Annotated in this window: 51 protein-coding genes and 1 pseudogene (2 of these 52 running past the window's edge); 27 read left to right on the forward strand and 25 right to left on the reverse strand. The window is 70.0% G+C overall.

Annotation, left to right across the window (positions count from 1 at the left end; translation table 11 throughout):
* The 6 genes in view from hypA to hypE are tightly spaced (at most 49 nt apart) and all read left to right on the forward strand, a layout consistent with a single transcriptional unit that may run on beyond the window.
* Window positions 1–11: the end of a hydrogenase maturation nickel metallochaperone HypA gene (hypA, locus tag ACIA8E_RS12105; protein ID WP_399297074.1), read on the forward strand. Its footprint begins 382 nt before the window's first position; only the last 11 of its 393 coding nucleotides appear in the window; its start codon lies off the left edge, out of view; the stop codon is at window positions 9–11.
* Between the two features lie 3 nt (window positions 12–14).
* Window positions 15–947: a hydrogenase nickel incorporation protein HypB gene (gene hypB, locus ACIA8E_RS12110; protein ID WP_399297076.1), complete on the forward strand. Its 933-nt coding sequence runs from the start codon at window positions 15–17 to the stop codon at window positions 945–947.
* Window positions 944–3355, forward strand: a complete 2412-nt coding sequence (hypF, locus tag ACIA8E_RS12115) for a carbamoyltransferase HypF (RefSeq protein WP_399297078.1) — start codon at window positions 944–946, stop codon at window positions 3353–3355. The genes hypB and hypF overlap by 4 nt, the downstream gene beginning before the upstream one ends.
* A 49-nt stretch (window positions 3356–3404) precedes the next feature.
* Complete coding sequence (locus tag ACIA8E_RS12120; RefSeq protein ID WP_399297080.1) at window positions 3405–3725, forward strand: HypC/HybG/HupF family hydrogenase formation chaperone; 321 nt, start codon at window positions 3405–3407, stop codon at window positions 3723–3725.
* Window positions 3722–4846 (forward strand): hydrogenase formation protein HypD, encoded by a 1125-nt coding sequence (gene hypD, locus ACIA8E_RS12125; RefSeq protein WP_399297082.1) that lies wholly within the window; start codon window positions 3722–3724, stop codon window positions 4844–4846. The genes ACIA8E_RS12120 and hypD overlap by 4 nt, the downstream gene beginning before the upstream one ends.
* 13 nt (window positions 4847–4859) lie before the next feature.
* The gene (gene hypE / locus ACIA8E_RS12130; RefSeq protein WP_399297592.1) at window positions 4860–5954 is read left to right on the forward strand and encodes a hydrogenase expression/formation protein HypE; all 1095 of its coding nucleotides are present in this window, start codon (window positions 4860–4862) and stop codon (window positions 5952–5954) included.
* A 188-nt stretch (window positions 5955–6142) separates the two neighbouring features.
* Here hypE and ACIA8E_RS12135 read toward each other — a convergent pair whose 3' ends face one another.
* The 3 genes from ACIA8E_RS12135 to ACIA8E_RS12145 form a co-directional block, all read right to left on the reverse strand.
* The gene (locus ACIA8E_RS12135; protein ID WP_399297084.1) at window positions 6143–6958 is read right to left on the reverse strand and encodes a DUF427 domain-containing protein; all 816 of its coding nucleotides are present in this window, start codon (window positions 6956–6958) and stop codon (window positions 6143–6145) included.
* 85 nt (window positions 6959–7043) lie between these two features.
* Entirely contained in the window at window positions 7044–7304 is a 261-nt protein-coding gene (locus ACIA8E_RS12140; protein ID WP_399297086.1) for a hypothetical protein, read from the reverse strand.
* Window positions 7305–7382: 78 nt separating this feature from the next.
* Window positions 7383–7586 carry an antitoxin gene (locus ACIA8E_RS12145; protein ID WP_326625507.1) on the reverse strand — a complete coding sequence of 68 codons (204 nt, stop codon included), beginning with the start codon at window positions 7584–7586 and terminating at the stop codon, window positions 7383–7385.
* Between the two features lie 157 nt (window positions 7587–7743).
* Here ACIA8E_RS12145 and ACIA8E_RS12150 point away from each other — a divergent pair, with 157 nt between their 5' ends.
* Window positions 7744–8835 (forward strand): PP2C family protein-serine/threonine phosphatase, encoded by a 1092-nt coding sequence (locus ACIA8E_RS12150; RefSeq protein ID WP_399297088.1) that lies wholly within the window; start codon window positions 7744–7746, stop codon window positions 8833–8835.
* A 168-nt stretch (window positions 8836–9003) separates the two neighbouring features.
* Here the strand turns inward: ACIA8E_RS12150 and ACIA8E_RS12155 are convergent, their stop codons facing one another.
* From ACIA8E_RS12155 to ACIA8E_RS12170, 4 genes are all read right to left on the reverse strand, one after another.
* A complete protein-coding gene (locus ACIA8E_RS12155) occupies window positions 9004–9792 on the reverse strand; it encodes a GNAT family N-acetyltransferase (protein WP_399297090.1) in 789 nt (262 codons plus the stop codon).
* Between the two features lie 262 nt (window positions 9793–10054).
* Entirely contained in the window at window positions 10055–10180 is a 126-nt protein-coding gene (locus ACIA8E_RS12160; RefSeq protein WP_399297092.1) for a hypothetical protein, read from the reverse strand.
* A 1118-nt stretch (window positions 10181–11298) separates the two neighbouring features.
* On the reverse strand, window positions 11299–11826 hold the full coding sequence (locus ACIA8E_RS12165; protein ID WP_399297094.1) for a universal stress protein: 528 nt from the start codon (window positions 11824–11826) through the stop codon (window positions 11299–11301).
* Between the two features lie 126 nt (window positions 11827–11952).
* Window positions 11953–12792 (reverse strand): slipin family protein, encoded by an 840-nt coding sequence (locus tag ACIA8E_RS12170; protein WP_399297096.1) that lies wholly within the window; start codon window positions 12790–12792, stop codon window positions 11953–11955.
* A 531-nt stretch (window positions 12793–13323) separates the two neighbouring features.
* Here ACIA8E_RS12170 and ACIA8E_RS12175 point away from each other — a divergent pair.
* Window positions 13324–14067, forward strand: coding sequence for a hypothetical protein (locus ACIA8E_RS12175; protein WP_399297098.1), 744 nt, complete (start codon window positions 13324–13326; stop codon window positions 14065–14067).
* Window positions 14068–14347: 280 nt separating this feature from the next.
* Here the strand turns inward: ACIA8E_RS12175 and ACIA8E_RS12180 are convergent, their stop codons facing one another.
* Window positions 14348–14989, reverse strand: coding sequence for an HAD family hydrolase (locus ACIA8E_RS12180; protein ID WP_399297100.1), 642 nt, complete (start codon window positions 14987–14989; stop codon window positions 14348–14350).
* Between the two features lie 741 nt (window positions 14990–15730).
* On the opposite strand from ACIA8E_RS12180, the gene ACIA8E_RS12185 reads away from it, so the two are divergent.
* The 6 genes from ACIA8E_RS12185 to ACIA8E_RS12210 all read left to right on the forward strand — a co-directional run bounded on the left by ACIA8E_RS12185 (window position 15731) and on the right by ACIA8E_RS12210 (window position 21206).
* Complete coding sequence (locus ACIA8E_RS12185) at window positions 15731–16348, forward strand: DUF6230 family protein (protein ID WP_399297102.1); 618 nt, start codon at window positions 15731–15733, stop codon at window positions 16346–16348.
* A 150-nt stretch (window positions 16349–16498) separates the two neighbouring features.
* Window positions 16499–17068, forward strand: coding sequence for a DUF6114 domain-containing protein (locus ACIA8E_RS12190; RefSeq protein ID WP_399297104.1), 570 nt, complete (start codon window positions 16499–16501; stop codon window positions 17066–17068).
* Between the two features lie 393 nt (window positions 17069–17461).
* A complete protein-coding gene (locus ACIA8E_RS12195; RefSeq protein ID WP_399297106.1) occupies window positions 17462–19465 on the forward strand; it encodes a GxGYxYP domain-containing protein in 2004 nt (667 codons plus the stop codon).
* Window positions 19466–19725: 260 nt separating this feature from the next.
* Window positions 19726–20151 carry an aspartate 1-decarboxylase gene (gene panD / locus ACIA8E_RS12200; protein ID WP_399297108.1) on the forward strand — a complete coding sequence of 142 codons (426 nt, stop codon included), beginning with the start codon at window positions 19726–19728 and terminating at the stop codon, window positions 20149–20151.
* A gap of 28 nt (window positions 20152–20179) precedes the next feature.
* Window positions 20180–20530 (forward strand): GNAT family N-acetyltransferase, encoded by a 351-nt coding sequence (locus ACIA8E_RS12205; RefSeq protein WP_399297110.1) that lies wholly within the window; start codon window positions 20180–20182, stop codon window positions 20528–20530.
* A 49-nt stretch (window positions 20531–20579) separates the two neighbouring features.
* Window positions 20580–21206 carry an aspartate/glutamate racemase family protein gene (locus ACIA8E_RS12210; protein ID WP_399297112.1) on the forward strand — a complete coding sequence of 209 codons (627 nt, stop codon included), beginning with the start codon at window positions 20580–20582 and terminating at the stop codon, window positions 21204–21206.
* A gap of 351 nt (window positions 21207–21557) precedes the next feature.
* Here ACIA8E_RS12210 and ACIA8E_RS12215 read toward each other — a convergent pair whose 3' ends face one another.
* Complete coding sequence (locus ACIA8E_RS12215; RefSeq protein ID WP_399297114.1) at window positions 21558–22940, reverse strand: diaminopimelate decarboxylase; 1383 nt, start codon at window positions 22938–22940, stop codon at window positions 21558–21560.
* 211 nt (window positions 22941–23151) lie between these two features.
* Window positions 23152–24600 carry a helix-turn-helix domain-containing protein gene (locus ACIA8E_RS12220; protein ID WP_399297594.1) on the reverse strand — a complete coding sequence of 483 codons (1449 nt, stop codon included), beginning with the start codon at window positions 24598–24600 and terminating at the stop codon, window positions 23152–23154.
* Between the two features lie 182 nt (window positions 24601–24782).
* Here ACIA8E_RS12220 and ACIA8E_RS12225 point away from each other — a divergent pair, with 182 nt between their 5' ends.
* Complete coding sequence (locus ACIA8E_RS12225; RefSeq protein ID WP_399297116.1) at window positions 24783–26159, forward strand: M64 family metallopeptidase; 1377 nt, start codon at window positions 24783–24785, stop codon at window positions 26157–26159.
* 24 nt (window positions 26160–26183) lie between these two features.
* Here the strand turns inward: ACIA8E_RS12225 and ACIA8E_RS12230 are convergent, their stop codons facing one another.
* The 4 genes from ACIA8E_RS12230 to ACIA8E_RS12245 form a co-directional block, all read right to left on the reverse strand.
* A complete protein-coding gene (locus ACIA8E_RS12230; RefSeq protein ID WP_399297118.1) occupies window positions 26184–26981 on the reverse strand; it encodes a family 1 encapsulin nanocompartment shell protein in 798 nt (265 codons plus the stop codon).
* Complete coding sequence (locus ACIA8E_RS12235) at window positions 26981–28051, reverse strand: Dyp-type peroxidase (protein ID WP_399297120.1); 1071 nt, start codon at window positions 28049–28051, stop codon at window positions 26981–26983. The genes ACIA8E_RS12230 and ACIA8E_RS12235 overlap by 1 nt, the downstream gene beginning before the upstream one ends.
* Before the next feature lie 172 nt (window positions 28052–28223).
* Window positions 28224–29666: an NADP-dependent phosphogluconate dehydrogenase gene (gene gndA, locus ACIA8E_RS12240; protein ID WP_399297122.1), complete on the reverse strand. Its 1443-nt coding sequence runs from the start codon at window positions 29664–29666 to the stop codon at window positions 28224–28226.
* 295 nt (window positions 29667–29961) lie between these two features.
* On the reverse strand, window positions 29962–31491 hold the full coding sequence (locus tag ACIA8E_RS12245) for an SDR family oxidoreductase (RefSeq protein ID WP_399297125.1): 1530 nt from the start codon (window positions 31489–31491) through the stop codon (window positions 29962–29964).
* On the opposite strand from ACIA8E_RS12245, the gene ACIA8E_RS12250 reads away from it, so the two are divergent.
* From ACIA8E_RS12250 to ACIA8E_RS12270, 5 genes and pseudogenes are all read left to right on the forward strand, one after another.
* Window positions 31483–31770 (forward strand): hypothetical protein, encoded by a 288-nt coding sequence (locus ACIA8E_RS12250; RefSeq protein ID WP_399297127.1) that lies wholly within the window; start codon window positions 31483–31485, stop codon window positions 31768–31770. The two genes, ACIA8E_RS12245 and ACIA8E_RS12250, sit on opposite strands and share 9 nt — an antisense overlap.
* A gap of 116 nt (window positions 31771–31886) precedes the next feature.
* Window positions 31887–32612, forward strand: coding sequence for a signal peptidase I (lepB, locus tag ACIA8E_RS12255; protein WP_399297129.1), 726 nt, complete (start codon window positions 31887–31889; stop codon window positions 32610–32612).
* A 94-nt stretch (window positions 32613–32706) separates the two neighbouring features.
* Window positions 32707–33324 carry a TetR/AcrR family transcriptional regulator gene (locus ACIA8E_RS12260; protein WP_399297131.1) on the forward strand — a complete coding sequence of 206 codons (618 nt, stop codon included), beginning with the start codon at window positions 32707–32709 and terminating at the stop codon, window positions 33322–33324.
* Window positions 33306–33539: pseudogene (locus ACIA8E_RS12265) on the forward strand (sugar kinase); the annotation flags it as partial. The gene ACIA8E_RS12260 and the pseudogene ACIA8E_RS12265, both read left to right, overlap by 19 nt.
* 171 nt (window positions 33540–33710) lie before the next feature.
* The gene (locus tag ACIA8E_RS12270; protein ID WP_399297133.1) at window positions 33711–34976 is read left to right on the forward strand and encodes a transglycosylase family protein; all 1266 of its coding nucleotides are present in this window, start codon (window positions 33711–33713) and stop codon (window positions 34974–34976) included.
* Here the strand turns inward: ACIA8E_RS12270 and ACIA8E_RS12275 are convergent.
* Window positions 34946–36151: a DMT family transporter gene (locus tag ACIA8E_RS12275; protein WP_399297134.1), complete on the reverse strand. Its 1206-nt coding sequence runs from the start codon at window positions 36149–36151 to the stop codon at window positions 34946–34948. The two genes, ACIA8E_RS12270 and ACIA8E_RS12275, sit on opposite strands and share 31 nt — an antisense overlap.
* Before the next feature lie 225 nt (window positions 36152–36376).
* Here ACIA8E_RS12275 and ACIA8E_RS12280 point away from each other — a divergent pair, with 225 nt between their 5' ends.
* The 3 genes from ACIA8E_RS12280 to ACIA8E_RS12290 all read left to right on the forward strand — a co-directional run bounded on the left by ACIA8E_RS12280 (window position 36377) and on the right by ACIA8E_RS12290 (window position 42559).
* Window positions 36377–37087, forward strand: a complete 711-nt coding sequence (locus ACIA8E_RS12280) for a (2Fe-2S)-binding protein (RefSeq protein ID WP_399297136.1) — start codon at window positions 36377–36379, stop codon at window positions 37085–37087.
* 386 nt (window positions 37088–37473) lie between these two features.
* Window positions 37474–40077: a PA14 domain-containing protein gene (locus ACIA8E_RS12285; RefSeq protein ID WP_399297138.1), complete on the forward strand. Its 2604-nt coding sequence runs from the start codon at window positions 37474–37476 to the stop codon at window positions 40075–40077.
* Window positions 40078–40207: 130 nt separating this feature from the next.
* Complete coding sequence (locus ACIA8E_RS12290) at window positions 40208–42559, forward strand: GH92 family glycosyl hydrolase (protein ID WP_399297140.1); 2352 nt, start codon at window positions 40208–40210, stop codon at window positions 42557–42559.
* Window positions 42560–42633: 74 nt separating this feature from the next.
* On the opposite strand, the gene ACIA8E_RS12295 is transcribed toward ACIA8E_RS12290, so the two are convergent.
* Complete coding sequence (locus ACIA8E_RS12295; RefSeq protein WP_399297142.1) at window positions 42634–42966, reverse strand: STAS domain-containing protein; 333 nt, start codon at window positions 42964–42966, stop codon at window positions 42634–42636.
* A gap of 258 nt (window positions 42967–43224) precedes the next feature.
* The gene (locus tag ACIA8E_RS12300; RefSeq protein WP_399297143.1) at window positions 43225–43737 is read right to left on the reverse strand and encodes a MarR family winged helix-turn-helix transcriptional regulator; all 513 of its coding nucleotides are present in this window, start codon (window positions 43735–43737) and stop codon (window positions 43225–43227) included.
* An 80-nt stretch (window positions 43738–43817) separates the two neighbouring features.
* Between ACIA8E_RS12300 and ACIA8E_RS12305 the strand changes: the two genes are divergently transcribed.
* Window positions 43818–44981 (forward strand): PP2C family protein-serine/threonine phosphatase, encoded by a 1164-nt coding sequence (locus ACIA8E_RS12305; RefSeq protein WP_399297145.1) that lies wholly within the window; start codon window positions 43818–43820, stop codon window positions 44979–44981.
* Between the two features lie 63 nt (window positions 44982–45044).
* Here the strand turns inward: ACIA8E_RS12305 and ACIA8E_RS12310 are convergent, their stop codons facing one another.
* The 6 genes from ACIA8E_RS12310 to ACIA8E_RS12335 all read right to left on the reverse strand — a co-directional run bounded on the left by ACIA8E_RS12310 (window position 45045) and on the right by ACIA8E_RS12335 (window position 50226).
* A complete protein-coding gene (locus ACIA8E_RS12310) occupies window positions 45045–45500 on the reverse strand; it encodes an ATP-binding protein (protein ID WP_399297147.1) in 456 nt (151 codons plus the stop codon).
* Window positions 45501–45600: 100 nt separating this feature from the next.
* Window positions 45601–46044, reverse strand: a complete 444-nt coding sequence (locus tag ACIA8E_RS12315; protein WP_399297149.1) for a response regulator — start codon at window positions 46042–46044, stop codon at window positions 45601–45603.
* A complete protein-coding gene (locus tag ACIA8E_RS12320; protein WP_399297151.1) occupies window positions 46041–47666 on the reverse strand; it encodes an ATP-binding protein in 1626 nt (541 codons plus the stop codon). The genes ACIA8E_RS12315 and ACIA8E_RS12320 overlap by 4 nt, the downstream gene beginning before the upstream one ends.
* Entirely contained in the window at window positions 47659–48885 is a 1227-nt protein-coding gene (locus ACIA8E_RS12325) for a PP2C family protein-serine/threonine phosphatase (protein WP_399297153.1), read from the reverse strand. The genes ACIA8E_RS12320 and ACIA8E_RS12325 overlap by 8 nt, the downstream gene beginning before the upstream one ends.
* 225 nt (window positions 48886–49110) lie before the next feature.
* Window positions 49111–49269, reverse strand: coding sequence for a hypothetical protein (locus tag ACIA8E_RS12330; protein ID WP_399297155.1), 159 nt, complete (start codon window positions 49267–49269; stop codon window positions 49111–49113).
* 57 nt (window positions 49270–49326) lie between these two features.
* Window positions 49327–50226 (reverse strand): RNA polymerase sigma factor SigF, encoded by a 900-nt coding sequence (locus ACIA8E_RS12335; RefSeq protein ID WP_399297156.1) that lies wholly within the window; start codon window positions 50224–50226, stop codon window positions 49327–49329.
* A 456-nt stretch (window positions 50227–50682) separates the two neighbouring features.
* Between ACIA8E_RS12335 and ACIA8E_RS12340 the strand changes: the two genes are divergently transcribed.
* The 3 genes from ACIA8E_RS12340 to ACIA8E_RS12350 all read left to right on the forward strand — a co-directional run bounded on the left by ACIA8E_RS12340 (window position 50683) and on the right by ACIA8E_RS12350 (window position 55224).
* Complete coding sequence (locus ACIA8E_RS12340; RefSeq protein WP_399297158.1) at window positions 50683–52167, forward strand: SDR family NAD(P)-dependent oxidoreductase; 1485 nt, start codon at window positions 50683–50685, stop codon at window positions 52165–52167.
* A 279-nt stretch (window positions 52168–52446) separates the two neighbouring features.
* Entirely contained in the window at window positions 52447–52620 is a 174-nt protein-coding gene (locus tag ACIA8E_RS12345) for a hypothetical protein (protein WP_399297160.1), read from the forward strand.
* Between the two features lie 243 nt (window positions 52621–52863).
* Entirely contained in the window at window positions 52864–55224 is a 2361-nt protein-coding gene (locus ACIA8E_RS12350) for an alpha-L-fucosidase (RefSeq protein ID WP_399297162.1), read from the forward strand.
* Here ACIA8E_RS12350 and ACIA8E_RS12355 read toward each other — a convergent pair.
* Window positions 55202–56638 (reverse strand): lipase maturation factor family protein, encoded by a 1437-nt coding sequence (locus ACIA8E_RS12355; protein WP_399297164.1) that lies wholly within the window; start codon window positions 56636–56638, stop codon window positions 55202–55204. The genes ACIA8E_RS12350 and ACIA8E_RS12355 overlap by 23 nt on opposite strands.
* A gap of 38 nt (window positions 56639–56676) precedes the next feature.
* A protein-coding gene (locus ACIA8E_RS12360; protein ID WP_399297166.1) for a DUF1990 family protein crosses the window boundary here: on the reverse strand, window positions 56677–56915 show its 3' end. The gene runs 271 nt beyond the window's last position; only the last 239 of its 510 coding nucleotides appear in the window; its start codon lies beyond the right edge, outside the window; it ends in the stop codon at window positions 56677–56679.

The raw sequence follows: 56915 nt of genomic DNA on the forward strand, positions 1-56915 counted from the left end.
AGGAGCACTGAACGATGTGCCGTGAAGTCGACCTGCAGCAGGCGGTACTCGCCAAGAACGACGCGACGGCGCACAGCCTGCGAGCCGGGCTCACCGCCCGCGGCACCACCGTCGTCAACCTGCTCTCCAGCCCCGGCAGTGGCAAGACCGAACTGCTGGAACGCGAACTCGGCCGGGCCCGCGAAAGAGGAGTGCCGGTCGCCGCACTCACCGCAGACCTCGCCACCGAGAACGACGCCGTACGGCTGGCCCGGTCCGGCGCCCCCGTCAAGCAGGTGCTCACCGACGGACTCTGCCACCTGGAGGCCGGCATGCTCGGCCGCCACCTCGACAACTGGCTGCCCGACGGGACCCGGATCCTCTTCGTGGAGAACGTGGGCAACCTGGTCTGCCCCGCCTCGTACGACCTGGGGGAGACGCTCAGGGTCGTCCTCGCCTCCGTGACGGAAGGCGAGGACAAACCGCTGAAGTACCCCACCGCATTCGGACTGGCCCAGCTCGTCGTGGTCACCAAGACGGACATCGCAGAGGCCGTCGACTTCGACGAGGCCGCGTTCCGGGCCCATGTCCAGCAGGTCAACCCCGGTGTGGAAGTGGTGCTCACCGCCGCCCGCCGCGGTGAGGGGGTGGGCACGCTGCTCGACCGGGCGCTGGCCGCCGGTGAAGGCGCCCCGGTCCACACACCGGTGATGGCCCGGCAGCACCCGTACCACCAGTACACGCACACCCACGGCGACGTGGGTACGCACGACGACACCCACACCCATCGTGACCACGGCGCGCACGGCGGCTCGCACACCCACGCGCACACCGGCATGCATACGCACACCCATCCGGACCTGGGTACCCACGAACACCCGCACACCGGCCCCCACGCACACGCGCACCCCGACGAGCCGCTCGTCATGACGACAGCACCCGACTCCGTGGCGCAGTACCGCTCGTGACGAGCCCACAGTCCGGCGCCGCCGCCCTCGCGGGAGCCGTGGAGCGCCGAAGGGTCGTCGTCCGCGGCGTCGTGCAGGGTGTCGGATTCCGGCCCTACCTGTACGCCCGGGCCACCGGGCTGGGCCTGGCCGGACACGTCACCAACACCAGCGAAGGCGTCGTTGCCGAGGTCGAGGGCGCCCCGGCCGCCGTGGCCCTGTTCTGCGACCGGATCGCAGCGGAGGCACCCCCGCTCGCCCGGGTGGACTCCGTCGACCACACGCAGGTCCCGGCCGCGGGCGGATCCCACTTCAGCATCGTGGACTCCCGCACCGGCGGACCGGCCCGCACACTGGTCTCCCCGGACGTGGCCACCTGCGCCGACTGTCTCACCGAACTGGCCGATCCGGCCGACCGGCGCCACCGCCACCCGTTCATCACCTGTACGCACTGCGGGCCCCGGTTCACGATCGTCACCGCGGTGCCGTACGACCGCGCGCACACGACCATGGCCCGCTTCCCGATGTGCGCCGACTGCGCCCGTGAGTACGCCGACCCCGCCGACCGGCGTTTTCACGCCCAGCCGGTCGCCTGCCCCGCCTGCGGCCCTGAGCTGCGCCTGCTCGTCGGGCGGCCGGACGGCACCACGCCCACGCAGTGCGCAGCCGGACTCGATCCCGTCGCGGAGGCGCGCCGGCTGCTGTCGGACGGTGCGGTCCTCGCGGTCAAGGGGCTCGGCGGTCACCATCTCGCCTGCGATGCCGAGAACTCCGCCGCGGTGTCCCTGCTGCGGCGTCGGAAGGCTCGAGGCGACAAGCCGTTCGCCATCATGGCGCGGGACATCGACGACATCGCGCACCTCGTGCATGTGGGCGATGAGGAGCGGGCCCTGCTCACCGGCGGTGTCCGGCCCGTCGTCCTGCTGCGGCGGCGCGCCGGTGCCCGCCCGGACCCCCGAACCCCCTGGCCGTCCGATGCCGTCGCCCCGCGCAGCCCCGACCTCGGCATCATTCTCCCGTACACCCCGCTGCACCACCTGCTGCTCGGCCTGCCCGGTGACCCGCCGGGACCGCGCCTGCTCGTCATGACCAGCGGCAACGTGGCCGGTGAACCGATCGTCACGGACGACGACGAGGCGCTCGAGCGGCTCGCCCACCTGGCCGACGCCTGGCTCACGCACGACCGTCCGATCCATGTGCCGTGCGACGACTCCGTGGTGCGCGTCTGCGACGGGGAGCGGCTGATCGTACGCCGCTCACGCGGCTACGCCCCGCTGCCGCTCGCCCTGCCCCACCCGGTGCCTGCGACTCTCGCCACCGGCGGCGACCTGAAGAACACCTTCTGCCTCGCAGAGGAGCGAAGGGCCTGGCTGTCCGCCCACGTCGGCGACATGGACGACCTGGACACGCAGCAGGCCTTCGCGCGCGCCGAACAACACATGGAGACCCTCACCGGCGTGCGGCCCGGCATCCTGGCGACCGACCGGCATCCCCGCTACCGCACCGGCCAGTGGGCGCTGCGCCGAGCCGACGGCCGACCGGTCGTGCGCGTACAGCACCACCACGCCCATATCGCCGCCGCGATGGCCGAGCACGGCCGGGACGGCAGCCGCCGAGTGATCGGCGTCGCGTTCGACGGCACCGGATACGGGGACGACGGGGCGGTGTGGGGCGGCGAGATCATGCTGGCCGACTACGACGCCTGTCTCCGCTTCGCACACCTCGCGTACGCGCCGCTGCCCGGCGGCGACGCCGCCGTACACCGGCCCTACCGGATGGCGCTGGCCCATCTGTACGCGGCAGGCATCGGCTGGACGGACGATCTGCCCTGCACGGCAGCCTGTCCGCCGGACGAACGACAGGTGCTGCTGCGCCAGTTGGAACGCAACCTCAACTGCGTCCCCACCTCCAGCATGGGCCGGCTGTTCGATGCGGTCTCCTCGCTGGCGGGCGTCTGCCACCGCGCCGGGTACGAAGCCCAGGCCGCCGTCGAACTGGAGGCCGCCGCCGTCGCCGCCGCCGCGGACCCCGGACCCGGGTACGGTTTCGCGCTGCGCCCGGCGGACCCGGTCGACGGACAGCCGTTGGTCATGGACCCCTCGCCGGTACTCGCAGCCGTCGTCGACGACGTGCGCGCCGGTGCGGCGACGGCACTGGTCGCCGCACGCTTCCACGCGGCCGTCGCGGATGTCGTGCTCCAGGTGTGCGTCGCAGCCCGCGAACAGTACAGCCTGTACGAAGTGGCCCTGACCGGCGGTGTGTTCGCCAACACCCTGCTCTCCTCCCGGTGCGCCCGGACGCTGAAGGAGAACGGTTTCACCGTCCTGCGTCACCGCGAGGTCCCCCCGAACGACGGCGGACTGGCGCTCGGCCAGCTCATGGTGGCCACCCGCAATGTGGTGGCGTGCACCGGCGCAGCCGCCGACTGACGTCCGGCCCGGCAGAGCCGGGCGACGCCCCCCACAGCAAGGAGCAGCCATGTGCCTGGCGGTACCCGGCAGAGTGATGGACATCGAGGAGCGTGACGGTACCCGGATGGCCACCGTCGACTTCGGCGGTGTGGTCAAAGAAGTGTGCCTGGAGTATCTGCCGGATCTCCAGGTCGGTGAATACGCCATCGTCCATGTGGGATTCGCGCTGCAGCGGCTGGACGAGGAGTCGGCCAGGAAGACGCTCGAACTGTTCGCCGAACTCGGCCTGCTCCAGGAGGAGTTCGGTGACCCATGGGAAAGGGCCGCGGAGGCCGGCGACACGTCCGGGTCCGGTGGTGCCGACGCACCCGAGGAGGTGCAGCAGTGAAGTACATCGAAGAGTTCCAGAACCCGGACCTGGCGCGCCGGCTGCTCGACGACATCCACTCCGTGGTGACCCGGCCCTGGGCGCTGATGGAGGTCTGCGGCGGACAGACGCACACCATCATCCGGCACGGCATCGATCAACTCCTGCCGGAACAGGTCGAACTGATCCATGGCCCGGGCTGCCCCGTCTGCGTCACGCCGCTGGAGGTCATCGACAAGGCACTGGCCATCGCCTCCCGCCCCGAGGTGATCTTCTGCTCGTTCGGGGACATGCTCCGGGTCCCCGGAACCGGCCGCGACCTGTTCCGGGTCCGAAGTGAGGGCGGCGATGTGCGGGTCGTCTACTCGCCACTCGATGCCCTGAAGATCGCCCAGCAGAACCCCGACCGCGAGGTGGTCTTCTTCGGGATCGGATTCGAGACCACCGCGCCGCCCAACGCCATGACGGTGTATCAGGCGCGCAGGCTCGGTATCGCGAACTTCAGCCTCCTGGTGTCCCATGTGCGGGTTCCCCCGGCCATCGAGGCGATCATGCAGTCGCCGAGCTGCCGGGTGCAGGGCTTCCTCGCCGCCGGCCACGTGTGCAGCGTGATGGGCACGCGGGAGTACCCGGAGCTGGCCGAACGGTTCCGGGTGCCCATTGTGGTCACCGGTTTCGAACCGCTGGACATCCTCGAAGGCGTACGGCGCACCGTCCTGCAACTGGAGCGCGGCGAGCACACCGTGGAGAACGCGTACCCGCGCGCCGTGCACCCGGACGGGAACCCGGCGGCGCTTGCCATGCTGGACGACGTCTTCGAAATCACCGACCGTGCCTGGCGCGGCATCGGCACCATCCCCGACAGTGGCTGGCGGCTCTCCACGCGCTACCGGGACTACGACGCCGAGTACCGCTTCTCCGTCACCGGCATCGACACCGAGGAACCCGCCGCGTGCCGCAGCGGTGAGGTACTGCAAGGACTGCTGAAGCCCCACGAGTGCGAGGCGTTCGGCACCACCTGCACTCCGCGCAACCCGCTCGGGGCCACCATGGTCTCCAGCGAGGGCGCCTGCGCCGCGTACTACCTCTACCGGCGACTGGACATCACCACCGCAGCCAGGGAGACGAGCCCCGTTGCCTGAGACGACCGAAGCACTGAACACCACCGCCACGGCGACGGCCGCTCCAGGCGAGCCGGCCGTACTCGACCTCACGGAATGGACCTGCCCGGCACCGCTGCGCGACCAACCACGGGTGGTGATGGGCCACGGCGGCGGCGGGGCACTCTCGGCCGAACTGGTCCAGCACGTCTTCGCGCCCGGCTACGGGGGCGACGTGCTTGCGCAACTGACCGACTCGGCCGTGGTTTCGCTGGGCGGCGCCCGGCTGGCCTTCTCCACCGACTCGTACGTCGTGCGGCCGCTGTTCTTCCCCGGCGGCTGCATCGGCGATCTCGCGGTCAACGGCACGGTCAACGACCTGGCCATGAGCGGCGCCCGAGCCGCCTACCTCTCCTGCGGTTTCATCCTGGAGGAAGGCGTGGAGGTCTCGGTCGTCGCACGTGTGGCCAACGCGCTGGGCGCGGCCGCGCGCGCGGCGGGCGTCGAGGTGGCAACCGGCGACACCAAGGTCGTGGACGCCGGTCACGGCGACGGCATCTTCATCAACACCGCCGGGATCGGCCTCGTCCCGGCCGGCGTCGATCTCCGTCCTCAGCGGGTGGTCCCCGGCGACGTCGTGATCGTCAGCGGTGCGATCGGCGCGCACGGCGTGGCGATCATGAGTGTGCGCGAGGGCCTGGAGTTCGGCGTGGAGATCGAGAGCGACTGCGCGGCCCTGGGCGGCCTGGTGGAGACCATGCTCGCGGTCACCCCCGACCTCCATGTCCTGCGTGATCCCACACGAGGGGGACTGGCCGCGGCGCTCAACGAGATCGCGACGGCCTCCGGCGCCGGTGTCGTCCTCCAGGAGCGCGACATCCCGGTCCCGCCGGCCGTGGCCAACGCCTGCGCCATCCTGGGCCTGGACCCGATGTACGTGGCCAACGAGGGAAAACTCGTCGCGTTCGTCCCCCGCGAGCACGCCGAAGCCGTTCTGGATTCGATGCGGGCGCATCCGCTGGGATCGGAGGCGGCCGTCATCGGCGAGGCCGTGGAGGCGCATCCTGGCATGGTCGTGGCCCGCACCGGGCTCGGTGGGACGCGCGTGGTCGACCTGCCGATCGGAGAGCAGCTGCCCCGGATCTGCTGAGTCGTCGCCCTCCGCCGGGCTGCGGCGTGCGGATGCGAAGCCACGATGTGTGGCGACCCTGGAGAGAGGGGGGGCGACTCGCACGGCCATACCCACGTTCCGTTGGCCATGCGTACGAGTCGTGCGCGGGCACCGGCTCAAGGGCGAGACGCCGCATCGAGTTCGTACGAGCGCGATGCGGCGCGTCGTCAGCCCGCCGGACGCCGCGTGAAGCCGGTGGCCGGGCGTTCCAGCCGCTCTCCGTCCACGATGATGTCGACGGCTTCGTTGTAGAAGGCGATGAGGTCCTTGACCGCCCCCGCGGCGGGCACGGGATCGGGGTAGCTCCACGCCACATTCGCCGGAGCGTCGCTGTCCGTACCGGCCACCGACCAGTACTCGGCCGTCCCCTTGTACGGGCATCCCGTACGCAGACCGGTCGGGGCGAACAGGTCGAGGCGGACGTCCTCGCGAGGGATGTAGTAGCGGACAGGAAGGCGTGTCTCGAAGAGCAGGACCGGGCTGCGGGTGTCCGCGACCAGCATTCCGTCGATCTCGATCTGGACATGCCGCGAGCTGCGGAGTGCGTCGACGCGAGCGTACGGGTCACGTGGGTGGACGAAGATCTCTTCCTCCTCCTCGTACCAGTGGTCGGGACCCACGCCGGCGCGCCCGAACCACTCGAAGGCGATGTGTCCGGCGAGTTCGGCGACGGGGAAGGTCCATGCGGCGTTGGGCTCCGTGACGCCGTCCACGACGAGGTCGTAGAAGAGTGTGGAGCCGGAGTGCGCTCCTGCCTCGGGGGTGGCCGCCGGACGGAGCAGACCGGTGCGGACGTCGTCCCGGGGAAAGACGTAGAGCGGCACGGCACGGCCGGGTTCCCATACGAGAACGGGCCGCCGGCTGTCGACGACGAGGGTCTCGCCCTTCTTTCCGCGTACCCGGCGCTCGCTCGGCTCCCAGGTGAGAGCGGCATCCCGTACCGGGTGACGGCGCTCGACGGCAAGGGCGGGTGGAGTGGTCACCGACGTACTCCTCGAAGAGGTCCGAGCCGCTCAGCGGCCTTGGCGGGACGGAGCCGGACAGGCAGCACCTGGTGGCCGTCGGGGATCAGCGACGCCGCGATCCGCAGGCGGTCTGCGGGTCAGCCGGGTCGGCGGTGGGGAACCGGTCGAAGGATCCCTTCAAGGCGACCGTCGCTTCGAGCCGTGCCGACGGGGCGCCCAGGCAGACGTGCACGCCGTGCCCGAAGGCCGAGGTGTTCCTCGACAGTGCGGGAGACGTCGAACGTGTCGGTGCCCGCTGCAGGACGGCCCGGCCGACGAGCTCGAGCGGGGTCTCGACCACACCGCACGGGAATCGACCGGACATCCGGCCGCCCCTGCCTGCTCACAACATGGGCAGGCGAGGCGGCAGCGGTCTATTGCCGGTGCGGTGGCCTGGTGAGGGTCAGGCCTGCGGCGGCTGCGGCGGCTGGTCCTGGCCGCGGTCCGAACCGAGCTGGCCCTTGAGCCTGTCCTGAGCGGTGTCGACCTGGCCGGTGTACTTGCCCTGAGTCCTGTCGTCGATGGTGTCACCCGCCTTGTCGATGCCCTTGCCCGCCTGGTCCTCGTGGCCCTTCAGCATGTGCTTGATCTTGTCCATCATGGACATGAGTCCTCCTCGGTGCGTTCACCCTGACCCTTCCAGCGTCGCCACTTGTGCCGCACTTCGCATCCGCATAGGACGGCGCGCACGCCACGACGGCCGCCCGTACACGGTTCGCACCGTCCCGGATGCGGCGCGAGCGCCTTCCATGGAGCGTGGGGGAGTGGCGCAGCAGAGCAGAACCCTGTGGATTCCCGTCGGTGTCATCGTGCTGGCGGTGGTGATCGACGTGGCGACACCGACCGATGTGACGTCCGCCCCGCTCCTGATGGCAGCGCCGGTCTCGGCCGCTCCCCTCATGCTGCCCGGCGGCGTGATCGCGGTGGGACTGGTGTCGATGGCGGTCCACGCCGGGCTGGCGTGGGTGGACGGCACTTTCGGCTGGCACCGCGGCGTCGCCAATCAGGTCACCCTGCTGGCCGTCACCGTCCTCGCCGTCTTCATCAACCGCAGCCTGCACCGTCAGCACGCCAGGACCCGGCGCGCGATCCAGGTCGCGGCAGTGGCACAGCGCGCCGTCCTGCCCCGGCCACCGACACGGCTCGACGGGCTGGAGATCGCCGCACGCTATGTGCCCGCCGAGGAGGCGGCCATGATCGGTGGGGATCTGTACGTCGTGCAGAGCACCCCGCACGGCACCCGCATCATGGTCGGAGACGTGCGGGGCAAGGGACTGAGCGCGGTGAACGCGGTCTGCGCGGACATCGGCGCCTTCCGGTACGCCGCGGACGAGGCCGAGGACCTGGGCCAGCTCGTGCTCGCGCTGGAGCGGGCGCTGGTGCGCGAGGGCGGACGGCGCGGGGGCCTGGAGCAGCACGAAGGCTTCACCACGGCTCTGCTGGCGGAGTTCTCGGCCGACCTGGAAGTCGTACGGATGGTGAACCGGGGCCATCCGCCGCCGCTGCTTCTCGACGTGCACGGGACGGCCAGGGTCCTCGAGCCCTCGCAGGAGGCGCCTCCTCTGGGGATGATCACGCTGGGGGACTGGGCCTTCCCGATCGACAGCTTTTCCTTCCCACCCGGCTCGACCCTGCTCTGCTACACGGACGGAATCACCGAGTCCAGGGATGCCACCGGCACGTTCTACGACGCCGCCGCGCGACTGCCCGACCTGCTCCGGCGCCGTACGGGAGCAGCGCCATCCGCCACGCCGTCGCAGACCCTCGATGCACTGCTCCGCGACGTACGACGCCATGCGGGCGGGAAGAACCATGACGACCAGGCGCTGCTGGCCCTGCACCGCCCGCCGGTGTGACGTGCGTCTTGACGCGCCGGAGGCCGACGACGGCGCGCCCCGCAGGCCGCCCGAGCCGGCCATCCGGCACAGTCGGGCGGACTCACTCCAGGCCGGTGACCTCGAAGACCGTGCGGGCCGTCTCGCGGTCGACCCGTGCCGCGAGCCGCCGCAGTGCCGGGTGGCGTTTCATGCGGGGATTCTCGTCCCCGTCATCCCGCGCACGGCCGGTGCGCCGGTGGCGTGGTGGACGTACTCGCGGACCAGGCGGAAGCCGGCGTTCCAGGCGAGCAGTCGGCTGGCCCTGTTGTGGCGCGAGCAGCTCCAGCTGGGGGTGCGGCCGCGTGCCGTGACGTCGGCGCAGAGCGCGGTGACACAACTGAGGGCGAGCTGCCGGCGGCGATGGTCGGGGGCGGTGACGACGGCGAGGTCCTCGTACGCGCTGCCGAGAAAGTACGTGCACGCCACGGCGAGGGCTGCGCCTTGGTGGAAGGCGCCCCAGGCGTGTCCGGAGGCGGCGAGCCCGGCCGGGCCGCCCCAGCTGGCGTGTATCCAGGCAGCACCCGGGCCGAGTGCGGCGAGTGCGGTGGCATCCGCGGCGGTGATACGGCGTACGGCCACGCCCTTGGGGGTGCGCGCAAGGGAGGCCGGCTCCTCCTGCTGTATGTAGACCATGCGCTCCCACGGCATGATCCGGTCGAAGGAGGCGCCAAGGACGGGAAGGAAACGGGTGGGTGCCTCGATGTAGCGCGAGCCGAGCGGTGCGAGCTCCGCGGGGACGAGTGCGCCGGGATCGCCACGCAGCAGTACATGTGCGGCGCAGTCGACGGCGATCGCGCGCGGCTGGACGGCGTGGTCGGCCCAGAAGCGGCCGATCCCGGTGGTCAGGACATGCTCGGCCAGGGCCGCAGGACCCGGCGCTCCGGCGGGGAACCAGCGCGAGTGTGCGGGAAGTTGGTGCGGCAAGAGTTCGATCATGGTGGGTCCCTTCCGGAGCCGGTTGTACGGGAACGGGGCGGTCGGTACGCCGGTTTCAGGCTGCCTCTGCGGGTGGTTCAGCCGCTAGTCGGCGGCCTTGCTGCCGCGGTCGGCCGTCGACGCGCTCGCCGAGGTCCTCGTACGCGCGCACGTCCAGGTGCGGGTGGGTTCCGACGGCCGGCCGGGCCATCGCCTCCGCCTCGTCGAAGTGCGTGAAGTCCGTTGCGCAGCTGCACAGTTGGGACTCGACGGCTCCGGCTCCTCAGCGGTGCGGCCGTGGACGAGGACGCGCGCCGCGCTCGGCGAGGATCCGGGCGGTCTCCCGGCCGATACCGGAAGTGACCCCGGTGACCAGCACGGGCCGCCCGGACAGGGAAGCAGAAGACATCGTGGATTCCGGTTGTTGTATGTGCCGGCCCGGGCGTCGGACCGATGCGGTGGAACAGCCCCGGCCTCCTGCGAATTGAGTCACAGGGACGCCAGCGGCAAGGTGTGCACAGCTGATAGAGGAAAGAGAACGGGAGAAGCGGCCGCTTCATCGATCGGGTGGCCGCAGGTTAGCGGTGTGCAGAAACACCACGTGCCGAAGCACGGGCGAATGCGTCAACGCATCCGGGGGTGAACAATGCGCATCACCGGCGGCACCGTATTCGGTGGCCGGTCGTCATGTCGCAGACCGCTGTTCATGTCACCTATCCCACTCCGTCGAGCGCCCTGCCTCAAGCGGGCGCACAGATCTCTGACGGCCCCCTGATACGAGTCGGCCGAGACGGTGGCGGACGTGTAGCGGACGTTGCGCAGGGCGAGCGGGATCAGGGCCGGAATGATCAGGGTGCTGAAGATGATCGCCGACACGATGACCGGCGACGGACTGTGCAGACCTCGATGGCCAGCGCGCCGATCCCCGGATACGCGAAGGCGGGCATGGTCGGAATGATCGCGCCGTGGGGTTTCCCCGGCGGCGGGCCACTGGGGCCGAAACGGCAAGGGCCCGTTGGAGTGGCGGGAATCTTTGCGGAAGAACTTCCGGTGGGCCGCCCGCACAGCGCGAGCACCGGGTAATCGGCCGGAAGTGACGTTGAGCCTTGCCGGTACCGGGGCTCCGGTACCGGCAAGGCCGTGCGCGGGCTCGGTGCGGAGAATACGCCGCCGCGTATTCTCCGTCGGCGCGACCGGGGTGTCGGGCACGGTCAGGGCCTGAGCGCCCGCGGCCTTTGAGCGGCACAAACAGAATCCAAGCGCCACGCATGGTGCTGTTCGGCCGGTTCGGCCTGTATTTACGGCCTGCTGACAGCTCTTTGGCGATAGCGCCGCTCTTTCCGCGGGCCGGCAGGCGGAGATCCGCCAAGGGCGCGCAGCCGAGGACTGCGACATGTGCCGACGAACGAGTCGCGTCGATGCATTGGCTGCGATCGGCCTGGAACGTTCCGCTGTTCATCCCTCTCGGGGCGACGGGGACGCGGCCCACTTCACGGCGACCGTCCTCACGCGCAAGGGCGCTGCGAGTCAGTCCGCCAACTCCCGGGTGTCCAGCGGTATGTGCCAGGAGATCCGGCGGTGGACGGCGGCAATGTCGTCCTGCAACGGAGAGGGCGGTACGGCGAGCACGGGGCAGGTCGCGTGCGCGAGACAGTACCGGGCGACCGAAGGATGCAGAGCCCTCCGCAGCCCCCCGCGCGCCCCGGCCCCGACGACCAGCAGGTCCTCGGGGCCGGTCGTCGCAGCGATCAGCGCGACGCCCGGTGTGCTCCGTACGACCAGAGTCTCCATCGGCACCCCGGGCCCGGCCGGGCCGAACGCGGTGTCCACCGCCCGGAGCAGCCGGTCGCCCGCCACCCGGCGGCACTCGGACAGCAGCTCGGGCCACGGCTGACTGCGCTGCCCGAGCTCGCCGCCGGGAGGTGACCAGGCCAGTACGGCCCGCAGTACGGCATCGGTGCGCCGGGCCTCGGCCGCGGCCCGGCGCAGTGCTGTCAGACTGCCCAGCGTGCCGCTCACACCGGCCACCACACGCCGTTCGTCCGCTCGCTCCACTTCGTCACCACTCCTTGCCGCACCTCAGGTCCTGCCCTCATGGAAGGCCCAAGGGCCCCGGCGATCATGGTGCGTTGGCGAATCCCTGACGCCGGGGCGGCAGACCCTGACGGACCCATGACGGCGTCACGCGCGAGGGTCGGGCTCTGTTTCGTCGTGCGGGGCCGGGGCCGGGGCCGCTGTCGCGACATCGCTGCCCGGACCGAACTGGCGGGCCGCCCGGTCGAAGTACCGCAGCAGTTCCACCGGGAACGGCATGACCAGCGTGGAGTTCTTCTCGGCTGCCACCTCGACCACCGTCTGCAGCAGCCTCAGCTGCATCGCCTCCGGCGTGTCGGCCATGATGCGCGAAGCGTTGGCGAGCTGCTGTGCCGCCTGGAACTCGCCGTCCGCGGTGATCACCCGGGCGCGCCGCTCCCGCTCGGCCTCGGCCTGCCGCGACATGGAACGCTTCAGCGACTCCGGCAGCTGCACGTCCTTGATCTCGACCCGGTCGATGTGCACACCCCAGCCGGCCGCCGGGCTGTCGATCATCAAGGCCAGCCCTTCGTGCAGCCGTTCGCGGTCCGAGAGCAGATCGTCCAAGTCGCTCTTGCCGATGATGGAGCGCAGGGAGGACTGGGCGACCTGGCCGACCGCGAAGATGTAGTCCTGCACCTCGATCGTGGCCCGTACCGGATCGACGACCTTGAAGTAGACGACGGCATCGACCTTTACCGACACGTTGTCCCGGGTTATGCCCTCCTGCGTCGGCACGGGCAGCGTCACCACCTGTACGTTCACCTTCCGCATCCGGTCGGCGAACGGGATGAGGAAGGTGATGCCGGGCTGCCGATGGCCGGGCAGCGTCTTGCCGAAGCGGAAGACCACCCCTCGGTCCACCTGATTGACCACACGCATCCCGCTGCGCAGCACCAGCAGCACGCACACGACGACAACCACAGCTCCAACGACAGCGCCATCCATGGCAGCGGACTCCTTCACGAGGGGCAGGTTCGACACCACTGAGGACAGCGCCGGAGCAGCCATTGGTGCGGTCCTGGACGTCAAGGGATCGTCAATATCCCGAGCACGGGGCATCCGGGTCGGGGACCGGTGCGGGCGCCGGGGCCGTCGCTATTCGGTCCGTGTCCTGCGGGACCCATCGTGACTCCCGAGAACCTGGGGCGACCTGACGGGGCATGTGACGCGTAGGCGTCGGGACGGGCGGCGGGATGCGTTTCCGCCGTGCTGGAATCGGCGGCATGCTGCCGACAGGGTGAGAGGGCCGCCGCATGTCGCCCGGAAAGCCCAACGGGGCGCCAGATATGCCCATTTTCCTGGGCTTTCACGACCCATCAGATGATGCATCGGCCCATGAAACCTGCCGTTCGTACACCCGGTCGGCCCCTTCAAGTCACACCATCGGTATGTCCGATATGACAGCTAAAGGGACTATTAGTACGTTCATCGCAGGTCGGCTTCCCGGCCGACGTCTCTGAGACAGGGAGAAGTGACATGACGACGCGAACCGTCGCTGTGACTGCCGCCGTAGTGGGCGCCGCAGTCCTTGCGACAACCGGCATTACTTATGCCTCGGCTGCTGGATCCGCTCCGGCCGCCCCATCCGTCCAACAGGCAGCGCCCGCCCCGGGCCCCGCTGCCGGCGACGGGAACGGAAACGGAAACGGAAACGGAGGTCGTGGCGGTGACAGCGGCGGCCGCGGCGGCGACGACGGTGGCTTCGGCGGCGGCGGTGGCGGCCGTGGCGGCGACGACGGTGGCTTCGGCGGCGGCGGCGGTGGCGGCGGTGGCGGCCGTGGCGGCGACGACGGTGGCTTCGGCGGCGGCGGCGGTGGTGGCGGCCGTGGCGGTGAAGGCGGTGGCTACGGCGGCGGCGGCGGTGGCGGCCGTGGCGGCGGCGGTGGCGGTGGCGGCCGTGGCGGCGACGACGGTGGCTACGGCGGCTATGACGAGGGCCGGATCCACATCAACGAGCGGTCGTACTCCGCCCGCGGGGAAGAGGGCTGCATCACTGTGGTCAGCGGTCTGGGCTCGCGGAGCTTCAACGTCCGCAACGACAGCCGCAGGACCGTCGAGCTCTTCCGCGGGGCGACCTGCGACAACGGCTCCCCGGTCGCCACTGTCGGCCCCTGGAGCACCAGCAACGGCGTCTTCACCCGCCAGGTCCACGGTGGCGTGTGGGTGAAGAACGGCGTCGTGGGCAGCTTCCGAGTGGTCCGGGACCACGGCAAGTGGTAACAGCTCCACCCGCATCACATGGAAACCCCGGCCCGTCGGAATCGGGCCGGGGTTTCCGGCATGGGGACGCCCTTCGGCGCCTGCTGCCCGGCTCCGGGCGGCCCCGCGTGCGTGCGACGCGGCCCGTGTCCCTTACACCTGCTACGCCATACTAGGTGTTGGATGATGCGGTCGGCCGCGGACTTCGAGAGCCCGGACAGCGGCGCCGACCGGCGCACCGTCAGGTTCGTCCGCCTTCGCGCGGCGGAAGGCGGACTCGCACCGCGGAATCCCCCCGTGCTCACCTCGCATGAGCCAGGATCTCGGGTACTGCTTCGCGCAGGCTCCCGAAATGGCGGTGCACGCCGTCCACCGCAGCAGGAGCGTTGACCCCCCACACCGTCATGCCGGCACGCAACCCGGACCTCACACCGGAGGGCGCGTCCTCGATGACCAGGCAGTCCTCCGGTCCGGCCCCGAGCAGCTCAGCAGCCAGCAGATAGGGCACCGGTGACGGCTTGCCCTCCGCGACGGCGGCGGCATCCACAAGCACGCCAGGAACCGGCAGACCGGTCCGGGCGAACCGACCGCGCACCCGGTGCTCGTAGTTCGATGTCACCAGCCCCCAGCGCCCCGAGGGCAGCGCCGACAGCAACTCCGTCGCACCGTCGAAGGCGGCATAGACACCGGACCGTACGTCCTCGTCCTCCAGTTCATGCAATGCCGCCAGGCACGCCCGCGGATCCCGGTCAGGAGCGACCGTCGCGAAGGTTTCCATCGGCCGCGTCCGCAGCGCCACCCTGTAGACCTCATCAGGGTCCAGTCCGTATTGCGCCGACCAAGTCCCCCAGACCTGCCGTTGATTCTCCACTGCGTCGATCAACGTGCCGTCGACGTCGAACAGCACATACTTCCCGGCAGATCGAGCAAGTTCACTGGTCACGCCTTGATCATGCCATCGGCGCAGCGAGCGAGAACTTGCCGGGCGGCCATGGGGCGTTGAGCCCGGGGCTGTGTCGGAACTGTCCTGAAGATGGATCCGGTCCATTGCGTGGCCGACGCGTCGGTGTCGTCGACGCGGACTTCCGGAGATGGACTCTCCTCGACTTGCCGCGGTGCACGGTCAACGCACAGACATGGAGGCTGAGTCGGTACGTGTGACCGCCCGGAGCGGGCCGAGCCGACGGCGTGCCCTCAGCTCGGTCATCCGGCCCGCACCTGTTCGGTCAGAGGCCGAGCCGGGCGCGGAGCGGGTCCGGTCCGATCGCCGCGCCACTTCGCGCGGTCCGCGGGGCTGTCGTGGCGTCCCCGGCCGGCCTGGTGCCGGGCAGGGCGTCACGGTTCCGGCGCCACCGGCCCTCACGGACCCCGCCTGTCGAGGACAAGGGCGGCTTCGCGTACTGCACGCTGACTTTCACCCAGCTCGTCGACCACCGCGATCCGCCGAAGGGGACCTTCGCCGGTGCCCCTGTTTCACCCGTCTGGGCGGGCTGGCGTGCCGACGGGTTTCCCTGTCCGCACTCTAGAGTCCATCAAAGGCACAGGGCAGTGGTCCACGTCGGGCCGCCGGTACCGGCAAAGCTTGTGCCGCGACCGGAATGCTCGCCGTCCAGCCCGGCGGACGACCCTGTCCGGGCGCACGGTGTTTGGGGGCGGCCTGCACTTCACAGGAGAGAGGCACGGCATGTCGCACGGCTGCGGCAGGACGCGGTGGAAGCGTTTCGCCCTTGTCCTGGTTCCGAGCACGGTGGCTGCCGCGGCCCTGGGCATCGGCATGGCACAAGGTGCGCTGGCCGCGTCGTTCTTCATCTCCGGCGAACGGTTCCAGTTCGCTGCAGACACACTGACCACTCGCGGTACGAGTATCTACGGCATGGTGGACGTGACCAGAGAGGGCCGCCATGTGCCCGTCGTGGTCACAGGTGCCAGGCACGCGACGATCAAGAGACTGTGCGAGTCCGTAGCGGTCGAGATCCCGGTTCTGGGCCTGTACACACTGCGGCTCACCGGCGGCGACCGGGCCGAGGCGCGAGACATCTTCATCGACGCGACATCCCTGACGGCCAGTCGGGCGATCTTGAACGACCTGGACGTCGGCGTCGCCGCGGGCTCGATCACCAAGGGCCCGATCAACCCGGGCGACCGGAACTCGGGGCTCTTCGATCCCAACGGCTTCGCCCAGCAGGCCGTGTCGACCACCCTGACCGACGTGCGCATCGACGCGGTTGCGGTCTCGGCTGCCACCCTCAGCGTCCCTGATCTCGAAGTGACTCTCAGGCAGGGCAGCCACCGCTGCTTCTGACTCCGCGCACACCGCTACGGCCCCGGACACCGTGCCGACGCGGTCATGGACCGGCCCATCCGTAATCGTTCAGCCGCGCACCGACCCGCACCGACTCTGCGTACCGCATCATCACAGGCGATACCCACCCCTTCACCCTGAAAGACGCACGTGATCAACGAGCCTTTCGGCACCCTCCCGGGACTACGCGACAGGATCGACGGCACACGACGCAGATTCAGAATCTGGCGTGGTGGGCGCCCGTTCTGGGCCGGCCTGTTCATGCTCTTGGCGGGGGCGCCCATCATTTACTTCCCTTACATCCACATCACGCTGAAGGGCGTCGCTGTTGCCCTGTCCACCACGGCCGGTGCCGCGTCGCTGATCATCGGGATCCTGCTCATGACCCTGGGCGTCACGCTCTGGTTCCATCAGCAGGTGCGCGTCTTCGCCGGGATCGCGGGCCTGTTGCTCGCCCTCGTCTCCTTCCCCCTCGCCAACTTCGGGGGCCTCTTTTTCGGACTGTTCTTCGGCCTTGTCGGCGGTTCCCTGGCTTGCGCCTGGGACCCCTCCCCGCCGGAGGGCGAGATGCAGCACACAAGAGCGACGCCATCTGTGACCGCTTCCGGGAGCGAGGGCCACATGACAGTCGACAGCCTGACGGGTCAAGCCGGGTGCGGCCCGGATGCCGGACCATCTCGCCGGGGCGAGATCGCGCCCGATGCCGGCGGCGCACCCTGAGCGCTCACCGTGCTGCGGGCTGTCATCCGTCCGGACCGCGGCGAGCATCTCTCCGAAGGGCGCCCATGGCTCCCTCGCACAGGTCGAATGCTGCTGGGCCTGTCGGACGCCGTTTCCCGCGGGCTGCTCCATGGTCATCCAACTGTGCCGCCCGGCGCTGCCGTTCGGGCAGGACCTCGGTGGTGCGGTTGCCCTGCAGTGCCCGCATGGTCGCCCTGGGCGGCGCCGCGGGGTCGTGGGCATCGTGTGCCTGTCATAGCCGGGCGTACGCGCTCTCGTTGCGGACTCGGCCGACGGAGGCGTCCGCACTCTTTACACGCGACCCACGCGTCGCTAGCTTCACTGGCCGGTGACAACGATGTCAACTCCGTACCCGAGGAGGAGTGATCGTCCATGGTGTCACGAAGAGACTTCTTGCTGACCAACGGAACGATCCTGGCGGCCGCCGGACTGGGCTTCGGCCTCCCCGGTCAGGCCGCCGCCGAACGTGACAGCCCCACCCCGCTGCTGCCGTCCTTCGGCCACGCCACCACGCTCGACGTCGCCGACGTGAGCAGACTCCACGGGGACGATCAGCTGATGCTGACCACCCTGCAGGGGGTGGTCAACCGGCGTCGCCCTCGCCTCTACTTCAACTACGACGCCGGCGGCGTCGACCTGCGCTGGCTGGCCGGCACCGGCGCCGACGTCACCCGCCACGACAACGCCCTCGACCTGATCGGCCGTTACCGCGGCGAGGTCCGTGGCGCCGTCCTGCACGACCCCGAGGTCCCCGACTCGGTCAACGTCGCCACCACCCTCGCCGGTCTGGAGAACGCCGTCGCGGCCACCGCCGATCAGGCGAGCCGATACGGCCTCAAGGTCGTCGCCGATCTGCGGGGCCGCTTCGCCGACGACCCGCAGGGGGTCTACCGCTGGCAGCTGGACAACCTTTTCCCCCGCTGCGCCCACACCCTGCTGGCCGGGCTCCCGCCCACCAGGACCGTGAAGGTGGACGGTGTCCAGTGGCGTGAGATCGCCCGCGAGCCGAACCGTGTCCGCGACTCCTCCAACCGGGAGGTGCGCACCTTCGATCTCAGCCCCGAACTGCCCGGCACGGACGGGGCCTTCCTCCGCTTCCAGGACTCCCTGGGGGACGACGGCTGGGGCGCTTCGGTGGGGCGGGTCACCGTACGGGCCGACGGTCAGGAGATCGCTTCCTTCGGGCCGGGTACGGACGCCGAGGCCCCGTACCTCTTCGACGGGCTCAACTCCTCCCTCGGCGGCGACGCCAACCGGTTCTGCGATGGGGGTGGTTACTTCGTCTACCGGTTCACCGCACCGGCCGGGACCACCCGGCTCACGGTCGACGTCGACCTGTGGAACCAGTACCTGGTCACCGCCACGACCACCGCCCCCACTCGCGTCGAGCCCTTCCCGTACTTCCGCGACTACGCGGTCGCCTCCCGGGCCATGGTGGTGTGGCTGCCGCCCTCGGGGGCCACCGGCGCGCTGCTCGACGAGGTGTTCAGCCGGGTCGAGCCGACCACCCCGTACTGCGGCTGGTTCTCCAATGACGTCGCAGGGGAGTGGGGCGGCGTCGACCGGGCCTCACAGCACGGGGTGGAAGTGGTGCCCGCCGACTACTACATGAACGGCACGGTGCACGCCGGCACCCGTACGAAGGTCTCCGACCGGGTTCGGCCGCGCCCGCAGGCGACACTTCGCAACCGGGTGTACCTCACGCTCACCGTCGGCGAGGGCGACAACATCCAGTACTGCCAGCGCCGCATGCGCGACCTGTGGGACAACCCGGCGCGCGGCCGGGTGCCCGTCAACTGGGCGGTCAGCCCGCTCCTGGCCGACATCGGGCCCGCACTGCTGGCCCACTACCAGCGCACCGCCACCGCCAACGACCTGCTGATCAGTGGCCCGTCCGGCGCCGGATACACCTACCCCGGCTCCTGGCCGCGGGAGGCCCTGGACGCGTACACCCGGCTCACCGGGAGGTTCCTGCGGCGGACCGGCATGGATCTGGTCTACGCGTACAACCAACGGCTCCCGGAGGGCAACGGCTGGACCCCCTTCGACGAGCGCATCGTCCGCTCCTACCGGGACAACACCCCACTGCGCGGCATCATCCAGTCCTGGGAGACCGGTGACCTGCAGATCCGCCCCGCCGGGCTGGCGGTGATCGGCAACTACTGGCCGCAGGGCAACGCGGCGGAGTACCGGGACGGGCTGGTGAAGCACATCGAGGGCTGGGACGGGAGCGGCCCGTTGTTCATCGCCGGGGCGGTCAACGCGTGGAACTGGACGCCGAGCGACATCGCCGAGCTGGGCGAGCTGCTCACCGACCCGTTCCAGGTGGTGAGAGGGGACACCTTCTTCGAGTTGCTGGACCGGGCCGCCCGGTAGGAGGAGCGAAGAGAACCGTCCTGTGACTCGCACGACAGGAGACGATTCGGGTCGCAGGGGCAGTTCGGGGTCTTCGCGCGATGAACAGGCGGGGAAGAAGACGTTCTCAGGACCGCAGGCTGACCGGCGCGGTCGCCGGTCAGCGCGAGTCCCCAGGCCCTGGGGAGAGCTGACCGGATATGCGAATCGTTGTAGGCTGCGGAGACCGCCCTTGACCTGCAGAAAGCAGGCAGGGAGCAGACATTTCCGGGAGTTTCCCCATGCTTCGTACCATGTTCAAGTCGAAGATCCACCGGGCCACCGTGACCCAGGCAGATCTGCACTACGTCGGCTCTGTCACTGTCGATGCCGAGCTGATGGAAGCGGCCGATCTGCTGCCCGGTGAGCTCGTGCACATCGTCGACATAGACAACGGCGCCCGGCTGGAGACGTACGTCATCGAGGGCGAGCGCGGCTCCGGTGTCATCGGCATCAACGGCGCAGCCGCCCACCTCGTGCACCCCGGCGATCTGGTCATCCTGATCAGCTACGCCCAGGTCGACGACGCCGAGGCCCGCGCTCTGACCCCGCGCATCGTCCATGTCGACGCCGACAACCGGATCGTCGAGCTCGGAGCCGATGCCTCGGCGCCCGTGCCCGGCACCGCCACCGAACGAAGCCCCTACGCCGTTCCCGCGGCCAACTGACCGTTCTGTTCACGAGGGAGACCCCGCCATGGCTGAGAACACAGCGCTCGAATTCTTCGACGACCGTGAGAACGGCAACCTGCTGGCACGGGTGGACGGCCGGACCGCCGGAGTCATCGCGTACTTCGTGATGGACGGCACGCCCGCCGCTCTCGTCGACGTGCACACCGTCGTCGAACCGGAGCACAGGGGCAAGGGCTTCGCAGGAGCCCTGGTCCAGGAGTTCTACGCCATGGCGGACCGCGAGGGTGTGCCCGTCGTCCCGCTCTGCCCGTACGCCGCGAAGTGGGCTCTGGGCCACCCCGACCAGGCTCCGGTGGCCCAGGCCGAGCTGGTGGAGCGGGCAAAGCAGCAGCTCAAGTCCCACCCCGAGCTGTAGCGATCCGATCCCGTCCCGTCCCGTCCGAACAGGATTCGAGCCCTCGCCGATGACACTTGCGCTCCTGCACACCTCCCCGGTCCATGTCCCGGTCTTCGAGGCGCTCCGCGATGCCGACCACCCCGGTCTCGCCCTGCGTCATCTCGTGCACGAGGACCTGCTCGCCCGTGCCCGGGAGGCAGGTCCGGACGCGGTGCGGGGTGACATCGAGGCGCTGCTCGCGGGAGCGGTCGCCGAGGGTGCGACCGCGGTGCTCTGCACCTGTTCGACGATCGGCGGGGTCGCCGAGTCCGTCGCGGAGTCGCTCGGCGTCCCCGTCCTGCGCGTCGACCGCCCGATGGCGGCCGCCGCCGTCGCGCGGGACCGGGTGGTGGTCCTCGCGGCGATCGACGACACCCTGCCGCCGACGCTCGCCCTGCTCGCCGAGGAGGCCGGCGATCGGTGCGTGGACATCCGCACGGTGCTGGTGGCCGGCGCATGGGCGCGGTTCGAGGCCGGTGACCGTGACGGCTACCTCGAGCTGGTGGCGGCGTCCGCCGACCGGGTGACGGACGCCGATGTGATCGTGCTGGCCCAGGCGTCGATGGCCGATGCAGCCACCCGCACGGCCACCCCGATTCCGGTCCTCTCCAGCCCCCGACCCGGGCTCTCCGCCGCGGCCGCCGCGGCGGGCTGAGCCGCCGTACGGGTACTCGTCCGACGGTACGGAACTCGTACGTATGGACTCGGCAGGCGAGGGCAGCCGCTCCGGGAGACGGTGGACTCGAGATCCGCCCGAACCTTCGGAGGCCCGAGATGACCAACCCGTATCCTGACCCGGTACCACCCGCACCGACCCCCGGCCCCATGCCGGGCCCGCCGCTGCCCGGGCCGACGCCCGCGCCGCCCGCCCCCGGCCCTGTGCCGCCCGGTCCGTCGCCCGACCCGATTCCGCGGCCGCCGCAGCCCGAACCCGAGCCGGTGCCGGAACCGGAGCCGTCGCCCCAGCCGCCCGGATGACGGGGCCGGTCCGTACCGCCGCGACCTGCTACCGGTCGCGCCGCGGTCCGAGCCCGAGGAGCGAATCGGCGTGGCCGGCGCCGCTCTCCTCGGCGATCGAGTCCAGCGACTGCGCATCACGCACCGGCGCGAAGCGCACCGTGTCCCCGTCCGAGCCGTCGTCCCCGCCGTCGCCGACCGTGCTGAAGCCGTACACGGCGGGGCGCGGCAGGCTGTTGTACGACCACGGTGTGGAGAAGTAGTACGCGCCCGTGTCGTACAGCACCACGAAGTCGCCCTCCCGCAGCTCCGGCAGCTCCCGGGCGTGCGCGACGACATCACCGGCGAAGCAGCACGGCCCCGCGATGTCCTGGACCAGCGGCGCACCGTCCTTGGGCCGCCCCTCGGCGTCGAACGCCCCCGCCCGCAGGGGCCAGGCGTCAGGCATGAAGACGGTACGGGTGGCGATCTGCGCCCCCGCGTGGGTCAGCGCGATACGGCGGCCCCCTGCGTCCTTCGTGTACTCGACGAGTGCCCCGATGAACCCGTTCTTGGCGAGCAGCGACCGGCCGAACTCGGTGACCAGCCCGTAGCGGCCGTCGAAGAGACCCGGCACCGCCGCCCGCAGGGCCGCCGCGTAGGCGGCAAAGGTGGGCCGGACGCAGTCGTCGTCGAAGTTGACGGGCAGGCCGCCGCCGATGTCGATGCTGGTGACCTGCCGGGTGCCGAGCGTCTTGTTGATCTCCTCGGCGAGCTGGTACATCTCCGCGACACCGGCCGCGATCAGCTCCAGCGAGCAGCCCTGAGAGCCGACATGGGCATGCAGCCGGGTCAGCCAGGAGTGCTCGGCGAAGGCCTGTACGACACGCTCGCGCGCGCCGGGATCGAGCAGCGCCACGCCGAACTTGGAGGTCGCCGTGGCGGTGCTCATCGCCCCGATGGAGCCGCTGCCCACCTGGGGGTTGACGCGCATCCCGATGACGGAGGCCGAGCTGCTGGGCCGCAGCGAGGCGATCCGGCGCACCTCGTCGAGGCTGTCGGCGTTGAGCGCCACTCCGAGCGCGAGCGCCTGACGGATCTCGTCACGCGTCTTGGCGGGGGAGTCGAGCACGATGGCCGAGGGCGCGAAACCCGCGTCGAGGGCGAGCCTCAGCTCACCCGGGCTGGCGACCTCGCACCCCATGCCGCAGTCGGCGAGCAGCCGCAGTACGGGGACCAGGGACGCGGCCTTGGCGGCGAACGTGTGCAGCACGCCAGGGGTCCCGGCGAACGCGTCCTGGAGGGCGGCGACCGAGTCGCGCACCCCGTCGGTGTCGATGAACCCGGCGACGGGCCGGGACTCGCCGAGCAGCCCGGCGCCGACGGCGTGGCGGACCGCCGCGGCGACACGCGCGGAGGACGCAGGGCCGGGAGCGGGCGAGGTGAGAGGCATGTGCCGAGGGTCGGTGATGGGAGCCCCGCAGGTGTGTGTCGGACGGGACAGGATCGGTGTCGGTCCATGGCCGTGGGGCCAACGGTTGTGGCAATTCAGGACAAATCTATCCGCTGAGGCGGACGGCGGGAGTGATGAGCAGCCGGGTGTCGGGGTGGTCGAGATCGACGCGAACCGCGCTCCCGGGCGCGGCGCAGCCGGAACCGCAGGGTTACGAGGTCGGCGGGCGCACCGGTGCCGGACCCAGCGTCGTGCTGCCGGGTGCCGCCCGGTGGCCGAGTCCGGTCCGGTACGCGTCCATCGCGGCCTCGGTACGGCCGGTCCGCCGCAGCAGATCCCCGAGAAGCCGGCAGATGTCCGCGAGGTCACCGGCGGCGCCCGCCCGCTCCAGCAGGCCGAGCGCGGTGACGTAGTGCTCCTCGGCGCGGTCGAGGTCGCTCCGCTCCTCGGCGATCAGCCCGAGCAGCCGGTGCACGCCGCCCGCATGGACCGAGCCCCGGTCCGCCTGCAGTTCGCCGAGCAGCCGCAGCAGCAAGGCCTCCGCCTCCTGCCGCTTGCCGAGTCGGCGCAGGACATCTGCGAGTTCCACCTCGACCTGTGCCGTGTAGAGCGCGGCCCGCTTCGACGCCAGCATGTCGCGGGCGGCCCGCAGTTCGGTCTCGGCGCGGGACAGATCGCCGTCCTGCGCATGGACATAGCCGCGCATCCAGTGGCAGTGCGCCATCTCCGTACGGATCTGGAGCTGTTGGTAGATCTCGGCTGCTCTGGCGAGTGAGGCGTCGGCCTCCTGTGTGCGGCCGGCCGCGATGAGCGTACGGGCGACGCCCCGGTGCAGCCGGGCGACCAGCTCCGGGTCGGACACCTGGGGAGCCAGCGCCAGGGCCAGTTCGCCGGCCTGCGCGGCACGGGCGTGGGCGCCCATGTCCATGTAGGGGGCGATCGCCGCCGTGTACAGCAGCAGGAGCGCACCGGGGTCCTGCAGACCGGAGGCGTTCAGTTCGTCGATCGCGCTCTCCAGCAGATAGCAGGCGTAACGGAGTTCGCCCGCCAGGAGGTGTGCGACGGCGCGGCCGCGGACGGCCGGGGCGCGCTGCGGGAGCGGGGCGTTCGCAAGCAGCTTTTCCGCCGCTTCGAAGCGCTCGCGGGCCACCGGCAGGTCGCCCGTCTCCAGCGCGCACTGCCCGAGCCCCAGCAGCGCCGTGGCGCGTTCGCCGTCGAGGCCGAGCTGTTCCGCCTCGGCGAGCAGCCTGGTGTAGGCGGCCACGGCGTCCTCGGCGGCGCCGGTGGCCAGGGTCCGCTGGGCTTCGACAAGTTTCAGCCGCAGGTCGGTGGCGAGATGGGCGGGGCGTCCCGTCTCCAGCTCCTCGTACGTCACCCCCAGACGCTCCGCGAGATGGCGTATGGCAGCCTCCGAGGGGCGGACCCGGCCTGCCTCCAGGGTGGAGATGTACGCCGGGGTGTAGGCGGGTTCGGCCAGCTGACGCTGAGTCAGGCCGCGCTCCGTACGCAGCCGGTGCACGCGTCGTCCGACGGCACCGGGGTCGTCGGACGGCCCGCGCCGGGCCCCCTGTCCGCCCCCGTCGCGCGGCTTCTGCCCGGTGTCCGTCCCTGCGGTGTGCTTCGCGGCCACTGCGTCGCCCTCCTGCTGCTCACATCTCATCCTGCGCCCGATGAAGGGCAGTTGCCCGGCGATGAACGCCAACCATGCGCTGTCCGGGCCTTGTTCCGTGTCTGACGCACCTCTAGGTTAAGCCTCGCACTAAGTCGATTTAACTCATGAATTAATCAATGGTCGCGCTGACTCGCGTCCGCCCGGAGTCCGAGGCTCTCAAGGAGTTCTACATGCGCACACGCCCAGGCACGCGCCGAACGGCAGGATCGGTGGCGGGACTCGCCCTCGCCGGCCTGCTGGCAGCGACCGCCGCCGGCACTGCCCCCGCGGCGGCCGCCCCGACCGGGACCGACGGCGGGGGAAGCCACCGGGTCGAGTACTTCCCGCAGCCCGGCGGTGCCGGGAGGACCGTTGAGGTCCCGGCCACCGCATCCGCGCAGACAGGCCGGAGCTCCGGCGCGTCCCTGAGCGCCGCCGAGGCCGCAGTGGACGGAACGGTCGGCGAGCAGGCCGTGACCGGCTCGACCGACGACCGGCTCGACGTCGTGATCATCGGGGACGGCTACACGGCCGACCAGCAGGACGACTTCCACGCGGACGCCACCGCCAAGTGGGCCGACATCACCGCCATCGAGCCGTACAGGAGCTACCAGAACCTGTTCAACGTCTGGACCGTCGACGCCGTCTCCGACGAGTCCGGCATCAGCGGCGATCCGGGCGCCGACGTCGTCAAGGACACGGCGCTTTCCAGCTACTTCTGGTGCGCGGACACCGAGCGCCTCGTCTGCACCGACATCGACAAGGTGGCGTCGTACGCGGCCGAGGCGCCCGCCGCCGACCTCGTCGTCGTCATCGCCAACTCCACCAAGTACGGCGGTGCCGGCTACTCCGGTCTGCAGGCCGAGGGCTACCCGTTCAACGGCGTCTCCACCCTCTCCTCCGACCACCCCTCGTCGAGCATGATCGCCGCCCACGAGATCGGCCACTCGGTGGGTCTGCTGGAGGACGAGTACACGTACCCCTCGTACGGCACCTGGACGGGCGGCGAGACGGACGGCCCCAACTCGACCACGTACACCCCGGCGCAGCTCATCGAGAAGCGGGCGAAGTGGTACCGCTGGCTGGGGCAGAGCGACCCGACGGGCTCCACGGTCGGCACGTACGAGGGGAGCGCCTACTACCCGTACGGCCTCTACCGGCCGACCTCGACCTCGATCATGCGTGAGCTGTCCAGCACCGACTTCAACCTGCCCGGACGCGAGGCGATGATCGCCGGGTTCTACCGCGCGGGCAACGCGCTCAGCACCACCCTCGACACGAATACCGCGATCAAGCACGGAAAGCGGATCCCGGTCAGCCTGGCGGTGGGTACCACCGGCCTCGCCCGGACGGATCTGCGCTGGTATGTCGACGGTGTCGAGAAGGTCCGCGCCCGGGGTCGTACCGCCGTCACCCCCGAGTCGCTCGGCGTCCGTGCCGACGGTCGCAGTCACAAGGTGACGGCCGAGGCCGTGGACCGTACGGACGCCATCCGGGACCCCGCCGTCCGCGCCCTGGCCACCGACACCCTCACCTGGAGCGTCCGGGCCTCCGGCCACCGGAAGTAACGGGGCCGTCCGGGCCCTCCCGCCTCAGGCGACGATCGGGATCGCGGCCTCCGGCGTCAGCATCCGGAACGTGAACGACTGGTGGAAGTAGAGCCGGATGTGGGTCGCGTCGTGGTCCTGATAGCCGATGGACAGATCCTGGCCCAGCCGCAGTTCGAAGTCGCCACCGCGGGTGGACAGCAGCACCCCGCCCTTGACGGCGGGCGCCCACAGGATCTGGTCGTCCAGCAGTCGCGCGAGATGCGTGGCCACCGGATAGCCGTGGTCGGACGTCTCGGTCGCCTCGGTGAACGCGTCGGCGCCGAGCAGCAGCCGGTACGGCCCGTCGACACCGGCCAGCCGGAGCTGGGTCAGCGCCTGGCTCACGGTGGTCGGGTAGTCGCGGGCATCGGCCGGCAGCGGCAGCGCAGGGTGCGAGGAGCCGTCCCGAAGACCGGTGATCCCGGCGGCGGCGTACCCGTCGATGACGGCCATGTCCTCGGCGAACGCACAGGTCCGGGCGGCGTCCTTGACGGGCTGCCAGTCGCTGTCGTCGGAGCCGCGCTCGACATCGTCCACGGCGACCCGGGTCACCGTGAACGGCACCCGCCACTCGATGACCGGCTTCGAGGTACGGGCCCGCGCGATGACGTCCGGCGTCGGCGGATCGATGTCGCGCAGATGCCCGTCACCGACCGCCGCGAGCGCGGGCCCCTCCGGGTCCGTCACATCGACGACGCGGCGGCCCGCCAGATGGCGGCTGAAGGTACGCCGGGCCTCTTCTTCGATCTGGTCCCAGGCGGCTTCCGTGACGGGGGCGAGTTCGCGGTGGAGGTTGTTCATCACTGGGCGCTTTCTTGCAGGCTGCCGATGTGCAGCGAACCATCGCCCGCACCCGTCGGAGCCGGGGCCTGGGCCACCGGCGCGGACGCCGGCTGCGGCAGGGACTCGGTCCCGGACAGGACGGGAGACGGCGGCGGGGCGTCGAAGAAGTCGGCGCAGGGGGCGTAGAAGAGCGTGCCGGTGACCGCGGTCGAGAAGTCGAGAATGCGGTCGTACGTACCGGGCGGACTGCCGAGGAACATGTTGCGGAGCATCTGCTCGGTCACGTCCGGATCGGCGGCGTAGCCGATGAAGTACGTGCCGAACTCGCCGTGCTCGAAGCTGCCGAACGGCATATTGGCGCGCAGGATGTCCCGCTCCGACCCGTCCGGAGCGGTGAGGGTGTTCAGCGCGACATGGGAGTTGGCGGGCTTGACGGCATCGGACATCTCGACGTCGTCGGCCTTGGTGCGGCCGATGACCCGCTCCTGCTCCTCCGTGCTCAGCGAGTTCCAGCCGGCCAGGTCGTGGAGATACTTCTGCACGATGACGTAGCTGCCGCCGACGAAATCCGGGTCCGCGGAGCCCACGAGAGCCGCTGCCCGCGCATCGGCACCCACCGGGTTCTCCGTCCCGTCGACGAAGCCGAGCAGGTCCCGGTGGTCGAGATAGCGGAACCCCTGCGTCTCGTCGACGACCTTCACCGCCCCACCGAGTCTGCCGATCAGTAGGGCGGCCCACTCGTAGCACACGTCCATCCGCTCGCCCCGGATGTGGAACAGCAGGTCGCCGGGGGTGGCGGGCGCGTGGTGGCGGGCGCCGTGCAGCTCCTGGAACGGATGGAGTCCGGCCGGCCTCGGCCCCGCGAACAGCCGGTCCCAGGCATCCGAGCCGAACCCGGTCACACAGGCCAGACCGGTGCCAGGGAAACGGAAGTCGATGGACCGGGCGAACGCCCCTAGGTCCGGCAGTACTTCGCGTACGGCGGCCTCACCACCGGGCTCGATCGTGACGACCAGGATCAGGGCGGCGGTGGTCAGCGGCGAGACGACGGGCTGGGCGGCGGCCGGGTCCGGGACGGCTTTGGGCATGCGGCGGCTCCGAGGAGTGGTGGCGAGAGCGCGGTCGTGGCGTCGGTGCGGTGCCGCCGTCCCGGCGGTGCGGGAGTGCGGGGCGGCGGCGTGACTCGCTGCTACTTACGCATACGTACGGTCCCGCCGCACCCCGGGTGACCCGGCCGGACGAACGGCTGCCCCAGGCCCGTCAGCCGGTGGCGGTCTCCGACCGGTCGCCGCCCCAGAGCGTGTGGAATGAACCTGTGCGGTCAGTACGCCGGTAGGTGTGCGCCCCGAAGAAGTCCCGCTGCCCCTGAGTGAGCGCTGCCGGGAGCCGGTCGGCGCGCAGACCGTCGTAGTACGAAAGCGCGGCGGCGAACCCGGGGGTCGGCACTCCTTGGCGTACCGCCTCGGCGACCACCGCCCGCCAGTCGTCCTGCGCCGCACCGATCTCCTCGGCGAACTGCTGGTCGGAGAGGAGACTCACCAGCTCCGGCCGTGCGTCGTACGCCGCCCGGATCCGGTCCAGGAATGCCGCCCGGATGATGCAGCCGGCCCGCCAGATCGCCGCCACCGCACCGAGATCGATCTTCCAGTCGTACGTCTCGCTGCCCGCGCGGATCTGATGGAACCCCTGCGTGTACGAGACGATCTTGGAGGCGTACAGCGCCTGCTCCACCCGGTCGGCGAACGCCGCGGCCTCGGCTCCGGCCAGTGGAGTGGCCGAGGGCCCCGGCAGCTCCCGCGCGGCCTCCCGCAGATCCGCGTGGCCCGACAGCGAACGGGCGAAGACGGCCTCCGCGATACCGGATACCGGCACGCCCAGATCGAGTGCGATCTGCACGGTCCAGCGGCCCGTGCCCTTCTGCTCGGCCCGGTCCTGCACGATGTCGACGAACGGCTTCCCCGTCTCCGGGTCCGTGTGGGAGAGGACTTCCGCCGTGATCTCGATCAGATACGAGTCGAGCCGGCCGGTGTTCCAGCTGCGGAACGTCTCGGCGATCTTCGCGGGGGAGTAGCCGGCCACCCTCCGCAGGAGGTCGTACGCTTCCGCGATCAGCTGCATGTCCGCGTACTCGATGCCGTTGTGGACCATCTTCACGAAGTGCCCGGCACCGTCGGGGCCGATGTGTGTGGTGCACGGAGTGCCGTCCTTCGCCTTCGCGGCGATTTTCTCCAGCAGCGGTCCCAGTGATTCGTACGACCGGGTGGAACCGCCGGGCATGATGCTCGGCCCGTTCAGCGCGCCCTCCTCGCCGCCCGAGATACCGACACCGACGAAATGGATGCCGCGCTCGCGCAGATCCTTCTCGCGGCGGCGGGTGTCCTCGAAGTGCGCGTTGCCGCCGTCGATGATGACGTCGCCCTCGTCGAGCAGCGGGGCGAACTCCTCGATCACCGCGTCCGTCGGATCGCCTGCCTTCACCATGATGACCAGCCTGCGCGGGCGTTCCAGCGCCGCCACGAACTCCTCGGGCGTGCGCGCGGCGACGAACGTGCCCTCGTCGCCGAACTCCTTGACCAGGGCATCGGTCTTCGCAGTCGTACGGTTGTGCACCGCGACGGTGAAGCCGTTACGTGCGAAGTTCCGGGCGAGATTGCGGCCCATCACCGCAAGTCCAGTGACGCCGATCTGCGCAGTGCCGCTCATCTGTGTGCTCCTGCAATCTGTCGAGGATGCCGGGATGACCAGTATGGATACGCGGTGTGGGGACGGCCTGTTCAAGCCGCCGCACGCCGGTCACGCCGCCGCGGCAAACCGTCCGTACGGTCGAGTGGGGAGCCGGCCGGACCAGGCGCTGGAACACGAGTTCCAGCGAAGGGCCGGCGGGGCGACCGGGCCCGGGCTCCTGAGGTGCCCGGTTCGGGTCGGTCGGGCGGGTGCGTCGGCGGACGCGGGCCGAGGTGTGTGCGGCTGTCGCGATGCCACGCTCGTGTGTCGCCTGTCAGAGGGCGGAGGCTGCCTTCACCTGCTGCGACCGGGTAGGCAGCAGGGCGGCGCGAGCGATGTTGCGGGCCATCCCTCCGAAGACGACGGCGTGGAACGGGGCGACACTCCACCAATAGGCATGACCCAGCAGCCCCCGGGGATGGAACAGCGCGCGCTGACGGTAGTGCGCGCCTCCGGTCCTGTTCCGCTCGGCGTACAGCTCCAGCCAGGCCAGGCCGGGCAGCCGCATCTCCGCGCGCAGCCGAAGCAGATGGCCCGGCACGATCTCCTCGACCCGCCAGAAGTCCAGCGAGTCGCCCACCCTGAGCCGGGTGGAGTCCCGGCGGCCCCGGCTCAGTCCGACACCGCCGATCGCACGGTCGAGCCAGCCGCGGACGGCCCATGCCAGGGGGAAGGAGTACCAGCCGTTGTCGCCCCCGATGCTTTCGATGACCCGCCACAGGGCCTCCGGGGCGGCGTCGATGTCGAGTTCCCGCTCGTCGGTGTAGAGACTGCCGCCTGCCCAGCCGGGGTCCGTGGGCAGTGGGTCGCTCGGCGCACCGTGCACCGAGGCCGACGACCACCGGGTCGTCACGTTCGCCTCGCGCACGCGCTGCAGTGCGAGCGCGAGCGCTCTCCGGAAGGTGAACGGCTGCCCCGGCCCGTCAGGGACGTAGCGTGTGATGTCGTGCTCGCTGCACACGACCTCGTACTTCAGCGATTCGGCGAGCGGGCGTGCGATGGAGGCGGGGACGGGTGTGACCAGCCCGATCCAGTGGCTCGACAGCCGGGGCGTCAGCATCGGGACGGGCAGGATCAGCCGATGCGGCAGGCGGGCGACGGCCGCGTAGTCCTGCATCATCTCCCGGTACGTGACGACGTCCGGGCCGCCGATGTCGAAGGTTCGACTCACCTCGGCAGGCATGGTTGCACTGCCCACGAGATACCGCAGTACGTCACGGACGGCGACCGGCTGGATCCTGGTCGACACCCAGCTCGGCGTGACCATGACCGGTAGACGTTCGGTGAGGTATCGCAACATCTCGAAGGAGGCCGAACCGGAACCGATGATCACGGCTGCGCGCAGCGCCGTTGTCGGCACGCCCGACTCCAGCAGGATCCTGCCGACCTCGGCACGCGAGCGCAGATGCGGCGACAGCTCGTGCTCGGGGACACCGGCGGGTGTGAGTCCGCCCAGGTAGACGATGCGTGACACACCTGCGGCGCGCGCCTGCTCACCGAACGTCCTGGCCGCCTTCCGGTCCGTAGCCTCGAAGTCCGATCCGCTGCCGAGCGCGTGCACCAGGTAGTAGGCGACGTCCACACCCCGCATGGCAGGCCCCAGCGACTCCGGGTCCATGACATCACCGCGGACCACCTCGGCCCGGCCGGCCCAGGGGTGGTCCCGCAGTTTCTCGGGCGTACGTGCGAGACAGCGCACGCTGTGCCCGGCATCGAGCAGTTCGGGGACCAGCCGTCCCCCGATGTAGCCCGACGCACCGGTCACCAGGCAGCGCAGTACCGGTGCGCCGTCTTCGTGGTTCATGGCGCCTCCACATGTCTCGATGTCCGACTCTTCCACCGTGCCTGCGCGCCGTCCTTTCCGCTGCCCGACGACTTCTGGATCACCGAGTGGCAGGAAGCCGCCGAGGCCGGTGCCGCCGTCCGTTCACGGGGCGGCAAGGCCACCGCAGTCGCCGTCAGGAACTCCGAAGGCTCCTTCGGCGGACGTCCGTCGGCGCGAGCGGTGGTCGGCGCGGTGCCGGAGGCGACGGTACGGAAGATCCACAGCACAGTACGCCTGGTCGGGACGGCTAAAACCTGAAGCATGTTGCCCATAGAGTGGTCGCGAAGCACTGACAACTGGTCCCGACCTCACAAGGGTTGCGGACGGGGCGTGCGGCAGCCGTGCGAGGCGTGCCGCGACGAGGCGGGGGCGGCATGACAGAAGCAGAGGTCGGAGCGCGCAATTCGAGCGACACCGAGGGCGAGCCCGCTGCCGGGCAGCGCCCCCGGAAGAATGAACGACATTCCTTCTGGGTGGAGTTGCCCCTGCTCATCGGCGTCGCGCTGGTGCTGGCGCTGCTCATCAAGACGTTCCTGGCCCAGGCCTTCTCGATCCCCTCGGACTCCATGCAGAACACGCTGCAGCGCGGGGACCGTGTGCTGGTCGACAAGCTCACGCCCTGGTTCGGTGCACAGCCGGAGCGGGGGGAGGTCGTGGTCTTCCACGACCCGGGCAACTGGCTGCCGTCCGACCCGGCTTCGGGCGCCAACCCGGTGCAAGAAGTGTTGTCCTTCATCGGCCTGATGCCGTCGGCGGACGAGAAGGACCTGATCAAGCGCGTGATCGGGGTGGGAGGAGACACCGTCGAGTGCAAGGGCACCGGCCCGGTCAAGGTGAACGGCCGAGCCCTCGACGAGCCCTACGTGTTCCGCGGCAACACCCCCTGCAGCTCGGATGCCGAATTCAAGATCACTGTTCCGCAGGGACACATCTGGGTGATGGGGGACCACCGCCAGGCATCGGCGGACTCGCGCTACCACCGGGATCAGCCGGGTGGCGGTGCGGTACCCGTCGACGACGTGGTCGGACGTGCTTTCACCGTCGTCTGGCCGGTCGACCGATGGGACTGGCTGTCCGTCCCCGACACCTTCGAGCAGTAGACAGCCGGTGAGCGTCCGCGCCTGCGTATGACCGGAGCCCGTCTAGGAGCCCTAGGTAGTAGCCTAGGGCCCCTTGCTCCGGTGGAGGTGGCGGATGGTTCGCGCTGGTCTGACGACCGATCGCGTGGTGGAGGCGGCGGCCGATCTGGCGGACTCCATCGGTCTGGACAAGGTCACCGTGTCCGCACTGGCGCGCGGCTTCGGGGTGAAGGACGCCAGCCTGTACTCCCACGTCAGGAGCGTGCAGGACCTGCGCACCCGGGTCGCGCTGCTGGCCGCGGGGGAGTTCGCCGACCGGCTCGGCACGGCGGTCGCCGGACGGGCCGGAAAGGACGCACTCGTCGCGTTCGCCGACGCCTACCGCGCTTTTGCGCTGGAACGGCCGGGCCGGTACGCGGCGACCCGGATCCGGCTCGATCCCGCCGTCGTCGCCGAGTCCAGCGCGTACCACCGCACCATCGAGATCATCTACGCGATGCTGCGCGCCTACGACCTGACCGAACCCGACTTCACGGACGCCGTACGGCTGCTGCGCAGCACCTTCCACGGCTACAGCGCTCTGGAGGCCAACGGCGGTTTCGGTGCCCCCCGCGACGTGCAGGCGTCCTGGCAGCAGTGCGTCGAGGCGCTGCACGTCGTGCTGGAGCGTTGGCCGTCCGCACAGCGGAGCGGGGAGGGCGAGAACGATGGATCGGCTGGGCGGGGTTGCTGATCGGACCGCATCTGATTCCGGACATCCGCCGGTACGCGCAGGAGTACGCGCTCCGGCACCCGGCGGCCCGCACCACGATCGAGATGGGCCGGCTGGGCCCGGACGCGGTCACCCTCGGAGCGGCGACGCTCCCGCTGGCCGAATTCCTGGCACGGGGCGGCAGCCGCCGTACGGCGGACGCGCCACCGAACGTGCCCGCCGCCCGGCTCCCGTAGGCAACCGACGTCGTACGCAACCGCCACCGCGCCCCGGCACCGTGAGGCCCGTCTGCGCTCCCCGATCCGGCCATGACCGGCGGGTCTCGGCCACTGCCTTGTCATCACCCTTTGTCTGCCCATAAGTTGACCGTTTGCGACGTGTCCTACAGCCAGTGGGGGAGCCAAGTCATGGCCGCGAACGGACGACACCGCAGATACCAGCCGAGCCGCATCAACCGCGCCTCGCTCACGGTCACGGTGGGCGGCGCGGGCATCGCGCTCCCTCTCGTCACCGTCGCCTCGGCGGGCGCCGCATCGACCGGGGTCTGGGACAAGGTCGCCGCCTGCGAGTCGACCAGCAACTGGCACATCAACTCGGGCAACGGCTACTTCGGCGGGCTGCAGTTCACCCGGTCGACCTGGGCCGCATACGGCGGCACGGTCTATGCCCCACGCGCCGATCTGGCCACCAGGGAACAGCAGATAACCGTCGCGGAGAAGGTGCTGGAGACACAGGGCCCGGGTGCCTGGCCGACCTGCTCCGTAAGAGCGGGGCTGAAGCGGGGCGGCGGATCCCCCGACATCACGCCTCAGTCGGAACGGGCCGGCGGTCCCGTCGATGCCTCGTCGGTAACGACCTCCACGCCCGAGAAGGCGAACCCGAAGACGAAGAAGACGTCCGCGCCCGCCACCCCGACCACGGTGCCCGGCAAGCGCGACTCGTACACCGTCGCGCGCGGCGACTCCCTCTCCGGGATCGCGGCGACCGAGCATGTGCAGGGCGGCTGGCAGCACCTTTACACGGCGAACCGGAAGGTCGTCGGCGACGACCCTGATCTGATCTTCCCGGGCCAGCGGCTCACCCTGGACGTGGCTGACACCCCGCAGGCCGGCCCGAAGAGCGGAACCAGGCCCGCCGCGAAGCCGAGCCGGTCGGCCGAGCCGAAGCAGAAGACCCATCCGCACCAGCCCGCGAAGCCGAGTCACCGGTCGACGAGTCCGCACCAGGTCGCGAAGGCGCAGCCGAAGAAGACCGAGCGGGAGAGGGACTCCGGGCTCGTCGCGCCGGTGTCGGCGACCCGTGTCGGCACCGCGTACCACCAGGCCGGTTCCTGGTCGAGCGGCTACCACACGGGCGTCGACTTCCCCGTCCCCACCGGCACCTCCGTCAAGGCGGTGGCCCCCGGCACGGTCGTTTCGGCTGGCTGGGCGGGGGCGTACGGCTACGAGATCGTCATCCGGCACAGCGACGGCAAGTACAGCCAGTACGCGCACCTGTCCGCACTGCTGGTGCGCGAGGGCCAGCATGTCAGCGGCGGCCGGCGCATCGCCCGATCAGGTTCCACGGGCAATGCCACCGGACCGCATCTGCACTTCGAGATCCGTACGGGGCCCGGCTACGGCTCCGACCTCGATCCGCTGTCCTACCTCCGGGCGGGCGGCGTCAACGTCTGAACGGTCCGATGCAGCTGCGGGGGACCGCCCGCCTCACCGTTCTCGGCGGACAACGCACCTCGTCGTCCCGAACCGGTGCGCGGCTGCCGTGCGGAGCCGAAGTCGACCTGTCCCACCCGCCGCCGCTCCAGCGGCACCGTGACAGCCAGCGGGAGCGGCGCCGGAAGTGTTTCTGCGGCACCGGTGGGCGGGGCCGCTCCGACGGCCACGATCGTGGCCCTTCCAAGTTCCGGAGAAACGACCAGCGCGGGCTCGGCCTCCGCAGCGCCCCCGGCGCCCTTCGCGGCAACCGCCGGGAGATCCGGACCGGCCGGGAGCGCCTGCTGTCCTTCACGCTGTTCCGCGCCCAGCCGTTCCGTCATCAGCATGATCAGCCCGCCCGCGGCAACCACACCGCAGGCAAGTGCCAGGAACGCGCCCGCCGTGCCGTGCTGGAACTGCTCACCGAACAACGTGATGCCGACTGCCGAGGCGATCACCGGGTTCACCACGGTCACGGTCGCCAGCGGTGCGGTCAGGCCGGCGCCCCGGTACGCGGACTGCGACAGCAGCAGCCCGGCCGACGCCAGAGCCGCTATGACCACAAGCGTGGGCAGCCCCGCGCCGACCGAACCGGACGCCCACTGCATCGCCACCGTCTTCGTGAAGACCGACGCGATACCGAAGGCGACACCGGCGGCCGCGGCCAGGACCACACTCCGCACCACCGGTGGCCGCATGCCCTTCGCGATCAGCACGAGCAGCGCCACGCCACCGAACGTCACGGTCGCGAGCATCAGCTGCTCCGGGCCGCCCAGGGTGTGCGACTCCTCGTTGCCGGTCAGGGCGAGCAGACCCGCCAGACCGACGGTCGCCATGATCGCGCCACGCCAGGCGGTCGCCCTGGCCCGGCGGCGTGCGAAGAGCGCCGCCATCGGCAGGGCGAAGACGATCGTCAGCGCGCCGAGCGGCTGCACCAGGCTGAGCGGGCCGTACGCCAGCGCCGCCACGTGCAGCACTGCACCCACACCGTTCAACGCCACCGCCACCCACCAGACGCGGTTGCGCAGAGGGGCGAACGAACGGCCGTCTCCGGCCGTGGCGACGCGCTCCTGGACGATCGCCCCGGCCGCATAGGCGACCGCGGAGATCAGCGACAGCAGCACGGACAGCGCAAGGAAGCTCATGTACACCACGATGGCCCTTCGGAGCCGTCGAGTCGTCGTCCCTGAGATGGCGTTCCGACGTACTGCTTTGGTAGTAGGGGAGTGGTTTTTGTGTCCTCCTCCCGACGGTAGTCCTCTCCCTGCCGAGACTCAGGACGATCATCTCCACGGCTACGGTGAACGGTGGGACGCGGCCCCCAGGGGTGGCCACTTCGTCACTACGAGTGACTGGGAGAGCCCGTGAAGGAGCAGCGCATGGAGCAGGTCGGGGCGGCGTCGGTGGGTGGATTCTTCGCCCTGCGCAGAACACCGGTGCCCGGCGGCGCGCACCGTCCGCTCGCCCTCCTGTACGCAGGGGAGACGGCACCGCTCACGGCCCGCATCGACACCGTTGCCACCCGGCTCCGTACCCCCGAGCGCAGGGTCGCCGCGTCCGTCGCGCACCTGGGGCTGGCCGCCCGCCTCTGGTCGACCGCCCTGGGACCGGCCGTCCTCTCCGGTCGCTTCCCGGATCTCTCCCCCGCCGCACTCCACTGGGATCCGCAGCACCCCGCGCCGGACGACCTGTGGCTCGACTCCGCGGACACGCTGCCGGGCACCGCGGACCGTATCCGCGAGTGCGTCCAGTACGGCCACCTCGTACCGCTCGCGGAGGCGATCCGGCGGGACGGACACGTCGCACCCCGGCTGCTGTGGGGCAATGCGGGTTCGGCCCTGGCCGGAGCGCTGCGCGAGCTGATCACCTGGGCCCGCGCCCACCACCGCCCCGACGCAGCACACCGGGCCCGAACCCTGGCCGCCGAACTCTTCGACCACCCGGACCTGCGGACCACCGGGACCCCGCACACCCCTGCATTCCGCAGGAACAGCTGCTGCCTCTACTACCGGTGCCCGGGCGCCGGCCTCTGCGGGGACTGCGTCTTCGACCACCGGCCGGGCGCTTCCGCTCCTTCGCTCTCGCCATGAGGGGGCATGACCCGGATACGCCAGAAACCCGCCACGGTCAGCACGGTCGGCGTAGTCCTGCGACGAGGAGCGCGACGCAGCTTCCGCTCGGCGGCGTCGGCCGCGGCGCCGGCCGGAGCGGGGCCGGGCCGTGCGGGCGGCGTCTGCGTCAGCCCGGGGGCGACGGGGTGGGGGCGGCCAGGAATGCGCAGACCAAGACGCGGAGCGGCCGTCCTGCCGGCCGGTCCGTCGCTGGCGTTCCGAGGCCTCCCTCCGGCCCTCTCCTTCGGATTGTCATGCACCTGGACAGTGGAACGGGAGTCGTGCTGTCATGCCAACTGTCATTCCTTCCAACGTTGTACATCCTGTTGCAACGAGCCGCCACCCTTCCTCACCAAGGAGGATCCGTGCGCATCAGAAAGAAACTCGTCCTGCTCCTCGCCGCCGCACTCGGTACCGCCGGGCTGTCCGGTGTGCCTGCCGCGTCCGCAGCCCCGGACCCCGGCAGCTCCGCCGAAGTGCACGGCCTGAAGGGCGAGTACTACACCCAGTCCGCCCCCGGCGCCTTCGACTTCGGGCAGCTCAAGGCCACCGGATTCGACCCGGACATCGACTTCCCCACTCTCGAGTCGCGCCTGAGCTCGGCCACCGGACAGGCCGACGACGCCAGCATCCGGTGGACCGGGAAGATCGTGCCGGAGAAGACCGGTTCCCATGTCTTCTCGATGATCGGGGACAACGGGTTCCGTCTCTGGATCGACGGAAAGCCCGTCATCGATCACTGGGTCGACGACTGGGAGAAGGAACAGACCTCGCAGCCGGTCGAGCTGACCGCGGGCAAGGCCTACGACATCAAGGTCGAGTACTTCGAACACTTCGGCGGGTCCAACCTGCACCTCAAGTGGACCGAACCCGGCGGCACCAAGGAACCCGTGCCGCAGTCCGCCTTCCGGTTGCCGGACGACTTCGCCTACGACGGGGCCATCGGTGCCACCGTCCTCGCCGACGGCCGCACTCTCAAGCTCGACTTCGCCCAGAAGCTCGCGGCCTTGCCCGACGGACTCACCAACCATCTCGATGCCGTCATCGGCGGTGCGACGTGGCCGCTCGGGGCCATCAAGGCCGATCCCGCCGATCCGCGCAGCCTCACCGTCGCGCTCAAGGAACCGGTCGTCGGGAACAAGGCCGGCGACGCCAACGGACTGGCCGATGTCCGTTACGACGGTCAGGGCGGGCTGGCCGGCCAGGACGGCAAGGCCGTCGGAGCTTTCTGGTCCAGCGGGCCCAACCGCTCCACGTACGAGCTGCGTACGAAATGGGCAGACGAGGTCGGACCGCACAACGCGCTGCCCGAGTACCCGCGACCACAGCTCACCCGTGACAACTGGCAGAACCTCAACGGCTCCTGGGAGTTCGCCGCGGCGAAGGCCGGGGAGCAGCCCCCGGTCGGCAGGAAGCTCGGAGAGAAGATCCTCGTTCCGTATCCGGTGGAGTCGCAGCTCTCCGGCGTCGAACGGCACGAGGACCGGATGTGGTACCGCCGTACCTTCACCGTTCCCCAGGGGTGGAAGGTCGGCGACGGCAAACGTCTGCAGCTGAACTTCGGAGCCGTCGACTGGCAGTCCGAGGTGTACGTCAACGGGCACAAGGTCGCCGAACACAAGGGTGGCTACGACAAGTTCGGCGCCGACATCACCGATGCGCTGAAGCCGGGGCGGACCCAGGAGCTGATCGTCGGCGTCTACGACCCGACCGACGCAGCCGACGGCGAGAACCCGCCGATGGGCAAGCAGCGCCTCGACCCCAGCGGCATCTGGTACACGCCGTCGTCCGGCATCTGGCAGACCGTGTGGATGGAGCCGGTCGCCGCCGATCACGTCGACTCGCTGAAGCTCACCCCCGACGTCCAGGGCGAGAAGGTCGCCGTCGAGGTGCGCGGGGTGCGTGACGGCGTGCCGGTCACGGCGACCGCGTACGACGGGAAGCGCAAGGTCGGCACCGTGAGCGGCCGCACCGGTTCGGCGCTGAACCTGCGTGTTCCGCACCCGCACCTGTGGTCCGCGAACGACCCGCACCTCTACCAGCTGAAGGTCTCCGTCGGCTCCGACCGGGTCGGCAGCTACTTCGGTATGCGGTCCATCGCCGTGGAGAAGGTGAACGGCACCCCGCGCACCGTTCTCAACGGCAAGCCGGTCTTCATGATGGCCACCCTCGACCAGGGCTTCTGGCCCGACGGGCTGCACACCGCGCCCACCGACGAGGCACTCGCGTCCGACCTGAGGATGCACAAGGCCATGGGGTTCAACTCCGTGCGCAAGCACATCAAGGTGGAGCCCGACCGCTGGTTCTACTGGGCGGACAAACTGGGCCTGCTGGTCTGGCAGGACATGCCGGCGATGAACACCGTCAACCCGTCCGCCGCCGCCCGCGCCGAGTACGAGCACGAGATGAAGGAGATGATCGACGAGCACTACAACCACCCGTCCGTCGTCATGTGGGTCACGTTCAACGAAGGCTGGGGCCAGTACGACGAGGCCCGTATCGCCGACCAGGCGAAGTCCTGGGACCCGACCCGGCTGGTCAACAGCATGTCGGGCATCAACCTGGGCGTCGACGGAGGCACCGGGGACATCATCGACGAGCACGGCTATCCGAGCCCGGCCCTGCCTACACCGGACGGGCAACGCGCCCTGGTCAGCGGCGAGTACGGCGGTCTCGGCCTGGCGGTACCGGGCCACGCCTGGGCCGTGCAGCAGTCGTACATCGCGGTCGACCAGTCGACCTACACCGATGACTACCTCGCCAAACTCGACGAGGTGCGGGCGCTCGCCTGCAAGGGCAGCAACGGCGCCGTCTACACCCAGATCTCCGACGTGGAGGGCGAGTTGAACGGACTCCTCACCTACGACCGGCGGATCGTCAAGCCCGACGTCAAGCGGGTCGAGGCGGCGCAGGACGCGCTCGTCCGCGATGCGTCCAACCCCGTTGTCGCGGGGTGCCCGTCGGCCTGACCGCTGACAGCACTCCGGCCCGCCCCTCCCCGGGCGGGCCGGAGTGTTCGTGTCCCAACCCTTGACGTCGATCACCGGGGAACCAAGAATGATCGCGCTCTGACAACGTTGTCCTAGGAGGAGTACACCCATGTACCGGACCCCACGGCCGAGACTCCGCGGCCCGGCGGCCGCACTCGCCGCTGTCGCGCTTCTCGGAGGTGTCCTCACCACCGGGGCCACGGCCCAGGCCGCGCCCCGTGCCGACGGACAACTGACCGATCTGGTCAACTCGTTCATCGGGACCCAGAACGAGGGCAACACATACCCCGGCGCGTCCGTGCCGTTCGGCATGGTGCAGCTCTCCCCGGACACCGGTCACAACACCGGCTACGACTACGCCGAGAACCACATACGCGGCTTCTCCGCCGTCCATCTCTCCGGTGTCGGCTGCGGTCTCGGCGGCGACCTGCCCACACTGCCCACCACCGGTGACGTCACCCAGACCGACTACGCCAAGTACGCGGCGGAGTTCAGTCACGACGACGAGAAGGCGAGCCCGGGCTACTACAAGGTCGGGCTGAAGACCGGGATCGACGCCGAGCTGACCGCGACCGAGCGCACCGGTGTGCAGCGTTACACCTTCCCGGCCACCGACAAGGCCAACGTCCTGCTCAACGCGGGCCAGTCGCTGCACCGGACGCTCTCGTCCACGGTGGAGATCCTCGACAACCGCACCGTACGGACCGCGATCACCGGCAGCGGCTTCTGCCAGGACACCAAGCCGTACACCGTCTACACGATCACCCATTTCGACCGTCCGTTCACCACCTCCGGCACCTGGAACGGCGACACCGTCGCCGAGGGCTCCAAGAAGTCCTCGGCCACCGACGCCCGCAACGGTGCCTGGCTGCGCTTCGACACCACCAAGGACCGCACCGTCGAAGCCACCACCGCGCTGAGCTACGTCGACGCCGAGGGCGCCGCGCTCAACCTCCGTGCCGAGGGCGGCCGGAGCTTCGACCGGGTCGAGCACGCCGCCCAGCAGTCCTGGGAGGACCGGCTGGAAGGTGTGAAGGCCAAGGGCGGCAGCGACGAACTGCGCCGGACCTTCTACTCGTCGCTCTACCGTTCGTTCCTCGCCCCCAACATCGGCAGCGACGTGGACGGCCGCTACACCGGCTGGGACCAGAAGACCCACCGCGCCAAGGGCTTCACCTACTACCAGAACTGGTCCCTCTGGGACACCTACCGCACCCAGGCCCAGCTCCTCTCGCTGCTCGCCCCGCGCGAGTCGCGTGACATGGCGATCTCCGTCCTGCGGATCGACGCCGAGAGCGGCTGGCTGCCCAAGTGGGGCTACGGCACGGTCGAGACGAACATCATGACCGGCGACCCGGTCACCCCGTTCCTCACCAACGCCTACCAGCAGGGGCTGCTGAAGGGGTACGAGGAGGAGGCGTACCGCGCACTGAAGAAGAACGCCGACGGCGTCCCGCCCGCCGACTCCGCACCGGTCGGCCGCGAAGCCAACGTCCAGTATCTGAAGGACGGCTTCGCCCCGTACATCAAGGACCGTCAGCACGCCAAGCCCGGGGACTCGGACTTCGACCACGGCGCCTCGGCCACCCTGGAGTACGCGCTCTCCGACGCCATGCTCGGCGAGATGGCCCACGACCTGGGCCACAAGGCCGACGCGAAGCGCTACGAGGACCGCGCCCAGAACTACCGGAAGATCTTCGACCCGTCGACCGGCTTCTTCCGTGCCCGTGACGCCTCCGGCGCCTTCACCGGACCTGCCGACCCGGCGCAGAGCGAGGGCTTCCACGAGGGCACGTCCTGGCAGTACCAGTGGCTCGTACCGCAGGACCTGCCGGGCATGGTCGGCCTGATCGGTGGCAAGGACGCCGCCAACCAGCGGCTCGACTCCTTCTTCGCGTACGACAAGCTGCTCGCCGATCCCGCGAAGACCGCCCGTGAGGTCTGGGTCAACGGCCCGTACGCGTACTACAACGCGGACAAGTACAACCCGCAGAACGAGCCCGACCTCATCGCCCCGTACACCTATCTCTCCACCGGGCAGCCGTGGAAGACCACCGACGTGGTGCACGCGGCGCTGACGCTCTTCACCGACGCCCCGACGGGCATGACGGGCAATGACGACCTCGGCACGATGTCCGCCTGGATGGTGCTCTCCTCCATCGGCGTCTTCCCGGTCCAGCCCGGCACCGACACCTGGGGCCTGTCCACGCCGGCCTTCGAACGTGTCGACATCAAGCTCGACCGGCGCTACTACCCGCACGGCGCGTTCACGGTGAGCGCGCCCGGAGCCTCGGAAAGCGACCGTTACATCCAGTCGGCGCGGATCGACGGTGCGGCGCAGGCGCGCACGTACCTCACCACCGACGACATCCGCTCGGCCCGTTCGCTCTCCTTCACGGTGGGCAGCAGCCCGTCGGCATGGGGCACCTCGCCGGAGGACGCTCCGCCCGCTCTCGGCTGAGCCCCGCTCCGCCGAAAACCCGGACGCCCGCCCCCTCGGTTCACCAGGGGGCGGGCGTCCGCGCTTGCCGGGGGTCAGGCCGGCAACGCCGGGTCGATGGCCTCCGCCACGGTGGCGAAGACCGGCACCGCGCTGTCCAGCCCGAGCACGCGGATGAGCCGCTCCATGAACGGCGACGGCGCGGCCAGCCGCATCCGGGGGCCCAGCAGGGACTGCCCGTGGAGCAGCATGTTCACCGTCGTGGAGTCCGCGAACGACACGGCGGAGAGCTCGACGACGACCGGGGCCAGTCCCTCCCGCGCCGCGTTCTCCAGCGCAGTGCCGAGAAGGCCGACGTTGTCGATGTCGAACTCACCCGACAAGGCGAGTATCAGCGCTCCCCGCTCCTGGCGTGGGACGATTCGCATGGCCTTGTCTTCGCTGGGCGGTGGAAGCACGGAAGGCACCTCAGGATGCACTGGGTGGACGGGAACGGCCGCCGCGGGCGGACGGCTCGGTCGCGATCCGTCCCGGCTCGCGGCGTGGGGTACCTGCCGAACGATAGAAGGAACAGTTGTCGCTTGACAACATTCTCCGTGGGTAACAATCTATTTCCAGTTGATCAACAACGACCGTACCCACGTCGGGTCCGGCTCACTCACGCGCAGGACAGGGGCCGGATGAAGCTAGGCGCTCTCCGCGACATCGTCGCGCAGCCGGGTTCCCGGACCGCCGTCCGCCCCGATCCGCTCGCCGGCGGCCGTGTTGAACGCGGCCAGCCCTTCCGCGAGGGCCGCCACCGCGGCCTGCGGCATGCTTCCCAGCACCGCGGCGAACTCCCGGGTGCGGATCGCCCGGTACTCCTCCAGCAGAGTGCGGCCCCGCTGGGTCAGCCGGAGCTCGACCTCCCGGCGGCTGGTGGCACTGGGCTCCCGCCGGACCATGCCCATGGCCTCCAGGCGGTCACAGAGCCGGCTCACCGAGGGTGCGCGCGAACCGAGCGCCTCACCGAGCGACCGGAGATTGCTGCCCTCCTGCTGCTCGATCACGAGCAGCGCCCGCAGCTGGGACGGCGAGAACGCGACCGGAGTCGCGGCCTCCTGCCCCCGCGACCACAACACCTCCAGCAGCTCGGAGGCGGAACAGACATCCGCGGACACCTGCTCCAGGGGGCGCGGGTGACCGGTGGTACGGGGCATCCATCCACTCTTTCACTCCGCACACCCGTCTGTCAGCCCGGAACCGGCCCCGTCGCCGCCCGAAGAAAGCCCGGGAGACCGTGAACGCCCGCCAGGAGATCGAAAGAGCGGTGCGGGCGGCGGCGCCGTACGCCCTGGTGGAGACGGTCCGCGAGGCACTGCGCAGGGAGTACGGCGCGCTCCGCGTCCAGCTCCTGCTGGCGGACTACGGCATGACCGTGCTCAAGCCCGTCGACCCCGCCGACGACCCCGGCGACTCCCTGTCGATGCACAACAGCCCGGAGGGCCGGGCCTTCGGCAGCCAGGAACCGCGCGAACAGCCCCTCCGGCACGACGACTCACTCGACCATCACCTCCCGGTGACGGTGCGCGGAGAACGGCTCGGCATCCTCACCGTGCGCCTGCCCGCCGAGAGCTCCACCCCGGGCACGGTGGACGAGCTGACCCACGTGGCCGACCTCCTCGGCCACGAGATCCTGGTCGCGGAACGGGACACCGACCTCTACCAGCGGGCGCGCCGGGTCAGCAGGCTCACGCTCGCCGCCGAAATGCAGTGGCAGCTCCTTCCCGCGCGGGCCTGCACCGCGGCGGAGTACGCCATCGGCGCCCAGCTGGAACCCGCCTACGCCATCCACGGCGACAACTTCGACTGGTCCGCCGATGCCGGCGAGCTGACGGTCGCCGTCACCAACGGCATGGGCGAGGGCATCCAGGCGTCCCTGCTCACCAACCTCGCCGTGAACGCGCTGCGCAACGCCAGACGTGCCGGGATCGGTATCGTCGACCAGGCGTCCCTCGCGGACCAGGCGATCTACGGGCTGTACCGCGGCAGTGCCCACGTCTCCACCCTGCTGCTCCACTTCGACCTGGCCACCGGCCGGGTGGGCGCCGTCGACGCCGGCTCTCCCCAGCTGTGGCGGCTGCGCGGCAGGACGGTGGCCCGCATCGGCTTGGAGGCGGAGCTTCCGCTCGGCATGTTCGAGGAGTCCCAGTACTCCGTCCAGGAGTTCCAGGTAGTGCCCGGGGACCGGCTGCTGCTGGTCAGCGACGGTGTCTACGAGGCGGTGTCGCCACTGGGGGAGGCGTACGGGGAACGGGCCCTGGCCCGCGCGATCCTGGCGACCAGGCTGCTGCCGGCCGCCACCGTGCCGCGCGCCGTCCTGCGTGAGCTGGCCGACTACCGGGGCGCGGAGACGCTCGACGACGCTCTCGTCATGTGCATCGACTGGTTCGGCAGGCAGTGAGGGACTCTTCCCCGGGACACGGCCCGAGGGTCTCCGCAGGACCGGGGCCGGGCTGCCACCGGGTCAGCTGCTGAGCTCGAACTCGGCCCGGATCCGCTTGCCCACCGGTACGCGTTCGGCAGTCAGGCGGTCGCAGAGGGCGACGACGATCTCCATGCCGTGACCGCCGAGGCGGCTCGGGTCGGGGGAGTAGAAGACGGGAAGCGCCGTGCTGCTGTCGTAGACCGTGACGCTGATCCGCTGCGCGGTGCCCTCCAGCTCCAGCAGGTAGGGGCCGTGGCTGTAGCGGTCGGCGTTGGTGACCATCTCGCTCACGGCCAGCATGAGGTCGTTACGGGTGTGCTCGCCGAGCACTGCCAGCCATTCGCTGGTGAGTCGCATCAGGAAATGATCGGCCAGCGCGCGTGCCTGCGCGATGCAACCCGGCTCACCACCGAACACTTCGGCGATGTGGAGTGCCTCAGTGAGCCGGTGACCCGGGTGCGGGGCGTCCGGCGGGGAGAGGGCGTGTTGGTTCATGAGCTCCAGCCAGGGCGCAGCGGGGGAGGTCGGTGACCTTTTCTTCGCGGTTCATCTACCCGTGTCATGAGATCCCACTCCTGGGCATGGCGGCGGGGGGTCAGGAGCGGCCCGGCAGCCGTACCACCGTCACGAAGAACTCGTCGATCTGGCGCACGGCCGAGATGAACTGATCCAGGTCCACCGGCTTGGTGACATACGCGTTGGCATGCAGTTTATAGCTGCGCAGGATGTCCTCCTCGGCGGAGGACGTCGTGAGCACGACCACCGGAATGAGCGCCAGCTCCGGGTCGCTCTTGATCTTTTCGAGGACCTGTCGGCCGTCGTACCGGGGCAGGTTCAGGTCGAGCAGGATCAGGTCGGGGCGTGGAGCGTCGCTGTGGTCGCCGCGGCGGTAGAGGAAGTCCAGCGCCTCCTGGCCGTCCCGCGCCACATGGAGAGTGTTGCGGATCTTGTTGTCCGCGAAAGCCTCCCGGGTCATGAGCTCGTCGCCGGGGTCGTCCTCCACGAGAAGGACTTCGATGGGCTGTACCGGGGTGTTCACTTTGCGTCTCCGGAGGGATCGGGACCAGGAGCGGGGGCGGCGGGCTCCGCGGCCGTGGGGCCCGCCTCATCGGGGCTGACCGGCAGCGAGAAGTGGATGCGAGCGCCTTCGCGGTACTCGGGGTCCAGCCAGATCCGGCCGCCGTGGAATTCGATGATCTTGCGGCAGAGCGCGAGTCCGATACCCGTGCCGTCGTAGTCCTCGCGGGAGTGCAGGCGCTGGAAGATGACGAACACCTTCTCCGAGAACTCCGGGGCGATGCCGATGCCGTTGTCCTGCACGGTGAAACGCCATTCGTCCTCCTCCCGGACACAGCTGACCGTGATCACGCAGGGAACCTCGGGCCTGCGGAACTTCACCGCGTTCCCGATCAGGTTCTGCCAGACCATCGTGAGCGTCGTCGGGTCACCGATCACCTGCGGCAGCGGGTTCTCCCGGACGACGGTGGTGCCGGTCTCCTCGATGGACAGTGCGAGATTGGCCTCGGCACGGTCCATCGAGCGGTCGAGGTCCACGGAGTTCCAGCTGTCGTGGACCCGGCCCACCCGCGAGAAGGTGAGCAGATCGTTGATGAGTACCTGCATCCGCTTGGCTCCGTCGACCGCGAAGTCGATGTACTGCTTGCCCCGCGCGTCCAGCTCCTCGCCGTACCGCTTCTCCAGGAGCTGGCAGAACGATGCCACCTTGCGCAGCGGCTCCTGGAGGTCGTGCGAGGCGACGTAGGCGAACTGCTCCAGTTCGGAGTTGGAGCGCCGGAGCTCGTCGGTCTGCTGGGCCAGCAGCGATTCACGCTCCTGGGCCTCTTCGAGCTCCAGCACCAGACGGCTGCGCATGTCCTCGACGGCTGCCGCCACCGCCCGCACGTCGGACGGCCCGTTCACCTCTATACGGTGCCTGAAAGCACCGGCCCGCACCTTGCCCGAGCCGATGGCGAGGACGCTCAGCGGGCGGGCCACCACACGGTTGAACAAGATGCTGAGCGCGACCACGGACAGCACGAAGACGAGCACCAGGGCGATCATCGCCCGGTCGCGTATGACCCGGGCGTCATTGAGCTCGGCGCGGGCCCGGTCCCGGGCGGCATCGAGATGCCGCTGCTGCGTGCCGTACAGCGAGCGCAGGATGTCGAATTCCTGCTTGCTCTCCAGGATCCTGGTGGCGGAGTCTGCCGCCGGACCCTGTCGGGCCGCGGCGATCAACGGCTCCGCGTGGAGGGTGCGCCAGCGCGCGGAAGCCCTGGCGATCCGGTCCAGATCATCGCTGAACGGCTGTTCGTCACCGAGTACCGCTCGCACCCGGGTGATCCGCTGTTGCTCGTCGCGCTTGCCGGCCTCGTACGGTTCGAGGAAGGTCTTGTCGCCGCTGAGGGCGTACCCGCGGACCCCGGTCTCCTGATCGAGCAGGGCATTCTGCAGCTGGAAGGCGGTGGAGCGGGCCGGCTGGATGCGGTCCACCAGCTCGGTGGTCCTGTCGGATATTCGGGCCAGCACGAGCCCTCCTACCACCAGGCACCCGCAGACGACCAGCACGAAGCCGGCCAGGATCAGGTGCACCCAGTTCTGGACCGACAGGCGTGAGAACCACCGCTTGCGCGAGGCCGGTCCGGTGGCTGTGTCACTCATGGGGGGAATCTCTCCAGCCGAGATGCAGTACGGCGACGTCGTCGGCAAGGCCGCCGTAGGGCGAGGCGCCCTCGGTGGCGCCGGCGACCAGCGCGTCGACGAAGGGGCGGGCGGCAAGATCTCCGATGCTCCGCGCCATGGCGAGCAGCCCCTCTTCGCCGAGCCGGGAGTCAGGACCCGTGCGCCCCTCGAAGAGTCCGTCGGTGAAGAGCACCACCCCGCCGTCGCGGGGGAGGACGAGTTCCGTCGTCGACCACTCGCCGGTTCCGGGAAGCAGCCCCAGCGCCATACCGCCCTCGGGCTCCACCCACTCGACCTCCGTGCCGCGCCGCAGCAGGAGCCCGGGGTGTCCGGCCCGCACCACCCTGACGTGCTCGGCGTCGGGCGGAAAGACGAGCGAGGTCACCGTTGCGAAGACATGCGGGTCGGAACGCTCGGCGACCAGAATCGCTTCCAGGAGCCGTATCTGTTCCAGCGGGTCGGTGTCGCACAGCACGGCCGTACGCCATGCCACACGCAGACACACACCGAGAGCGGCCTCCGCCGCGCCATGCCCCGACACATCGCCGATCACGGCGTGCACGGTGCCGTCGGGTGTCTGCACCACGTCGTAGAAGTCGCCGCTCAGCAGACCGTGCGCGCGGCCCGGCTCGTAGCGGGCGACAGCATCGAAAGTCTCGTCGCGCAGCAGCGGCACGGGTAGCAGCCCGCGTTCCAGGCGCGCGTTCTCCTGGGCCATCAGCCGGTTGGCACGCAGCGCGGCGGCGGCCCGTTCGACCTGCTTGCGCTGGAGGGCGTAGCGAACGGCGCGGGACAGCGCCTGAGGGTCGAGCCGTCCCTTGACGAGGTAGTCCTGCGCTCCGGTGGCCACGGCGGTGAGGCCCGCCTCGGCTTCGGCAAGTCCGGTCAGTACGACGATCGCGGCGTCCGGCGTCCTCTCCACGATCTGGGTGACCGCCTGCAGCCCGTGCACATCGGGCAGATGCAGGTCGAGCAGCACGCAGACCGGGGTGCTGAGGGTCCGCAGGAACTCCAGCGCCTCGGTCAGTGACTTGCGCCAGATGAGTCCGGAGTCCAGCTCGCTGTCGGCGAGCATCTCCTCGACGAGGAGGGCGTCTCCGGCGTCGTCCTCGACCAGCAGGATCGTGGCATCGACATTCCATACCGAACGCCCCGGGCCGTGCTGCACCGGGAGGGCCGCGAGGGCCGGCTCAGACACTCTCCACCCCCTCGTACGGTCGGCGCAGGTAGTTCCCGGGCGCCCCGCAGCATATGCGAAGGAGCGCTGTCGCCGTGCCGCCGGGCGTGGACGAAACGCCTCGGTACGGTCTTCGTGCGACGGGGATGCCCGAGGCGGGCGGGCACGGCGTGCCGGGGATCGCCCCACCGGAACGGGCGGCATCGCGCCGCCCGTTCGGGTGGCTCAGCTCGGTGGGATGCCGCCCTACGTCGTCTCCATGCGCAGCAGATCGTACGGAACGAGCCCGGCGGGTTCCGCCACCGTCCCGGCCTCCGCTCCCGCGCGGACGGCCGGGACCGCTGCCGGCTCCAGGACCGCGCGGGCGCCGTCTCCGGCTGCCGCGGCATCACGCAGGCGATGCACGGTCTGTTCGAGCGCGGAGCGATCGATGGGGGTACGCCTTCGCGCTCCGTACCGCGGTCAGGCCTCCACGGACATCCCCGCGCGCAGCCGCTGGACGATCCGTGCCAGCAACCGCGAGACGTGCATCTGCGAGACGCCGAGCTCGGCACCGATCTGGGACTGTGTCATCTCCTGCCCGAACCGCATCTGCACGATCCGCCGCTCGCGGTCGTCCAGCTTCTCCAGCAGCGGAGCCAGCGCGTGGAGATTCTCGACCGTCTCCATGCCGGGGTCGGTCTCACCGAGGAGTTCGGCGTACGACCGCTGGTCCTTGCTCGACTCCGTGTCGGCCGAGGGGGTGTCCAGGGAACCGGCGGAGTACCCGTTGGCGGCGACGAGCCCCTCGATGACCTCCTCCTCCGGAAGGTCGAGATGGGCTGCCAGCTCCCTGACGGTGGGGTCGCGGTCCAGCTCGGCCGAGAGCTGCTCCTTCGCCTTCGCGAGGTCGACACGCAGCTCCTGGAGTCGGCGCGGCACATGCACCGACCAGGTGGTGTCACGGAAGAACCGCTTGATCTCGCCGACGATGTACGGCACGGCGAAGGTGGCGAACTCCACGTCACGGGAGAGGTCGAACCGGTCGATCGCCTTGATCAGGCCGATCGTGCCGACCTGCATGATGTCCTCGGTGTCGTCACCGGCCCGGTTGCGGAACCGCGACGCGGCGAAGCGCACCAGCGAGAGATTCATCTCGATGAGGGTGTTGCGCGCGTACTGGTAGTCGTGCGTGCCCTCTTCGAGCACCTGAAGCTTGTCGAGGAACAGCTTGGAAAGCTGGCGCGCGTCCTTCGGGGCGACCTTTCCGGTGTCCTCGATCCACGGGAGTTCAGCATCCCTGACATCTCCGCCGTCGGTGAGAGCACCGGTCTGCTGGTGCAGTGTTCCTGCTCCGCTGATCTGCTCCGACGCGGTCGCCATGTCGTCGCCCTCCCTGTTCGTTGGATACATCGAGCCGCGTCTGCCCCGCCTCCCCTGAGTAATGCGCGAGGATCCGAATTTTTTTCGCCGGTCCGGTCACAGCGTGCACTGTGTCCCATTATGTGTGTTTCGTCTCGTCCGGCGGTGTCCCTCGGACCGGTTCTGACGGGCGCCCACGGACGAGACCCTGTCCGCGCAGGGCCCCCAGTGGCTTCACCGGTCGCCCCGGTCCATGGCGCCCCTCACACGTCCCGCCGTTCCGCTCCGCGTACCCGGATGGAGCAGCGCGGCGGACATGGCAGACTTGAGCGGGGCATTCGGCCCGAAGTGCGGCGGCTTCGCGCAAGCCCGCAGCCGGGCCTCAACACCGTGGATGTCGGTCCTCGTGAGCCCACGGCGGCAGTGCGCCCGGGGCCGCCGAGAGATCCCGGCGGCATGACTGACAGAGGAACGGCAATGACGGTGACAGAGGACAGCCAAGAGCTCGCTCCCGGTATCGAGGAGTTCGGTGCCGGTATCGACCCCGAGCGGCTGGCCGTCTGCCTGAGCGTGCTCGACGAACTCGACTCCATCGAGGTCGACCACCCGGACGCCGTCGCTGTGCGCCGCGCCACCGCCGGTGTCTACCGGACGGTGAAGCAGCGCCGCCGCCAGGAGCGCCGGGCAGCCAAGACCGCGCACGACAAGGCCGTCACCGAAGCCACAGCCACCGGGTCGGCCGAACGCATCGACGACGAGACCCAGGGCGTCCTGCCGTCCTCCTCGGCCGGTGCCGAGATCGCCGGGATACTTCAGCGGCCCCGGTCCTGCTACATCTGCAAGACCCGGTACGTCGAGGTCGACGCGTTCTACCACCAGCTCTGCCCGCAGTGCGCCCAGGAGAACCGGTCCCGCCGCGACGCGCGCACCGACCTCACCGGGCGCCGGGCGCTCCTCACCGGCGGCCGAGCCAAGATCGGCATGTACATCGCGCTGCGGCTGCTGCGCGACGGCGCGCACACCACGATCACCACCCGCTTCCCCAACGACGCGATCCGCCGCTTCAAAGCGATGCCGGACAGCGCCGAGTGGATCCACCGGCTGAAGATCGTGGGCATCGATCTGCGCGACCCCGCCCAGGTCGTCGCGCTCGCCGACTCGGTGGCCGCCGACGGTCCGCTGGACATCCTGATCAACAACGCCGCCCAGACGGTGCGCCGCTCCCCGCAGGCGTACAGCGAACTGGTGAGTGCCGAATCCGCCCCGCTGCCCGCGGGCGAGCTCCCCGCCGCCGAGATCATCGGCACCTTCGGGAGCGGTTCGGTCGACCGCGTCGCGGCACTGCCCGCCGCCCGCAAGGAGGGCCTGACCGCGCAGGACGTCACCGAGCTCGCCCTGGTCACCGGCTCCGCGTCGCTGGAACGGATCGCCGCCGGCACCGCGATCGACGCGGGCGGTCTCGTACCCGACCTGCATCACACCAACAGTTGGATCCAGACGGTCGAAGAGGTCGAACCGATCGAGCTGCTCGAGGTCCAGCTCTGCAACTCCACCGCGCCGTTCATCCTGATCAGCCGGCTCCGCCCGGCGATGGCCGCGACGGCCGCCAAGCGGGCCTACGTGGTCAACGTCTCGGCGATGGAGGGCGTGTTCAGCCGGGGTTACAAGGGCGCGGGCCACCCGCACACCAATATGGCCAAGGCTGCGCTGAACATGCTCACCCGCACCAGCGCCCAGGAGATGTTCGAGAAGGACGGCATCCTGATGACCGCCGTAGACACCGGCTGGATCACCGACGAGCGTCCGCACCCCGACAAGATCCGCCTGGCCGAGGAGGGCTTCCACGCCCCGCTGGATCTGGTCGACGGCGCCGCCCGGGTCTACGACCCGATCGTGCGAGGTGAAGAGGGCGAAGACCTGTTCGGCTGCTTCCTCAAGGACTACGCGCCCGCAGGCTGGTAGATCGCCCAGATGTCCGAAAGTGAGCCACAGCACGCATTCCATCGAGCGCGGACGCGCTCATTTGGTTAGTCTGATGTGCACGGACGCCACCAAGGGATCCACAAAACCTCCTCGGCCGTCCTGGGACAGGTCTGTAACCAGGCCGCCGTCCCCGATCCACACCCGGCGCCACCGCGACCGAACTGTTCCTTCCCCTGCCCCTCATGGGCAGTCGATTTCCGGTTACTGAGGCCGGAGGCTCGGCGCCGCCCGGGGTGACGTGACACTAAGGAGTGCGCGGTGACACCAGAACTGACGAAGCACGAGAAGCGACCGGCGGAGCGAAACGGAGAGCGGGCCAAGCGGCCCGAGAAGCTCCGGAACATCGAAGTCTGGGCCAGGTCCGCACCGATCCGGCTGGCCGGCTACGAGGACGACCTCGCCGAGCCGCACATCCTGCCGGGCATCGACTGATCTTCCGGCCCGACCCACGCGGCCCGATCACTCGCCCCGGTCCGTCAGCTCGGAAGCCCCGGCCCTCCGCCACCACGGAGAGCCGGGGCTTCGGCATGTGGTCCGGCAACTCGGCAGAACCGGTCGGGCCGGCCGGCCCGACCGTAGGTCCATCCAGTCATCCGATGGTTGTGGGGAAGAAGTTTCGTTCTGTCTGGAAAATTTCATTGACAGGTCCCCGCCACGCTCCAATCATCGGACGTCATGACCGAACTTCCCAGACGCCATGTACTCGGAATGACGGCAGGGGCGGCAGTCGGCGCCGCCCTGCTCACCCCCGCCACCGCCGATGCGGCCCCACGAACCGCAGCCGCACTCCTAGGGCCGGACGCCCACGCCGGCGACTGGGGCACCGTCCCCGCCGCCGTCCCCGTGCCCCTGGACAACTGGTTCGACAACGACGGCATCGATACCGCCGAGGCCCGTGGCGGCAACTTCGACGGCTCCGGCTACACCTTCCCCGGTGAGGAGCTCCCCGCCGGAGAAAGAGAGATCGACGGCACCACGTTCCTCTTCCCCGCCTCCGGCGCCGGTGCCAAGAACAACATCGTCGCCCTCGGCCAGCGCATCGACTTGCCGCCCGGCCGCTACCTCTCCGGGCTCTTCCTCACCGCATGCAGCTACGGCGCCGCCTCCGGCCGGGCCACCGTCCACTACGCGGACGGCACCACATCGACCCCCGCCCTCGGCGGCCCCGACTGGTATTCCGGCAGCGGCGCGCTGACCGCCGCGTACCGCTACAGCCCCGACGGCGACAGGGACGCCCACCAGGTCTCCATCGCCGTCACCGAGATCGCGCTCGACCCGACCAGGGAAGCCGTCGCGCTGACCCTGCCCACCACTCGGCCCGCCGAGGCCAACAGCTCGTCCCTGCACATCTTCGCGCTGTCGCTCCAGCCGGCCGCCGAGGGGCGGGCACTGTCCCTGCGGGACGCGCACTCCACCACCTCGCTGCTGGACTCCGGCGCGCAGAGCGTCGAGGCCACCGTCGTCAACGCGGGCACCGTCGCCGTCCTCGCCACCGACGGCCTCAGCCTCTCCGTGGACGTCCCCGGAGCCCGTACCGTCGAACCCGCCCGCATCACCCGGCTCGCCCCCGGCGACCAGGCCCGCGTCCGGATCGGCATCCGCAGCAGGCCGGGAACCGCACCCGGCACCGCCCAGGACGGCAACGTTGTCGCGCGCGGCCGCGGACAGCAGGCGGCCACCGTCCGCCGCTCGCTCACCCTCGGCGTCCCCGACTACCGGCCCACCGACACCTCCCTCTCCACCCACCAGGCGCCGTACTGGTTCCAGGAGGCGAAGTTCGGCATCTTCATCCACTGGGGGGTCTACTCGGTACCCGCCTGGGCGCCGGTGGGTACGCAGTACGCCGAGTGGTACTGGAACCAGATGCAGGACCCCAACAACCCGACGTACGCCCACCACCGCGACACGTACGGCGAGTCCTTCAACTACGACGACTTCATCCCGCAGTTCCGCGCCGAGCGTTTCGACCCCCGGTCCTGGGTGGAGCTGTTCCGGGACGCGGGCGCGCAGTACCACGTCCTCACCTCCAAGCACCACGAGGGATTCGCGCTCTGGGACACCAAGCTCTCCGACCGCAACGCGGTGAAGATGGGGCCGGGGCGCGACCTGGTCAAGGAGCTCTTCGACGCCTCGCGCCGCTACACCCCGGAACTGCATCGAGGGCTGTACTTCTCGATGCCCGAGTGGTTCAACCCGGACCGCCCTTGGATGGGCCACGCCCCGCGCAACCCGTACACCCTGGAGCCTGTCCCGTACACCGGATACACAGCGGGCAAGGACTACGTCACCGAGTTCCAGGGCCCGCAGATGCTGGAGCTGGTCCACGGGTACGACCCCGAGATCCTCTGGTGCGACATCGGCGGCGACAACGACAGTCACCGGGTGCTGTCCGAGTACTTCAACCACGCCAAGAACCGGGCACGGCCCATCGATGTCACCGTCAACAACCGCTCCGGGATCGGGACATACGACTTCACGACGCCCGAATACACGACGTACGACCAGATCGTCACGGCGAAATGGGAGTCCAGCCGGGGTCTCGACCCGTTCTCGTACGGCTACAACGCCCAGACACCCGACGAGAAGTACATGACGACCGAAGAGGTCGTGCACTCGCTCGTCGACATCGTCTCCAAGAACGGTAATTTCCTGCTCGACATCGGACCGAAGGCCGACGGCACGATCCCCGAGATCATGCAGCGCCGGCTGCGGGAGACGGGGGAGTGGCTCAAGACCAACGGCGAAGCCATCCACGGGACCACGTACTGGTCACGGATGCCGCAGCTCGGCGAGGACCTGCGGTTCACCGTCCGGCCGGACAAGGCCTTCTACATCCACTCGCTGGCGCAGCCCGGCGCGACCCTCACCGTCGAGGCCCCGGTGCCGATCCGCAGCGGCGACCGGGTCACCCTGCTCGGGTACGACCGGCCGCTCCACTGGCGCACCACAGGCGGCTCGCTGGTGATCGACGTACCGGCGGGCGCCCGGAGGACCGGGAAGCACGCCTGGGTCTTCAAGGTCGCCTGGTCGGGCTGAGGAACGAGGGCCCGAGTGAGACGGGCCGGATGAAGTCCCGCACATAGGTGCGGTGCCACCAGTGTCCCGTGGCCCGCAGTTCGCGCCAGGTCGTGTACCGGTAGTGGTACACCCTGGCGCGAACGTGTGCGGGCGGGACGTCGGGGAACGGGTTGTGGCGCAGCAGCCGCAGCGTGTCCCGGTCGTTCTCCAGCAGCCGCTCCACGAACGGGCCGAACCAGGACTGTGCGTATGCGGGGGACAGCGCCGCGAACCACATCAGCCAGTCGAGCCGCAGATGGTACGGGGCGAACTGGCGCGGCAGCCGGCGCGGATCACCCGGTTTGCCGTGGAAGCCGTACTCCTGCCAGACCGTGCCCGGGTGGAGCAGCTGCTCGTCGGTGCCCTCGACCACGATCTCCAGGCGGACCCGGCTGATGCTGCCGAACGCACCGTAGGTATTGACGAGATGCAGTGGGTCGAAGGAGCGGTTCATCACCTGGCGGCGGGAGATCAGGTTGCGCGCCGGACGGTAGCTGAGCACCACGACCAGCGCGGTGACGGCGACGACCACCACCTCGTACCAGAGCGGCGGCGCGGACTGTGCGGGCGGCGTGGCCACCAGGGACCAGTCGACGGCGGACAGGGCGAGGGTGATGGTCACCCAGTTCAGCCAGGCGAAGTTCCCGGACAGCACCAGCCACAGCTGGGTGGCGATCATCAGCCCGGCGGCCGCACTCGACACCGGCTGCGGGGCGAACAGCAGCACCGGGACCAGGAGCTGGGTGACATGGTTGGCCGCCACCTCGACCCGGTGGAGCGGCTTCGGCAGCCGGTGGAAGAACCAGCTCAGCGGGCCCGGCATCGGCTGGGTCTCATGGTGGAAGTCCAGACAGGTCAGCCGGCGCCAGCACTCGTCGCCACGGATCTTGATCAGTCCGGCGCCGAACTCGACCCGGAACAGCACCCAACGGAGCAGCCACAGCACCAGGACCGGCGGAGCCGTACCGGCGTTGCCGAGAAAGACGGCGAGGAAGCCGGTCTCCAGGAGCAGCGACTCCCAGCCGAAGCTGTACCAGACCTGACCGACCTGGACGATCGACAGATACAGCGCCCAGGGCAGCAGCCAGAGCAGGATCGCCGCCCACAGCGGAACGTACGAGTCCACCCCCGCGATCAGCGCGACCGCGACGGCGCAGCCCGTCCAGCAGACGACGGCGAAGAAACGGTCGGAGTAGTGGAGGCGGAAGAGACCGGGGGCGTCCCGCCAGTCCGTACGACGCAGGAACTCCGGCACCGGGAGCATGCCGCGCTCGCCGATCAGCGCCCGGAACTGGAGCGCGGCGGCGAGAAAGGCAACCAGATAGATGCCGGCGAGAGCCCGCTGGAAGATCAGCCGGCTGAGCCAGTAGCCATCTGCGGTGAACCACTCCATCACGTCCAGTATCGGCGCTGCGGAGCGACCGAGCCGGTTCAGCTCGCCGATACGATCCGGCGCAGTGCGGTGCCGAGCCGGCGCGCGTAGATTCGCTGGGCCACCGGCACGAGCGGCCCGGCGAGCCGGGCGTACCAACAGACCGGACGGGAGAACGCCAGCACGGTGAACCACACGGTGCCGTCGTCCGCCAGGTCCACCACGAAGCACTCCTCACCGCACTCGGGGTGCTGCGGACGTGTGCCGTAGGCGAAGCCGATGCGCTCCTTCTCGTACG

It is taken from the genome of Streptomyces sp. NPDC051664 (assembly GCF_044453545.1).
GTDB lineage: Bacteria > Actinomycetota > Actinomycetes > Streptomycetales > Streptomycetaceae > Streptomyces.

Coding starts and splice junctions, on each gene's coding strand:
- hypB (WP_399297076.1), top strand. CDS start 15: ATGTGCCGTGAAGTCGACCTGCAGCAGGCGGTACTCGCCAAGAACGAC.
- ACIA8E_RS12120 (WP_399297080.1), top strand. CDS start 3,405: ATGTGCCTGGCGGTACCCGGCAGAGTGATGGACATCGAGGAGCGTGAC.
- ACIA8E_RS12140 (WP_399297086.1), bottom strand. CDS start 7,304: ATGTCCGGTCGATTCCCGTGCGGTGTGGTCGAGACCCCGCTCGAGCTC.
- ACIA8E_RS12145 (WP_326625507.1), bottom strand. CDS start 7,586: ATGTCCATGATGGACAAGATCAAGCACATGCTGAAGGGCCACGAGGAC.
- ACIA8E_RS12155 (WP_399297090.1), bottom strand. CDS start 9,792: ATGATCGAACTCTTGCCGCACCAACTTCCCGCACACTCGCGCTGGTTC.
- ACIA8E_RS12160 (WP_399297092.1), bottom strand. CDS start 10,180: ATGTCTTCTGCTTCCCTGTCCGGGCGGCCCGTGCTGGTCACCGGGGTC.
- ACIA8E_RS12170 (WP_399297096.1), bottom strand. CDS start 12,792: ATGGATGGCGCTGTCGTTGGAGCTGTGGTTGTCGTCGTGTGCGTGCTG.
- ACIA8E_RS12175 (WP_399297098.1), top strand. CDS start 13,324: ATGACGACGCGAACCGTCGCTGTGACTGCCGCCGTAGTGGGCGCCGCA.
- ACIA8E_RS12185 (WP_399297102.1), top strand. CDS start 15,731: ATGTCGCACGGCTGCGGCAGGACGCGGTGGAAGCGTTTCGCCCTTGTC.
- ACIA8E_RS12195 (WP_399297106.1), top strand. CDS start 17,462: ATGGTGTCACGAAGAGACTTCTTGCTGACCAACGGAACGATCCTGGCG.
- panD (WP_399297108.1), top strand. CDS start 19,726: ATGCTTCGTACCATGTTCAAGTCGAAGATCCACCGGGCCACCGTGACC.
- ACIA8E_RS12205 (WP_399297110.1), top strand. CDS start 20,180: ATGGCTGAGAACACAGCGCTCGAATTCTTCGACGACCGTGAGAACGGC.
- ACIA8E_RS12210 (WP_399297112.1), top strand. CDS start 20,580: ATGACACTTGCGCTCCTGCACACCTCCCCGGTCCATGTCCCGGTCTTC.
- ACIA8E_RS12215 (WP_399297114.1), bottom strand. CDS start 22,940: ATGCCTCTCACCTCGCCCGCTCCCGGCCCTGCGTCCTCCGCGCGTGTC.
- ACIA8E_RS12220 (WP_399297594.1), bottom strand. CDS start 24,600: ATGAGATGTGAGCAGCAGGAGGGCGACGCAGTGGCCGCGAAGCACACC.
- ACIA8E_RS12225 (WP_399297116.1), top strand. CDS start 24,783: ATGCGCACACGCCCAGGCACGCGCCGAACGGCAGGATCGGTGGCGGGA.
- ACIA8E_RS12230 (WP_399297118.1), bottom strand. CDS start 26,981: ATGAACAACCTCCACCGCGAACTCGCCCCCGTCACGGAAGCCGCCTGG.
- ACIA8E_RS12235 (WP_399297120.1), bottom strand. CDS start 28,051: ATGCCCAAAGCCGTCCCGGACCCGGCCGCCGCCCAGCCCGTCGTCTCG.
- gndA (WP_399297122.1), bottom strand. CDS start 29,666: ATGAGCGGCACTGCGCAGATCGGCGTCACTGGACTTGCGGTGATGGGC.
- ACIA8E_RS12245 (WP_399297125.1), bottom strand. CDS start 31,491: ATGAACCACGAAGACGGCGCACCGGTACTGCGCTGCCTGGTGACCGGT.
- lepB (WP_399297129.1), top strand. CDS start 31,887: ATGACAGAAGCAGAGGTCGGAGCGCGCAATTCGAGCGACACCGAGGGC.
- ACIA8E_RS12260 (WP_399297131.1), top strand. CDS start 32,707: ATGGTTCGCGCTGGTCTGACGACCGATCGCGTGGTGGAGGCGGCGGCC.
- ACIA8E_RS12270 (WP_399297133.1), top strand. CDS start 33,711: ATGGCCGCGAACGGACGACACCGCAGATACCAGCCGAGCCGCATCAAC.
- ACIA8E_RS12280 (WP_399297136.1), top strand. CDS start 36,377: ATGGAGCAGGTCGGGGCGGCGTCGGTGGGTGGATTCTTCGCCCTGCGC.
- ACIA8E_RS12290 (WP_399297140.1), top strand. CDS start 40,208: ATGTACCGGACCCCACGGCCGAGACTCCGCGGCCCGGCGGCCGCACTC.
- ACIA8E_RS12295 (WP_399297142.1), bottom strand. CDS start 42,966: ATGCGAATCGTCCCACGCCAGGAGCGGGGAGCGCTGATACTCGCCTTG.
- ACIA8E_RS12300 (WP_399297143.1), bottom strand. CDS start 43,737: ATGCCCCGTACCACCGGTCACCCGCGCCCCCTGGAGCAGGTGTCCGCG.
- ACIA8E_RS12310 (WP_399297147.1), bottom strand. CDS start 45,500: ATGAACCAACACGCCCTCTCCCCGCCGGACGCCCCGCACCCGGGTCAC.
- ACIA8E_RS12320 (WP_399297151.1), bottom strand. CDS start 47,666: ATGAGTGACACAGCCACCGGACCGGCCTCGCGCAAGCGGTGGTTCTCA.
- ACIA8E_RS12335 (WP_399297156.1), bottom strand. CDS start 50,226: ATGGCGACCGCGTCGGAGCAGATCAGCGGAGCAGGAACACTGCACCAG.
- ACIA8E_RS12340 (WP_399297158.1), top strand. CDS start 50,683: ATGACGGTGACAGAGGACAGCCAAGAGCTCGCTCCCGGTATCGAGGAG.
- ACIA8E_RS12350 (WP_399297162.1), top strand. CDS start 52,864: ATGACCGAACTTCCCAGACGCCATGTACTCGGAATGACGGCAGGGGCG.
- ACIA8E_RS12355 (WP_399297164.1), bottom strand. CDS start 56,638: ATGGAGTGGTTCACCGCAGATGGCTACTGGCTCAGCCGGCTGATCTTC.